This is a genomic window from Gammaproteobacteria bacterium, assembly GCA_016712635.1.
Classification (GTDB): domain Bacteria; phylum Pseudomonadota; class Gammaproteobacteria; order SZUA-140; family SZUA-140; genus JADJWH01.
In genome coordinates this window covers 1-56,307 of the sequence record JADJQS010000010.1, presented here as the reverse complement: position 1 = coordinate 56,307, position 56,307 = coordinate 1, and the positions used below count along the sequence as shown (strand labels likewise).

The 56,307-nt window shown below is 67.5% G+C and carries 55 protein-coding genes, 2 tRNA genes and 1 pseudogene (1 of these 58 only partly in view); 36 read left to right on the top strand and 22 right to left on the bottom strand.

The window, feature by feature from the left end; all coding sequences use genetic code 11:
* The 10 genes from IPK65_12340 to IPK65_12295 form a co-directional block, all read right to left on the bottom strand.
* Positions 1-775 carry the 5' portion of a hypothetical protein gene (locus IPK65_12340; GenBank protein ID MBK8163883.1) on the bottom strand. It extends 506 nt beyond the left edge of the window, so the window shows 775 of its 1,281 coding nt (coding positions 1-775); its start codon is at positions 773-775; its stop codon lies off the left edge, out of view.
* Between the two features lie 380 nt (positions 776-1,155).
* Positions 1,156-2,316, bottom strand: coding sequence for an aminotransferase class V-fold PLP-dependent enzyme (locus tag IPK65_12335; protein ID MBK8163882.1), 1,161 nt, complete (start codon positions 2,314-2,316; stop codon positions 1,156-1,158).
* A 105-nt stretch (positions 2,317-2,421) separates the two neighbouring features.
* Positions 2,422-2,937, bottom strand: a complete 516-nt coding sequence (locus IPK65_12330; GenBank protein ID MBK8163881.1) for a DUF1566 domain-containing protein — start codon at positions 2,935-2,937, stop codon at positions 2,422-2,424.
* A gap of 129 nt (positions 2,938-3,066) precedes the next feature.
* Entirely contained in the window at positions 3,067-3,309 is a 243-nt protein-coding gene (locus IPK65_12325; GenBank protein ID MBK8163880.1) for a DUF2892 domain-containing protein, read from the bottom strand.
* 81 nt (positions 3,310-3,390) lie between these two features.
* The gene (locus IPK65_12320) at positions 3,391-6,705 is read right to left on the bottom strand and encodes an efflux RND transporter permease subunit (GenBank protein MBK8163879.1); all 3,315 of its coding nucleotides are present in this window, start codon (positions 6,703-6,705) and stop codon (positions 3,391-3,393) included.
* Entirely contained in the window at positions 6,702-7,808 is a 1,107-nt protein-coding gene (locus tag IPK65_12315) for an efflux RND transporter periplasmic adaptor subunit (protein MBK8163878.1), read from the bottom strand. Before IPK65_12315 ends, IPK65_12320 begins: the two co-directional genes overlap by 4 nt.
* A complete protein-coding gene (locus IPK65_12310) occupies positions 7,805-8,131 on the bottom strand; it encodes a helix-turn-helix transcriptional regulator (GenBank protein MBK8163877.1) in 327 nt (108 codons plus the stop codon). Before IPK65_12310 ends, IPK65_12315 begins: the two co-directional genes overlap by 4 nt.
* A gap of 217 nt (positions 8,132-8,348) precedes the next feature.
* Positions 8,349-8,951, bottom strand: a complete 603-nt coding sequence (locus tag IPK65_12305) for a methyltransferase domain-containing protein (protein MBK8163876.1) — start codon at positions 8,949-8,951, stop codon at positions 8,349-8,351.
* A gap of 57 nt (positions 8,952-9,008) precedes the next feature.
* The gene (locus IPK65_12300) at positions 9,009-12,347 is read right to left on the bottom strand and encodes a DUF11 domain-containing protein (protein MBK8163875.1); all 3,339 of its coding nucleotides are present in this window, start codon (positions 12,345-12,347) and stop codon (positions 9,009-9,011) included.
* A gap of 407 nt (positions 12,348-12,754) precedes the next feature.
* Positions 12,755-12,830 (bottom strand) — tRNA-Phe (locus IPK65_12295).
* Positions 12,831-13,001: 171 nt separating this feature from the next.
* On the opposite strand from IPK65_12295, the gene IPK65_12290 reads away from it, so the two are divergent.
* Positions 13,002-13,988: an SUMF1/EgtB/PvdO family nonheme iron enzyme gene (locus IPK65_12290; GenBank protein ID MBK8163874.1), complete on the top strand. Its 987-nt coding sequence runs from the start codon at positions 13,002-13,004 to the stop codon at positions 13,986-13,988.
* Between the two features lie 79 nt (positions 13,989-14,067).
* Here the strand turns inward: IPK65_12290 and IPK65_12285 are convergent, their stop codons facing one another.
* The 3 genes from IPK65_12285 to IPK65_12275 are packed head-to-tail and all read right to left on the bottom strand — an operon-like array spanning position 14,068 to position 17,713.
* The gene (locus tag IPK65_12285) at positions 14,068-14,349 is read right to left on the bottom strand and encodes an oxidative damage protection protein (protein ID MBK8163873.1); all 282 of its coding nucleotides are present in this window, start codon (positions 14,347-14,349) and stop codon (positions 14,068-14,070) included.
* The gene (mutY, locus tag IPK65_12280) at positions 14,349-15,455 is read right to left on the bottom strand and encodes an A/G-specific adenine glycosylase (protein MBK8163872.1); all 1,107 of its coding nucleotides are present in this window, start codon (positions 15,453-15,455) and stop codon (positions 14,349-14,351) included. The genes IPK65_12285 and mutY overlap by 1 nt, the downstream gene beginning before the upstream one ends.
* Positions 15,452-17,713, bottom strand: coding sequence for an AsmA family protein (locus IPK65_12275; GenBank protein MBK8163871.1), 2,262 nt, complete (start codon positions 17,711-17,713; stop codon positions 15,452-15,454). The genes mutY and IPK65_12275 overlap by 4 nt, the downstream gene beginning before the upstream one ends.
* A 176-nt stretch (positions 17,714-17,889) precedes the next feature.
* On the opposite strand from IPK65_12275, the gene IPK65_12270 reads away from it, so the two are divergent.
* Positions 17,890-18,261, top strand: a complete 372-nt coding sequence (locus IPK65_12270) for a hypothetical protein (GenBank protein ID MBK8163870.1) — start codon at positions 17,890-17,892, stop codon at positions 18,259-18,261.
* A gap of 213 nt (positions 18,262-18,474) precedes the next feature.
* Entirely contained in the window at positions 18,475-18,972 is a 498-nt protein-coding gene (locus tag IPK65_12265) for a host attachment protein (protein MBK8163869.1), read from the top strand.
* A gap of 112 nt (positions 18,973-19,084) precedes the next feature.
* On the opposite strand, the gene IPK65_12260 is transcribed toward IPK65_12265, so the two are convergent.
* Positions 19,085-19,158 (bottom strand) — tRNA-Gly (locus tag IPK65_12260).
* Between the two features lie 109 nt (positions 19,159-19,267).
* On the opposite strand from IPK65_12260, the pseudogene thiS reads away from it, so the two are divergent.
* Positions 19,268-20,287: pseudogene (gene thiS, locus IPK65_12255) on the top strand (sulfur carrier protein ThiS).
* An 85-nt stretch (positions 20,288-20,372) separates the two neighbouring features.
* Positions 20,373-21,104 (top strand): tRNA (guanosine(46)-N7)-methyltransferase TrmB, encoded by a 732-nt coding sequence (gene trmB, locus IPK65_12250; GenBank protein MBK8163868.1) that lies wholly within the window; start codon positions 20,373-20,375, stop codon positions 21,102-21,104.
* Positions 21,105-21,174: 70 nt separating this feature from the next.
* Here trmB and serB read toward each other — a convergent pair whose 3' ends face one another.
* From serB to rph, 5 genes are all read right to left on the bottom strand, one after another.
* On the bottom strand, positions 21,175-22,011 hold the full coding sequence (serB, locus tag IPK65_12245; GenBank protein MBK8163867.1) for a phosphoserine phosphatase SerB: 837 nt from the start codon (positions 22,009-22,011) through the stop codon (positions 21,175-21,177).
* 92 nt (positions 22,012-22,103) lie between these two features.
* Complete coding sequence (locus IPK65_12240; protein ID MBK8163866.1) at positions 22,104-22,301, bottom strand: CPXCG motif-containing cysteine-rich protein; 198 nt, start codon at positions 22,299-22,301, stop codon at positions 22,104-22,106.
* A gap of 7 nt (positions 22,302-22,308) precedes the next feature.
* Entirely contained in the window at positions 22,309-23,517 is a 1,209-nt protein-coding gene (locus IPK65_12235) for an oxygen-independent coproporphyrinogen III oxidase-like protein (protein MBK8163865.1), read from the bottom strand.
* Positions 23,514-24,125 (bottom strand): RdgB/HAM1 family non-canonical purine NTP pyrophosphatase, encoded by a 612-nt coding sequence (gene rdgB / locus IPK65_12230; GenBank protein MBK8163864.1) that lies wholly within the window; start codon positions 24,123-24,125, stop codon positions 23,514-23,516. Before rdgB ends, IPK65_12235 begins: the two co-directional genes overlap by 4 nt.
* 41 nt (positions 24,126-24,166) lie before the next feature.
* Positions 24,167-24,883 carry a ribonuclease PH gene (gene rph, locus IPK65_12225; GenBank protein ID MBK8163863.1) on the bottom strand — a complete coding sequence of 239 codons (717 nt, stop codon included), beginning with the start codon at positions 24,881-24,883 and terminating at the stop codon, positions 24,167-24,169.
* 147 nt (positions 24,884-25,030) lie between these two features.
* Here rph and IPK65_12220 point away from each other — a divergent pair, with 147 nt between their 5' ends.
* The 20 genes from IPK65_12220 (at position 25,031) to ptsP (ending at position 43,501) form a co-directional block, all read left to right on the top strand.
* Positions 25,031-25,897: a YicC family protein gene (locus IPK65_12220; protein ID MBK8163862.1), complete on the top strand. Its 867-nt coding sequence runs from the start codon at positions 25,031-25,033 to the stop codon at positions 25,895-25,897.
* 26 nt (positions 25,898-25,923) lie between these two features.
* Positions 25,924-26,571, top strand: a complete 648-nt coding sequence (gene gmk / locus IPK65_12215) for a guanylate kinase (GenBank protein MBK8163861.1) — start codon at positions 25,924-25,926, stop codon at positions 26,569-26,571.
* Positions 26,572-26,684: 113 nt separating this feature from the next.
* Positions 26,685-27,023 carry a DNA-directed RNA polymerase subunit omega gene (gene rpoZ / locus IPK65_12210; protein ID MBK8163860.1) on the top strand — a complete coding sequence of 113 codons (339 nt, stop codon included), beginning with the start codon at positions 26,685-26,687 and terminating at the stop codon, positions 27,021-27,023.
* 87 nt (positions 27,024-27,110) lie between these two features.
* On the top strand, positions 27,111-29,297 hold the full coding sequence (gene spoT / locus IPK65_12205; protein MBK8163859.1) for a bifunctional GTP diphosphokinase/guanosine-3',5'-bis pyrophosphate 3'-pyrophosphohydrolase: 2,187 nt from the start codon (positions 27,111-27,113) through the stop codon (positions 29,295-29,297).
* A gap of 51 nt (positions 29,298-29,348) precedes the next feature.
* Positions 29,349-29,732: a RidA family protein gene (locus IPK65_12200; GenBank protein ID MBK8163858.1), complete on the top strand. Its 384-nt coding sequence runs from the start codon at positions 29,349-29,351 to the stop codon at positions 29,730-29,732.
* A 41-nt stretch (positions 29,733-29,773) separates the two neighbouring features.
* A complete protein-coding gene (recG, locus tag IPK65_12195; protein ID MBK8163857.1) occupies positions 29,774-31,900 on the top strand; it encodes an ATP-dependent DNA helicase RecG in 2,127 nt (708 codons plus the stop codon).
* Between the two features lie 43 nt (positions 31,901-31,943).
* Positions 31,944-32,561, top strand: a complete 618-nt coding sequence (locus IPK65_12190) for a chorismate lyase (protein MBK8163856.1) — start codon at positions 31,944-31,946, stop codon at positions 32,559-32,561.
* Positions 32,562-32,575: 14 nt separating this feature from the next.
* Complete coding sequence (gene ubiA / locus IPK65_12185; GenBank protein MBK8163855.1) at positions 32,576-33,430, top strand: 4-hydroxybenzoate octaprenyltransferase; 855 nt, start codon at positions 32,576-32,578, stop codon at positions 33,428-33,430.
* Positions 33,431-33,553: 123 nt separating this feature from the next.
* Positions 33,554-34,606 (top strand): KpsF/GutQ family sugar-phosphate isomerase, encoded by a 1,053-nt coding sequence (locus IPK65_12180; GenBank protein ID MBK8163854.1) that lies wholly within the window; start codon positions 33,554-33,556, stop codon positions 34,604-34,606.
* Positions 34,607-34,624: 18 nt separating this feature from the next.
* Entirely contained in the window at positions 34,625-35,167 is a 543-nt protein-coding gene (gene kdsC / locus IPK65_12175; GenBank protein MBK8163853.1) for a 3-deoxy-manno-octulosonate-8-phosphatase KdsC, read from the top strand.
* Between the two features lie 13 nt (positions 35,168-35,180).
* Complete coding sequence (gene lptC / locus IPK65_12170; protein ID MBK8163852.1) at positions 35,181-35,753, top strand: LPS export ABC transporter periplasmic protein LptC; 573 nt, start codon at positions 35,181-35,183, stop codon at positions 35,751-35,753.
* Positions 35,743-36,288 (top strand): lipopolysaccharide transport periplasmic protein LptA, encoded by a 546-nt coding sequence (lptA, locus tag IPK65_12165; protein ID MBK8163851.1) that lies wholly within the window; start codon positions 35,743-35,745, stop codon positions 36,286-36,288. Before lptC ends, lptA begins: the two co-directional genes overlap by 11 nt.
* 10 nt (positions 36,289-36,298) lie before the next feature.
* Entirely contained in the window at positions 36,299-37,024 is a 726-nt protein-coding gene (gene lptB / locus IPK65_12160; protein ID MBK8163850.1) for an LPS export ABC transporter ATP-binding protein, read from the top strand.
* A gap of 108 nt (positions 37,025-37,132) precedes the next feature.
* Complete coding sequence (locus tag IPK65_12155) at positions 37,133-38,650, top strand: RNA polymerase factor sigma-54 (GenBank protein ID MBK8163849.1); 1,518 nt, start codon at positions 37,133-37,135, stop codon at positions 38,648-38,650.
* Positions 38,651-38,696: 46 nt separating this feature from the next.
* A complete protein-coding gene (ptsN, locus tag IPK65_12150; GenBank protein MBK8163848.1) occupies positions 38,697-39,188 on the top strand; it encodes a PTS IIA-like nitrogen regulatory protein PtsN in 492 nt (163 codons plus the stop codon).
* Between the two features lie 10 nt (positions 39,189-39,198).
* Complete coding sequence (hprK, locus tag IPK65_12145; protein MBK8163847.1) at positions 39,199-40,158, top strand: HPr(Ser) kinase/phosphatase; 960 nt, start codon at positions 39,199-39,201, stop codon at positions 40,156-40,158.
* The gene (rapZ, locus tag IPK65_12140) at positions 40,155-41,015 is read left to right on the top strand and encodes an RNase adapter RapZ (protein ID MBK8163846.1); all 861 of its coding nucleotides are present in this window, start codon (positions 40,155-40,157) and stop codon (positions 41,013-41,015) included. Before hprK ends, rapZ begins: the two co-directional genes overlap by 4 nt.
* Complete coding sequence (locus IPK65_12135) at positions 41,012-41,416, top strand: PTS fructose transporter subunit IIA (protein ID MBK8163845.1); 405 nt, start codon at positions 41,012-41,014, stop codon at positions 41,414-41,416. Before rapZ ends, IPK65_12135 begins: the two co-directional genes overlap by 4 nt.
* A 2-nt stretch (positions 41,417-41,418) precedes the next feature.
* On the top strand, positions 41,419-41,688 hold the full coding sequence (locus IPK65_12130; protein ID MBK8163844.1) for an HPr family phosphocarrier protein: 270 nt from the start codon (positions 41,419-41,421) through the stop codon (positions 41,686-41,688).
* Positions 41,689-41,761: 73 nt separating this feature from the next.
* Complete coding sequence (gene ptsP / locus IPK65_12125) at positions 41,762-43,501, top strand: phosphoenolpyruvate--protein phosphotransferase (protein MBK8163843.1); 1,740 nt, start codon at positions 41,762-41,764, stop codon at positions 43,499-43,501.
* Here the strand turns inward: ptsP and IPK65_12120 are convergent.
* Positions 43,492-45,477: a hydantoinase/oxoprolinase family protein gene (locus IPK65_12120; GenBank protein MBK8163842.1), complete on the bottom strand. Its 1,986-nt coding sequence runs from the start codon at positions 45,475-45,477 to the stop codon at positions 43,492-43,494. The two genes, ptsP and IPK65_12120, sit on opposite strands and share 10 nt — an antisense overlap.
* Positions 45,478-45,594: 117 nt before the next feature.
* Here IPK65_12120 and IPK65_12115 point away from each other — a divergent pair, with 117 nt between their 5' ends.
* The 5 genes from IPK65_12115 to mutM are packed head-to-tail and all read left to right on the top strand — an operon-like array spanning position 45,595 to position 50,471.
* Positions 45,595-46,560: an ATP-binding cassette domain-containing protein gene (locus IPK65_12115; protein ID MBK8163841.1), complete on the top strand. Its 966-nt coding sequence runs from the start codon at positions 45,595-45,597 to the stop codon at positions 46,558-46,560.
* Complete coding sequence (locus IPK65_12110; GenBank protein ID MBK8163840.1) at positions 46,557-47,309, top strand: ABC transporter permease; 753 nt, start codon at positions 46,557-46,559, stop codon at positions 47,307-47,309. Before IPK65_12115 ends, IPK65_12110 begins: the two co-directional genes overlap by 4 nt.
* 16 nt (positions 47,310-47,325) lie before the next feature.
* Positions 47,326-48,735: a GldG family protein gene (locus IPK65_12105; GenBank protein MBK8163839.1), complete on the top strand. Its 1,410-nt coding sequence runs from the start codon at positions 47,326-47,328 to the stop codon at positions 48,733-48,735.
* Positions 48,736-48,745: 10 nt separating this feature from the next.
* Entirely contained in the window at positions 48,746-49,609 is an 864-nt protein-coding gene (locus tag IPK65_12100) for a DUF4340 domain-containing protein (protein ID MBK8163838.1), read from the top strand.
* Between the two features lie 46 nt (positions 49,610-49,655).
* A complete protein-coding gene (gene mutM / locus IPK65_12095) occupies positions 49,656-50,471 on the top strand; it encodes a bifunctional DNA-formamidopyrimidine glycosylase/DNA-(apurinic or apyrimidinic site) lyase (protein MBK8163837.1) in 816 nt (271 codons plus the stop codon).
* 48 nt (positions 50,472-50,519) lie between these two features.
* On the opposite strand, the gene IPK65_12090 is transcribed toward mutM, so the two are convergent.
* Complete coding sequence (locus tag IPK65_12090; GenBank protein MBK8163836.1) at positions 50,520-51,965, bottom strand: hypothetical protein; 1,446 nt, start codon at positions 51,963-51,965, stop codon at positions 50,520-50,522.
* A gap of 561 nt (positions 51,966-52,526) precedes the next feature.
* Between IPK65_12090 and IPK65_12085 the strand changes: the two genes are divergently transcribed.
* The 5 genes from IPK65_12085 to IPK65_12065 all read left to right on the top strand — a co-directional run bounded on the left by IPK65_12085 (position 52,527) and on the right by IPK65_12065 (position 55,510).
* Positions 52,527-53,285 carry a c-type cytochrome gene (locus IPK65_12085; GenBank protein MBK8163835.1) on the top strand — a complete coding sequence of 253 codons (759 nt, stop codon included), beginning with the start codon at positions 52,527-52,529 and terminating at the stop codon, positions 53,283-53,285.
* Positions 53,286-53,452: 167 nt separating this feature from the next.
* On the top strand, positions 53,453-54,040 hold the full coding sequence (locus IPK65_12080; GenBank protein MBK8163834.1) for a cytochrome c: 588 nt from the start codon (positions 53,453-53,455) through the stop codon (positions 54,038-54,040).
* Positions 54,037-54,558 carry a cbb3-type cytochrome c oxidase subunit I gene (locus tag IPK65_12075; protein MBK8163833.1) on the top strand — a complete coding sequence of 174 codons (522 nt, stop codon included), beginning with the start codon at positions 54,037-54,039 and terminating at the stop codon, positions 54,556-54,558. Before IPK65_12080 ends, IPK65_12075 begins: the two co-directional genes overlap by 4 nt.
* The gene (locus IPK65_12070; GenBank protein ID MBK8163832.1) at positions 54,555-55,052 is read left to right on the top strand and encodes a thioredoxin family protein; all 498 of its coding nucleotides are present in this window, start codon (positions 54,555-54,557) and stop codon (positions 55,050-55,052) included. Before IPK65_12075 ends, IPK65_12070 begins: the two co-directional genes overlap by 4 nt.
* A 2-nt stretch (positions 55,053-55,054) precedes the next feature.
* Positions 55,055-55,510, top strand: a complete 456-nt coding sequence (locus IPK65_12065) for a hypothetical protein (GenBank protein MBK8163831.1) — start codon at positions 55,055-55,057, stop codon at positions 55,508-55,510.
* 25 nt (positions 55,511-55,535) lie between these two features.
* On the opposite strand, the gene IPK65_12060 is transcribed toward IPK65_12065, so the two are convergent.
* Positions 55,536-55,736, bottom strand: a complete 201-nt coding sequence (locus IPK65_12060) for a hypothetical protein (GenBank protein ID MBK8163830.1) — start codon at positions 55,734-55,736, stop codon at positions 55,536-55,538.
* Between the two features lie 416 nt (positions 55,737-56,152).
* Here IPK65_12060 and IPK65_12055 point away from each other — a divergent pair.
* On the top strand, positions 56,153-56,307 hold a 155-nt coding region (locus IPK65_12055), incomplete at its 3' end, for a hypothetical protein (protein MBK8163829.1).

Below are 56,307 nucleotides of genomic sequence, written 5' to 3'. Positions count from 1 at the left end.
AGCCAGTTGGGCTGATATCGAAGTTATCTCCACCGAAACCCGGCGTCCAGGGGGTGTAGTTGACGAAGTAATTATTGCTCGATGCGACAAACGCTATACCAGTCGCCGGTCCGCTGCCCGTCTCGAGAGCCTGTGCGGCGCTGAATCCAGTGCGGTTCTCGATCGGTCGCTGCGAACGCAGAGCTCCGGTATTGAGCAGTTCGAAACCGTAGCCCACACCGAGACCATCGGTCGAAAATGGAATGACACTGATTTGATTGCTGCCGACCTGCGCGGCCTTGAAATGTATCTTGGATCCCAGCAGAGAGATGCCGCTGCCCTCTCCCTCACCGGTGGTCGTATCCACTTCCACTGGCACTACAATGTTTGCGAGCCCGGCTTCTACCAGGAAGCCTACATTATCCGCCAGCTTGCCTCCGATCAAGAACGCCGCCTCATCCGGCCACTGGATTTGTCCCTGGTCGGAGCCTGTGTCTGTGTTGCCGTTGGTTTTGTCGTAGCGCAGTTTCGCAATTAGCGACATGTTAAGCGCCATAGGAATGGATAGATGATCGCCCTCGATCAAACTCTGCCCTCCCACCATAGTGTAACCATCCGCTTTGAATGCACGGCCAAACGCATTAAGGGAAGGAAATGTCTGGGCATGACAGAGGTTGCACGCCATACCCGTCTGGCGCGAGAAGGCGGGAACCGCCGCGGCTTCCCGGGGTAAAATCAAAATGGCAAAAACCAAGGCGAAAATTACAATCGACGGACTGCTATACAAGCGATGCATAAGTGTATTCCCCATCCCACTGATATTGGTTCGTTCTTATGGTAGTTGGAGTATCCAGCCTGTGTGCCTAAGCTAATGTATGAATCTTTGCAGGTCAACTCACATGGTTGCTGCCGGGGCATCCCACATCGCTTCGCCTTGGTTCATCGCCGACTTGATGCATGATAATCTTGATCATGGCACTTGGATATTCCGAATTAGTTTTTCGCGTCCATGAAATTTTCGATTTTACAGATTTCACACCTCCTAATTGTTAAGTATGTGGGAAAATCGCTATTGGGATTTTGGCGGCAGTATATTTCGAGAGTGGGATGGATCGTATCCAGGCTAATAGTAGTTAAACTGTGCGCCCGGCAATATTTGAGCCCGGCGGCGGTATATCAGCGTCGTTGTGGGAACTCGACCTCGAGCGCCGCGAGCAGGGCGTCGATGTCGGCGGGGGTGTTATATCCCTGCAGCGAGATGCGCAGGAACTGCCGACCGTTCCATTCGATGCAGGGGATCTCCACCCGATGCCGGTCGAACAGGTTACGGTTGAAGGCGGCAAGATCGTCGATGCGCGGCAGGGCGTTCACCGCCATCTGCACGTAGTGGCGGTCCGTCCGGTAGAGCGGCGCCAGGCCGGTCAGTTCGGAGACGCGTTGAATCGCCCCGCCGAGCAGGCGGTGACACTCCGCGCGCACCTGCGGCCAGTCGTGCCTCTCCTGGAAGGCGATCGCCGCCGGCACCGCCAGGTAGGCGGCGAGGTCGTTGGTGCCGAGCCATTGCAGCGCATCGACATAGTCTGGGTTCTGTACCAGCTTGCGGTTGTCGCCGTAGCCCCAGCCGATCACCGGCGGTTCGATCATGGGCTGCAGTTCGCGCCGCGTGTAGAGGAACGCCGCGCCCTTGGGGCTGCACAGCCATTTGTGGCAGTTTCCGGCATAGAAGTCGGCGTCGACCGCGCTCAGGTCGAGCGCGATCTGTCCCGGCGCGTGGGCGCCGTCGATCGCGGTCAGGATGCCGGCCGCGCGTGCGCGCGCGCACAGCGCCTCGACCGGGAGGCGCAGCGCGGTGGACGAGGTGATGTGACTCAGGAACAGCACGCGCGTGCGCGGCGTGACGCCGCGCCAGATCCCGTCGACGATGGCCGCGTCGGAGTCCGCCGGAAACGAGACCGGCTGGCGGACGTAGCGCGCGCCGCGCTTGCGGCATACGTGCAGCCAGGCATTGTCGACGGCGCCGTATTCGTGATCGGTGGTCAGCACCTCGTCGCCCGGCGCGAGCGGCAGCGAGCGTGCGACCACGTTCATGCCGAAGGTGGCGTTCGGGACATAGACGAGGTCGTCCGGATCGGCGTTGAGGTAGCGTCCGAGTTCGCCGCGCGCCTGCCGCAGCAGTCCGGGCAGTTCGTTGTTGATGAACTGCACCGGCTCGCGCTCCAGCCGCAGCCGCCATTCCTGGCAGGCCTCGAACACCGGCCGCGGCGTCGCGCCGTAGGAGCCGTGGTTCAGGAAGACGACGTCTGGGTCGAGCAGGAACTGCTGTCTGAGTGAGGGCATGGTGCGGGCGCGCGCGTCGGCTTTACGCCAATCTTAACCGATCGACGCGGCCGGGCGCACGGCGGCCGTTCAATCTCCGCGTAGGCGAAGATCGGGCTGCCCGCTTCAGTCGCGCACCAGGCGCAACGCCCAGGCCTGGTCCTTGTTGCCCATGTACTGCCCGCCATATTTGAAATGGATCATCATGGCGTGATCAGGGCTCTGATGGGTGTCCGCGGACCAGAATCCCGTGATCGGTGCCGCGGGAAACAGATCGAGGTTGAGCGCCGGATCGTAGCAGCGATGTTCGACCAGCGATGCGAGCTCAGCCAGTGCGGGCACCCGCCAGTCCGCATGGCCGCCGAATCCGCCGCCCTTGTTCAGGGCCAGCGCGTGGTCAAAGGCGCCGGGCCAGGACGAGGCGAGCGGGACGCCCGTGCAGCCGGCGCCGTCCCAGCGCTGGCCGACCGCGCAGCGCATCCAGGTCAGACCGGTCCGGCGGTCCATGACTGTTCCCGCGTCCGGCGTCGTGAAGCGGGCGCTCGGGGTGCTCGCGGTCAGGGCGGGATCGCAGGTCTGCGGCATCTGGCCCTGGGCGCCGGACTGGGATACCGGCAGCAGCAGGGCGAGGGCAATGGACAAACGCAGGGGAGTCCGTGGCTGGTGTGTGGTTCCGCCTGTATCAGGCGTCATGACGCGTAACGGCATCTCTTGCGCTCCGCCCCGGGCCTGTTATACGCATTCCTTATACATGACGCGTACGGTCGCGCATCACTTCCTGGGTGCGGCCTGCATCGCCACGCAGCCCGACTTGACGCCGAGCGCCAGCAGGATCTTCTCCATCAGGCACCAGCGCGTGATGCCGGACTGCAGCAGGTTGGCGCCGACGAATGCGGTGAACCACAGCCAGGTCGGGCCGGCGGTCAGGCTGGCGCCGTTGTAGGCGTGCGCGAGCAGCAGCGAGAGCAGGATGAAGCTGCCGGCGATGATGCGGATGAGTCGTTCGGTGTTCATGGTGTGGCCTCCTTCAGTGTTGCGTTGGTTTGATTCAGGTGACGGATTAAAATCCGTCTCCGGTCGGTCGGTGGTCGGTGGTTAGGGGGACAGATTTGAAATCTGTCCCCCCTCCTGCGTAATCCGTCCCCCTTCCTGAGATTTATCGCGCTGCCACAGATAATAGACCAGCGGGATGACGAACAGGGTCAGCAGGGTCGAGGCCAGCGTGCCGAAGGCCATCGCGACGCCGAGCCCGCCGAACACCGGGTCGCTCATCATGATCGCGGTGCCGGCGATGACGGCGAGCGCGGTGAGCAGGATCGGGCGCGCGCGCACTGCGCCGGCCTCGAGCACCGCCTCCTTCAGACCGGTGCCGAGGGCGCGGTTGTCCAGGATGAAGTCGATCAGCAGCAGTGAATTGCGCACCACGATCCCGGCGAGCGCGATCATGCCGATCATCGAGGTGGCAGTGAACGGCTGCTGCATGATCAGGTGGCCGGGGAAGATTCCGATCATGGTGAGCGGGATCGCGCCCATCACGATCAGCGGCAGGATGAAATTGCCGTAATAGCCGGCCAGCAGCAGGTAGACCAGCACCAGCGCGACCATGAACGCGGCGCCGAGGTCGCGGAACACGTCCAGCGTCAGGCGCATCTCGCCGTCCCACAGCAGGCGGTAGTCGAAGGTCGCGTCGGGCAGGGGACGCATGAAGCCGAGGCCGCCGGTGGTGAGCCTGACGCCCGGCAGGGGTTCCGCGCCGTCAAGCCGGCCGTCGAGGTCGAGCAGCGGGTAGACCTGCGATCCGGTGGCCGGTTCACCGGTGACGTAGACGACGGGGAATCCGTCCTTGGTCTGGATGGTCTTGTCGGCAACGACCTCCTCTATCCCGGTGAAGGCGGCCACCGGCACCTGCCCGCCCGCGCTGCTGGCGACGAACAGGCGGTCGAGGTCGCGCGGTGCGATGCGGAAGCGTTCCGGCATGCGGATGTGGATCGGCACCGGGTTGCGCTCGCTCGCGGCGTGGATGGTGCCGATGTCGAAGCCGGCGACGAAGTCGCGCATGACCGCGGCGATCGCCTCGGTATCGACGCCGGCCGCGGCCGCCTTTTCCTTGTCGACCGTCACGCGGTATTCGATCTGGTCCTCGCCGACCGAGTCGTCGATGTCGGCCAGGTCCCAGGTGTCCGCATAGGCGGCGCGCACCTGCGCGGCGAGGCGGCGCGCGGTGTCATAGTCCGGGCCGTAGATCTCCCCGAGCAGGGTGGCGCGCACCGGCGGACCCGGCGGATCCTCGACCAGCTTGATGTTCGCCGCCGGCCAGGCGGCGTACACCGGGGCGAGGCGCGCGCGCAGGTCGAGCACGATCTGTTCGGACTTCACGCTGCGTTCGAGAGTGTCGACCAGGTTGACGCGGATCTCGCCCAGGTGCGTGCCCTGCTTGACGGTCGCGCCGCGCAGCATGCCGTTGAAGTCGACCGGGCCGGCGCGTCCGATGAAGGTCTCGTAATCGGTGACCAGGGGATGCGCGCGCAGCACGGCGCCGATATCGCGCGCGGCGGCATCGGTGATCTCCAGCGGCGTACCCTCGGGCATGTCCACGGTGATGTTGAAGGTGTTCTTGTTGCCCTTGGGCAGCATCTTGAGTTCGACCGTGCCGGGCGTGGGCGGGCCGCCGATGCCGGACGGGCGCAGGAACTGCCATGCCGGCTGCCAGCAGGCGGCGAGGAACAGCAGGCCGACGGCGGCCCAGAACGCACGGCGCGTGCGGCGGTTCTCGATCAGCGGCGTCGCGAGGCGGGTGTAGAGGCGGTGCAGGCGGTCGCGTCCGTGCGAGTCATCCTCGTGCGCTGCGCCTTCGCCGGCGGCGCCGGCTTTAAGCAGGCGCTGCGCGATCCATGGCGTGAACATGTAGGCGATGACCAGCGAGGCGAGCATCGCGACCGGCGTGTTGAAGGGGATCGGCCCCATGTACGGGCCCATCATGCCGGTCACGAAGGCCATCGGGATGAAGGCGAGGATGACGGCGAAGGTCGCCACGATGGTCGGACGGCCGGTCTCATTGGTCGCGCGTATGATCACGGCCGCCTTGTCGGCCAGCGATTGCGTGCCGCGCCGCAGGTGGCGGTGGATGTTCTCGACCACCACGATGGCGTCGTCCACCAGCAGGCCCAGCGCGAGGATGAGCGCGAACAGCGTGATGCGGTTGATGGTCTGCCCGGCGATGAGCCCGACCGCGAGCACCACGAACAGGATGAGCGGGATGTTGAGAGTGACGATCGCCGCCTCGCGCCAGCCGAGGAACAGCAGCAGGATGAGAACCACGGAGGCGATCGCGATGCCGAGGTGCTCGACCAGCAGGTTGACCGCCGCGTCGGCGCGCTCGCCGGAGTCGCGCGTCACCGTGACGTCGACGTCGTCGGGAATGAAGTCGCCCTTGAGTTTATCGAGCTCGTCCAGCGCGCGCGCGGCCACCGTCACCGCGTTGGTGCCCCGTTTCTTCGCCAGCGTGAGCGTCACCGCCACCCGCTCGGGTTCGCCCGCGGTGGCTGGCGCAGCAGCGGAAGGGCCGAAGCCGATGCGGTGCACCTGTTCGATGTCACCGGCCCCGTCGGCGATGTCGGCGACGTCGCGCAGGTACACCGGACGGCCGTCGTGCAGTCCGACGACGATCGCGCCCACGTCCCGCGCGCTGCGCAGCGCGGCCGACAGCCGGATGAGCTTGACGCGATTGTCGTCCACCGCCTGCCCGACCGGGATCTCGTAATTGGCCGAGCGCAGCGCGACGTGCAGCGCATCGAGGGCGATGCCGCGCGCCGCCAGCCGCTCGGGATCGAGCTGCACACTGATCTCGCGGTTGCGTCCGCCGATCACCTCGGCGACCGAGATCCCGGGCAGCGGGACCAGGACTTCCCTGACGCGGTCGGCGACCTGCTTGAGCGCGAGGTCGCCGTGGTGGTCGCTGGAGAAGGTGATGGCGAGGATCGGCACGTCATCGACGTCTACCGGCTTGACCAGCGGCTGGCCGGCGCCGGGCGGGATGCGGTCGAGATTGTGCATGAGGCGGTCGTACAGCCGCACCAGGCTCGCCTCCTTGTCCGCGCCGACCTCGAACTGCACCGTCACCATGCCGAGCGAATCCGAGGCCAGGCCGTAGGTGTGGTCGATCCCCGCCATCTCGCGCATCACCGCCTCGAGCGGTTTGACCACCAGATTGAGCACCTCTTCGGGGCTTGCGCCCTCCATCGCGACGAAGATGTTCGCGGTCGGCACGTCGATCTGCGGATTTTCCTCGCGCGGCGTGATCAGCAGCGCGACCACGCCGATCAGGAAGATCAGGATGCCGGCGATGGGGGTCAGCGTCGAGCCCATTGCCGCCCGGCCGAGGCGGCCCGCTATGTTGAGCCCGGTGTTCATTGCGGAGCGAGATCCCGCGTCGCCGCCGCGGCGGCGGGTTTCTCCGTCACGCGGTCGCCGGTCCGCACCGGCGTGTCGGATCCGGCCACGATACGTTCGCCGCCGCCGAGGCCGGCGATGACCTCGGTACGGCCGTCGACGTGACGGCCGGTGCGCACCATGCGGAAATGGGCGGTGCCGTCGCGGTCGACGATGTACACGCCCGGCAGGTCGGCGCGATTCACCAGCGCCGTGTCCGGCACCAGCACGGTCCATTTGGTCCCGGTGGAGAACGCGCTGCGCGCGAACATGCCGCTGCGGGCACCGTTCAGTTCGCGCAGGGTGGCCTTGACCAGGTAGCTGTGGGTGGCCGGATCGCCCGAGGGCACGACCTGCGTCACCACCCCGGTGGTGCGCAGTCCGACTGCGTCGACCGAGACGGCGATCTCGTCGCCGGGCTGCACGTGGCGCAGCTGGTCCTCGCGGATATACGTTTCGAGCACGATGTTGCTGGGGTTCTCCACGGTCAGTATCGTGGCGCCCGGGTTGGCGAGGTCACCGGTGCGGCGCAGCCTCTCCACCACCACGCCGTCGACCGGGGAGCGCACCTCGGCGTACTGCATCTGCACCTTGACGCGATCGAGCGTGGCGAGCGCGGCCCGCAGTTCCTCCTGCGCCACCTGGGTTTCGAGTTCCGCCTTGGTATAGGTGTTGGCCGCCACCAGTTTCTGTTCGAACAGGGTCTTGTAGCGTTCGAAATCGGCCTGCGCCTCCGCGCTGCGCGCCCGCGCCTGGGAGACGCGCGCCTCGGCCTCGGCGCGCTGCGCCTCGATCTCCGTCGGGTCGATGGTGAGCAGCAGCTGTCCCTGTTTCACCGGGCTGCCCTCGCGCACCTTGATGTCGCGGATGTAACCCATCAGGCGCGAGGCGATCTCGACGCGGTCGTCGGCGACCAGTGTGCCGGTGGTGGTGTAGGTCTCGTCGATCTGCTCCGGCGCCACGTCGTGCAGCGCAGCCTGGATTGCGGCGCCCGCAGGCGGGTTTGTGGAATCCGGCTCAGTCGTGCAGGCGGTCAGCAGTAACGGCGCCAGCGGGAGCAGGGCAAGGAGTGAAGTCGGTTTCACGGTGTCGGGTCCTCCTCTGACCGGTCGGCGGATGTGCCGCAATAAACGCCTTTCAGGGCTTCGATGATGCGCATGAATCCCGGATCGGCAAGTCTGTAATAGATGTGCTGGCTGCGCCGTTCGCAGCTCACCAGTCCGAGCAGTCGCAGCTTGGAGAGATGCTGCGACAGGTTGGATTGCGTGGCGCCGGTACCCTCCTGGAGTTCCCTGACGTTTTTGACGCCGTCGGCCAGCTGGCAGAGCACCATGAGTCGGACCGGGTGCGCGATGACCCGCAGCCCCTCGACCGCGGAATCCAGCTGGTGTGCAGGAAAGTCAGTCATATTAGATATCTCGAATATTAGAATGTACGAATATTACTTTTATTACCCTGCCGGGCGCAAGCCTCCGGGCATGTTTGCGCCGGAGAGTTATAACGTACAGATATTTATTGGGATTATTCCAGGCGGAGAGGCGCGATGGGCGCGGATTACGGAGTCTGCGCCGGGGCAGGCAAAGGGGTATTCCTAATATAAGCATTCGCCGTACGGCTGTTCCGCATCAGCCCGGTGGCCTGCGCGCGACGAAATGCACGGCGACGCCCTCGCCGCGGGGCTCCCCGTCGAGCATCACCCCGGTTTCGACCCGGGCGCATTTCAGTGTTTCGAAACCGGCAAAGTCCGCGACGATCTCATCGAGCGTATACATGAGATCGGGATCCGCCGGGCCGCCGCTTCCGCAATGGATCTGGTCGCGATGGAAGGCCTCGAGCATGAACAGACCGCCGGGTTTCAGCGCGCGCCGGATCGCCTGGTGCAGCAGCCGTTTCTGCGCGGAGGGGAGATGGACGAAGATCAGGGTGACGAGATCGAAGGCCGCCTCCGGCCATTCCCATGCGAGGATGTCGGTCCGGAGGGTGCACAGCGGGACGCCGGCGGTGCGCGCGCGACGCCGGGCGCGTTCGAGCGCGACGGCTGACAGGTCGATCGCGAGCACGTCGAGTCCCTGTTGCGCGAGCCAGACCCCGTTACGCCCCTCCCCGTCGCCGATGGCGAGGGCCGTCATGGCGGGAGAGAGGTGAGGACGGAATTCGAGCAGCAGTGGGCTGGGCTCGTCGCCGAAGAGATTGCGGGAGGCGGTGTAGCGGTCGTCCCAGCTTGGCATGAATAGGGGGGTGCGGCGTCAGGCGTGAAAGATTGTAAAGGGTTTTCGCCTCACTCCTTACGCCTCACCCCTCACGAATTTTTGTCGGTGTCTCAGCAGTCCCACCACCAGCAACATGCCGAGCGCGGCGGAGGGGAGTGGATAGGCGACTCCGTAGACCACCGGGGTCAGCGCCCAGCGGGTTACGGCGCGCAGGGCATCGTGCCGGCTGATCAGGTCGGCGACCGGCGGCGAGACGCGGTAGTAGAGTTCGACGAGGGTCCGGCCCGGCTCCGTCGCGAGCAGCACATCGTCGCGGAACCGGCGCAGCTCCATGACGTGCGGATCGAGGTAGCTGCCGTAGGCGGCGGTGGCGATGAAGCAGCCGGAGCCCTTGCGCAGGCCGCCGCCGTTGCCGTCCGAGGCGGCGCTCACGGTGGTTGTTTCGGTATCCGTGTTATTCGAGGTATCGGGATCCTGCACCGTTCCGCTGAGCACGGTGACCGTAGAGCTAAGGGTGCCTTCCGCCGCCGGACGCACGACCACGTTTCCGCTGGCGGAGGTGCCGCCCGCGATGGTTCCCAGCGCGCACTGCACGATGCCGCCGGATTCGCTGCAGCCGTTGGTGGCCGAAACGAAGGCGACGCCGGACGGGAGCACCTGGGTGAGCGTGACATTCTGGGCGGTGACCGTCCCGTTGTTGGTCACGCGGGCGATGTAGGTGAGATTGTCTCCCGCCGCCACTGTCCCCGGTGGTGCGGGATCGGTGCTCAGCACGACGGAGAGATCCGTCGTGACCACAACGGCGGGTCCGATCGTGGTGCTTTCAGTCACCGAGTTGTTGCTGGGATCGTTGTCGGTGTCGGCTCCGGTGACCGCGACGCCGGTGTCCAGCGTGCCGGTGGCCGTCGGCGTCACGAACACCGTGAGCGTCGACAGGGTGTCCGATGCCAGCGTCGCCAGGGAGCACTCGACGGTCACGCCCGTCGGTGTGCAGCTCCAGCCGTCGGGCGAGGAGGTCGAGTTGTAGGTGTAGCTGGCCGGCAGCGTCACCGCGAGTTCAATGTCGGTGGCGTCCGAGGGGCCGCCGTTGTTGACCGTGATGATGAAGCCGAGGTCGGCGCCCTGGGCGACCGGATCGTCGGTGTCGACGATGTCCACCGCGAGATCGGCGCGCGTGTCGACGTTGAGGGTGAATTCGCCCGAACCCGGCGCGGTCAGGAAGGCGCCGTCGAAGTTGGCGACCGCGCGGTTGACGATGACGCCCTTTTCCGTCGGATTCACGATGATGTCTATGGTCGCGACGGCGGAGCCCGTGCCGAGATCGCCGAGCGCGCAGGTGAAAATCTGGCCCGCGGCGGAGCAGGTTCCGGTGGAGGCGGTCAGGGAGACCGGATCGACGCCGTCCGGGAGAGTGTCGCTGATGCGGACGTTGCGCGCGGTCGCCGTGCTGTTACCGATGGTCAGCGTATAGGTGAACGGCTCGCCCGCGAGCACGGTGTCGCATGAGGTATTCGGAACACACTCATTGATGTTGCCGCCGCTGGCTTCAGCGCCGCTGGCCAGAATGATCGTGCCGGTTGTCGAGGCCGTGGTGGTGATGGTGACGTCGGTCGGCTGGTAGACCTCGGTGTCGGTCTCAATGCCGGTGTTGTTGGCCGTGTTGGGGTCGGCCTCCGCCGCCGCGGCGGCCGCGCTCGCGGTGATGGTCCCGACGGTGTTCGGTGTGACCGTGACGGTGCGGACCGCAGCGGCGCCTGCGGCCAGGGCGCCGATGTTGCAGGTGACGGTCGCACCGCCAGGCGCGCAGCCGGCAGAGGCGGACTGGAAGCTGACCGTGGCGGGCAAGGTCAGTATCATGCTGGCGCCGGTCGCGGGGGCGGGCCCCTGGTTGGTGACGGTGGCGGTGTATGCCAGCGCGCCGCCGACCACGGCCGGATCGGGCGCATCGCTCAGGCGCACCGCGAGATCGGCGTTCGTCCCCGGCGTGACCTCGACGGCACCGATATCGCAGATCGCGTTGCTGTTGCCGTTGCCGTCGGCCGGACGCGGGAAGCTGCGCTGGTCCTCGGCCGTGCAGGTCGCGTTGCTGCCGTTGTCGATCACCGCGCTGCCGGTCTGCGGCAGGTGGGACGCAGTGGGGCCACCGTTCGTAGCCAACAAGGCGCCCAGGCCGGCAGCCGTGCCGTTGAGGTCGCCGCCGCCGGCGAGACCGCAGCTGGCATCGCCGGCGAGGTTGTTGCCGTTCGACGTGATCGCAGCCGCGTTGTCGCAGTCCGGCCCTGCGGTCTGGCCGGCGATGATGGCATGGGTGAGCGTGACGCTGCCCTGGTTGAGCGAGGTCTGGCCGGTCAGGTCGAGGTGGAGGCCGGCGCCGTCGCCTGCCTCGTTCTCAGTGATGGTGCTGCCCTGGATGACGGTCGGCTTGCTGATGAACAGGCCGCCGCCGAGTGTGGAGAAACTCGGGTGGGTGGTGACGTTGCCGCTTACCGTGCTGTTGACCAGCGTCAGCAGGCGTGCCGGGTTGCCGTCGGTATAGACGCCGCCGCCCTGGAAGGCGGTGTTGCCGCTGATGGTGCTGCCGGTGACGGTCACGGCGCCGAAGTTGTAGATGCCGCCCGCGTTCCAGTCGGCGGTGTTGCCGCTGATGGTGCTGTCGGTGACAGCCACGTTGCCGTTGTTGATGTAAATGCCGCCGCCGCTTCCGACGTTGTTACCGGTGTTGCCGACGGTGCCCGTGGTTGCGATGTTGCCGGTGACGAGGCTCTCATTGATGGTGACCGCGCCGCCGACGATCGCGATGCCGCCGCCGTTGATGCTGGAGGCGCCGCTCAGCGAGGAATTGTCCGCACTGTTGTTGCTGACGGTAACCCGGTCGAGGCTCAGGCTGACCGCCGCCTCGCCGCTGGAGAAGTGGTAGATGCCGCCGCCGGCGGTGCCGGCCGGCAATGCGCTGGTGTTGCCGGTGACGGCGCTGTCGCTGAGGGATAGCGTGCCGAGGTTGTAGATGCCGCCGCCGCTGCCGTTGACGAAGCCGTTCCGGATCGTCACGCCGCTGACCTGCACGGCGACACCGTTCGCGATGTCCACCGCGCGGTCGATGCCGCCGCCGTCGATGACCGACGACACGGCGCCACTGCCGTTGAGGATCAGCCCGTCGGTGACATCGAGGTCGCCGCTGGCGGCGGCATTCTCGCCAGCGCCGCCGATGCTGAGGGTATAGGTGCCGGCCGGAAGGACGACCGAGTCGGTTCCGGCCCAGGCATTGGCCTGCTGGATCGCGGCGCGCAGGGTACAGGTGCCGGAGGCGGTCGCGCAGATCCCGTCGCTGGTGTCGGCATCGACGAGATCGGCCGCGCTGTCAACGATATAGACGAAGGCGTGGGTTTGCAGCGGGATCGCCAGCGCCGCCGACAACAGGAGGCGCGCACATGTATGGGTATATATCCCTGTATTTTTGCAGGATCGCATCAATTCTACCCGCTGGGACGGCGCGCCCGGGCCTGAGCGCTGCGCCATGGTCCTGATTTTATGGCCGAGTATAGCACAAAAGTTTATCCATCCCGCCTTGCATAATGATCGTGTTTCAAGGCCTTAGCGTGGAAACGTTCAAGCCTTGGCCTGCGGGTCGGAGTAAGCGTTTCCGCGTCGTGCGTGACGCAGGATTGAATGCTGGCCAGGGACGGAATTGAACCGCCGACACGGGGGTGAGGCGGCGCGTGGTGACGGCGCAGCCGTCAGCGCCGTCGAACGCCCGCGCGCCGCGCGCGGGCCGGGAATCCCCGCCCCGAAGGTGCAGCGGCGGTTGCAATGATCGATGAAATTGGTGGCCAGGGACGGAATTGAACCGCCGACACGGGGATTTTCAGTCCCCTGCTCTACCAACTGAGCTACCTGGCCATCGGGGGGAACGCGGAGGTTGATCCAGCAACCGGATGATCGCGCCGCGGACGTTCCGCGGCACGCGTATTAGACCCGCCTGACGGGTATCGCGTCAAGCCGGACGACGGCTTACGATTGCGCGAGGCCGTGGTATTCTGCGCCAAACTCCTTGTTGAAGCGCCTGTTTTCATGAAGCCTGGACATCGCGATAGGCATTGCGGCGACAGCGGCCGGTGGGGAGGCGTGCTGCTGGCGGCCGCGTTGTGCGCGGCCTGCGGCGGGCCGCCGGAAGACGCCGCCCCGGCCGCCGGGGCGGGTATGGTGTTCATCCCGGGCGGACCGTTCATCATGGGCAGCGACAAGACCGACGAGGAGGGGCTGCAGGAGCGCTACGGCTTCACCGTGCCGCTGTTCGTGAACGAGCATCCGCGGCGCCGCACGGAGCTTCCCGGCTTCTATCTCGACGCGACCGAGGTCAGCAACGCCGACTACAAGGCCTTCGTGCTGCAGACCGGCCGCGCGGAGCCGGCGGAGTGGGTCCAGGGCGCCTACAACGTCGCCGACCGCAAGCTCGAGACCGCCCACGTGGACAACCTGCGCTGGATCGCGCGCGATTATTTCAAGCTCGAGGTCGACACCTCCGCACTGGACAGGGAGGAGCTGCTGGCCTTGCTGCTCGGCATCCAGCGCGGGCGCGACCGCCTGCCGGTGACGGCGGTGAGCTGGTTCGATGCCGACGCCTACTGCCGCTGGCGCGGCAAACGCCTGCCGGGCGAGGCCGAATGGGAGAAGGCTGCGCGCGGACCGGAGGGCCGTGAGTATCCCTGGGGCGACGACTGGCGGCATGGTGTGGCCAACTCGGGCGACCAGGGCGAGGGCGACGAGATTCTCGCCGCCGTCGGTTCCTATCCGCAGGACGTCTCGCTGTATGGCGTATACGACCTCGGCGGCAATGTCTCGGAGTGGGTGGGGGACTGGTACCGGCCCTATCCGGGTTCAGACGCGCAGGATGCGGACTTCGGCGAGAAACACCGCGTGGTGCGCGGGGGCGGGGCGGGCCTCGGGCATTACGCCCTGAGCGTCTTCTTCCGCAGCGCGCGCCGCGCACATGCGGAGCCCGGCATGGTCAGCACCGACGTGGGGTTCCGCTGCGCGATGGACGGCGGCGAACGGTGAGCGACTGGCGGGCGGACCCGCAGCCAGGGGTTGCGAAGTAACAGCGATGGCGGCCCGGCCCGCCGCCCGGGATCCGCGGCTACTTCGCGCCTTTCCCGGGATCCACGAACGCCTCCGGCAGCTCGGAGCCTTCGCCGAAGAAGAACTTCTCCATCTCCTTTTCGAGGAACTGGCGCGCGCGCGGCTCGATCGGGGAGAGGCGGTTTTCGTTGATGAGGATGGTCTGGTGCTTGAGCCACATCTGCCACGCCTCCTTGGAGACGTTGTCGAAGATGCGTTTCCCGAGTGCGCCCGGGTAGACCAGGTAGCCCAGGCCTTCCGCCTCCTTGTCCAGCTTCACGCAGTGCACCATGCGGGTCATCAAGGTTCTCCTGTTTCCTGCGCGAGCGCGGTGAGCAGGCGCCGGATCGGCGCCGCGAGGCCACGCGCATGCGAGCGGCCATTGTACCAGACGTATCCCGCCCCCTCCATGACGGCCGCGTCCTGGCGCAGCACGCGCGCCTGCAGCGGACGGATCGTCAGGTTGAAATGGCTGAAGGCGTGCCGCAGGCCGGGAAGCTCGGTCAGCGCATCGATGCGGCAGCGCAAGGCATCGGCGCACCAGCGCCGGATGTCCGCGTCGCCGCGCGCCTCCGGCGGCGCCTCGGGCAGGCTCCACAGGCCGCCCCAGATGCCGGCGGGCGGGCGGCGTTCGAGCAGGACCTCGCCGGCGGCGTTCCTCAGCACGAGCATCGTGCTCTCGCGTTCGGGCTTTTGCAGCCGCGGCCGCGCAGCAGGGTAGTCCCTCGTCCGTCCCGTCTGCCGCGCCCGGCATCCCGCCGCGAGCGGGCAGCGCGCGCAGTCCGGCGCGCCGCGCGTGCACAGCGTGGCGCCGAGGTCCATGATCGCCTGGGTGTAGGCGCCGACGCGGTCCCGCGGCGTGTGGGCCTCGGCCCGCTCCCACAGGCGTTTTTCCACCGCGGGTTGCCCCGGCCAGCCTTCGATGGCGTGATAACGCGCAAGCACGCGCTTGACGTTGCCGTCGAGGATCGGGTGGCGCTGCCCGCGCGCGAGCGCGAGGATCGCGCCGGCGGTGGAACGCCCGATGCCGGGCAACGCCTGCATCCGTTCCATGTCGGCGGGGAACTCGCCGCCATGCTCGATGCAGACGATGCCCGCGGCGCGGTGCAGGTTGCGCGCGCGCGCGTAGTAGCCGAGACCCGACCACAGGTGCAGCACCTCGTCCAGGGTGGCCGCGGCGAGCGCGCCGACGCCGGCGAAGCGCTGCATGAAGCGTTGATAGTAGGGGATCACGGTCGCAACCTGGGTCTGCTGCAGCATGATCTCGGAAACCCAAACCCGGTAGGGTGTGGTGTCACGCTGCCAGGGCAGGTCCTTGCGCCCGTGCGCATCGAACCATGTCAGCAGCGCGGCGCTGAAATCCTCCGCGCCGTCCCGGCGTTTACCCCGGGCCGCGACGGCGCTCATTGGAACATTCCCTTCAGTTTGTCCTTGAGCTTGTCCTCGACGTCTTTCTTGAGTTCCTGTTTTTTCTGCTCCAGCTTTTCCTGCGCCTTGCCCTTGCTGGCGTCCACCGCCTGCTTGACGGCGGCCTTCGCCTTCTGTTTCAGGACATCGCTGATGACCGCGCTGTCGAGTCCGATGGACGGGCCGGCGAAGGCGCCGCTGATCCTGATGGGGATCTCGATGCCCTTGACGTCGCCGAGCTGCTCGCCGCCCTGGCCGATCTCGGTGTCGACCAGCCGGACACGCAGGCGGTAATCGATCTCCTGTTTGATCAGGTCGGCCTGGCCGCTGCCGCCGATGCGCAGGTAGGGCGAGCTCGCGCTCAGGTCGTCGTTGCGCGCGATGCCGCCGCCGACGCGCACTGAGGCGCCGAGTTCGCTGAAATCGGTCTGGTTGGCGGCCGCGGGCGGCGCCGGGCGTCCCTCCAGCTTTGCCTTCGCCTCGCGGATCATCTGCGCGGTGTTGAAGCCTTTCACGGCGCCGTCGCGCAGCTTGAAGCGGGCCGTGCCGTCCAGGCTGCGCAGCAGCGCGTCCTCGGTGTCGCCGCTGGCCGTGGCCTCGAGGGCGAAATCGGCGTTGCCGCTGAAGGTCTCGTTGTCGAGCAGATCTTTCAGCAACGGCCCGGCCTGTATGCCGGTCAACGATTCATTGAGCGCGAAGGCCGGCACGGCGCCGCGCGCGTCGAGGCGGATGTTGCCGGCGTAGCGGCCGCCGTAGAGGTTCGCCTTGAGCGGTGCGAGCGCGATCAGGCCGTCCTTTGCGCGCACCGCGAGGCTCAGATCGGAGAGCGAGAGGCCGCTGATGCGGAGCTGTCCGGCCGCGAGCCTGCCGTCGATGTCGAGTGCGCGCAGCGTGTCGAGCGGAAGCTTGAGTGCGGCCGGCGCCGCGGCGGCCGGCGTCGCCGCGACGGGTTCGTCCTGCGGCGGCGGCAGGTAGCGGTCGAGGTCGATGCGGTCGAGCGCGAGGTCGAAGGCGAGCGCAGGGGCCGCGAAGTCGCGTACCGAGGCCGAGCCCGTCAGCGCGCTGTCGTCGAGCTGGAGCCTGAGCGCCGATATGGCGGCGTGCTCGCCCGCGGCCTCGAAGTCGAACGCGAACGCGGCGCGCGTCAGCGTCGCTGCATCGGCGGTCTCCGGCGCGTCGATGGCCAGGGCCTTCAATAAATCGCGCGGGTTGAAGGTGTCGGCCTCGAGGTGTCCCGCGGCTACGGGCGCGTCCAGCAGCCGGGTCGCGCGCAAGGTGCCGCGCAGGGTAACGCCCTGGGTCGTGAGGACGAAGTCCGGCAGCTCGGCGGTCTGTTTGTCGAGGTCGGCGACGATCCTGCCCTGCAGGGCTAGCGCGAGGCGCCCGCCCGGCAGCTTCGCGTCGTCCACGGCGGTGTTCAGGCGCAACTTGTCGATCCGATAGGCCTGGCCGGCGAGGTCGGCGTCCACATCTCCCGCGAGCCTGAGTTCGATCTTGCCGAGCGGCATGCCCGCCCCCGCGAGCCTGGCGTCGAGGCGCAGATTCGCCGCGCGCAGGCGCTGCTGCGCCAGGTCGGCCTCGAGGCGGGTGGCGAGATCGAGATGGCCGTCGATGGCCGGCTGCTCGCCGTGCAGGTCGAAGGCGAGCTCCAGGTCAACCGGCTTGCCGGCCTCGATGCGATCGCTGGCGAGGCGCAGGCCGGTGACGTCCAGGCGCGTGCCCGCGGAGTCATCGCGCCAGTGCAGGGCGCCGTCGCGCACGTCCAGCCCGCCGATGCTGAGCGCGGCGGGCAGGGCCAGCGCGGCGTCGCCGCCGTTCGAGGGCGGGGGCGGTTCCGTGTCCGCGCGGTCCTGCGTCGCCCCGCGCGCCGCCAGGTCATCCCAGTTGGTGCGGCCGTCGGCGGCCGTTTCGAGCGACAACGCGAATCCGTGCAGCGTCACGGTGTCGACCTCGATGCGACGCTGGAACAGCGGCATCAGCTTCACCTTGATCTCTGCCGCCGCGATGCGGGCGAACGGTTGCGGGCCGAAGCCCGCGGCGTTGGCGAACTCGACCCGGCCGAACTCGACGCCGATCCAGGGGAACAGCGACAGCTTCATGTCGTCCACGATCCTGAGCTCGCGCCCGGTCGCGTCGCGCGCGAGTTCGGCGATCTTGTCCTTATAGTCGTTGGGGTTGAACAGCAGCGGTATCAGGACCAGCGCCGCGAGCAGGAGGGCAGCGAGGATACCGAGGACGATGGCGATGCGTCTGATCATAACGGGGTGCGCGGCGGTGCCGGGTGATTCAGCGGGTCGGAATGCAGACTATCATCAAGTGGCCGCCTGCTCCAGACCGCGCGCGGTTTGCCAGAAAACGCCGGCGCTGTGTATAGTCTGGCCTTGCCAATCATGACCGGCATCAGAGTGTTAGTCAGGCGTCGGGAGACAGGAGCGTGGCCGAGGTTCGTCCGATACTGATCGAGAACGACGCCGGCGTGGCACGTGCCGGCAGCCTGCAGGTGCGCATGTTCAGCAACAGGGAGCGCTGGCTGCGCGCGCTGAAGATGCTCGCACTCATGTGGTTCCTCGCCGTCGTTACGCTGTTCATCCCGATCGCGCATTTCGTGCTGGTGCCGGGGTTCCTGCTGGCCGGCCCGGTGACGGCGGTGATGCGTTACCGGGTGAGCGAGAACGTGGAGTCGGCGACGGGAGAGTGTCCTGTCTGCGGCGAGATCATGACCGTGATGCTGGACCCGGCGGCGCGCCTGCCGCTGTGGACCTACTGTACACCCAGGAACGACCCGATCCGGCTGCGATATCCCTGATCCCGCCGGGGTATGAACATCAATCAACGAGGTAAGTCGCCCGTGCGCGGTATATTCGCCGTTCTGATGCTCCTGATCATGATTATTGCCGGCGCGGCGACGCTGGTGCTCATGCTGTATTTGTTGGGTGTGATCGGCTAGGCTGGTAAACAGGCCCGGCACCGCTGCAAGGGCGGGACAGGGGATTGTACCGGCAACGGGTGGAGGTGCCGTATGAACCATTACTGTGTCATTGTGGCGGATCGTTCCCGGGCGCGGTTCTTCTTCCTCGACAATGACATGGTGCCGGGCATCGAGGCCGGTCCCAACCTCGTCGAGGTGAGCGATCTGGTGAATCCGGAGGCCAACCTCCCCGGGCGCGACACCTGGACGGAGACCAGGAGCGGGCGCAACATGGCGCGCGGCGGCGGTTCGGCCCACGGCTACGACGACCACCGCGACAATCACATGGAGGAGTTCAACCGCCGCTTCGCGAAGCGCATCGCCGACGGGGCCGTGGGTCTGTTGCGGCAATACCGGCCCCGCTGCCTGGTGCTGGCCGCGTCCAGCCATATGCTCGGTCTGCTGCGCGGCACGCTGGCCCTGCCGGCCGGGTCGAAGGTCGAAGTGCGCGAGTCGGGCAAGGACCTGGCCCACATGGCGCCGCTGGAGATTCACCGCCATCTCGCCGGCGCGGGCCTGATCCCGACGCGCGGACGGGTTCCGGCCTAGGGGTTGCAGGGGTGCCGGTCCTGGCCCATGGGCCGGCCGTTCAAAAATGATTCCGCAGGCAGGGAGCGCACATCGCGCATCAGTAAAGACGAATCATCCCGTCATGCAGGGATGGAGCGGGTGATGGGAATCGAACCCACGTCTAAAGCTTGGGAAGCTTTCGTTCTACCATTGAACTACACCCGCCGGGCGCGAGCCGACCATTCTGACGGCCGGGGCCGAGCCCGGTCAAGTGCGTCCCCATCTGTGGTATCTTAAAAGACCTATCGGCAGTGATCGAACACGGGCGTTTCCCATGGAAATCTATGTCAACGGCAAGCCGCGCGAATTCGTCGGCGCGCCGACCATTGCGGAGCTGGTGCAGGACCTCGGCGTCGCCGGACGGCGCATCGCGGTCGAGGTCAACCAGGACATCGTGCCGCGCAGCAGCCACGCCAGCCGGCGCCTGCAGCCGGGCGACCGGGTGGAGATCGTGCATGCCATCGGGGGAGGCTGAATCATGGGTGAACAGGCGTTGCCGGTGGTCGGCATGAACGCGGATGCGGCGCTGGTCATCGCCGGCGTGCCCTACCGTTCGCGCCTGCTGGTCGGCAGCGGCAAGTACCGCGACCTAGAGGAAACCCGCCGCGCGACCGAGGCCAGCGGCGCCGAGATCGTCACCGTCGCGATCCGCCGCACCAACATCGGCCAGTCGCCCGGCGAGCCGAACCTGCTCGACGTGCTGCCGCCGGACAGATACACGATCCTCCCCAACACCGCGATGTGCTACACGGCCGACGACGCCGTGCGCACCTGCCGCCTCGCGCGCGAACTGCTCGACGGCCATGATCTGGTGAAGCTCGAGGTGCTGGCCGACCAGAAGACGCTGTATCCGGATCTGGTCGAGACCTACAAGGCGGCGGAGACGCTGGTCAGGGACGGCTTCAAGGTCATGGTCTACACCAACGACGACCCGATCGCGGCGAAGCGACTGGAGGAGATGGGCTGCGTCGCCGTGATGCCGCTCGCCGCGCCGATCGGCTCCGGGCTCGGCATCCGCAACCCGTACAACATCCTCACCATCGTCGAGAACGCCAAGGTGCCGATCCTGGTCGACGCCGGCGTCGGCACCGCGTCCGATGCGGCGATCGCGATGGAGCTCGGCTGCGATGGCGTGCTGATGAACACCGCCATCGCCGGCGCGCGCGACCCGGTGCTGATGGCCTCGGCGATGAAGAAGGCCATCGAGGCCGGCCGCGAGGCCTTCCGCGCCGGGCGCATCCCGCGCAAGCGCTTCGCCAGCGCCTCCTCGCCGATCGACGGGACGTTTTTTTAAAAAATGGGGACAGATTTAATTTTTCTCCGGTGTCATGGCACAGAACTCTTCCATATCAGAAAAATAAAATCTGTCCCCATTTTTTATGCCGCCATCACTGTTTAAGAAATCAAATCTGGACATCGATTCAGCAGACCGCCCCCACCGCCCCATCCGCAGCTACGTCCGCCGCGAAGGCCGCATGACCGAGGCGCAGCGGCGCGCGATCGAGGACTTCGGTCCGCGCTATCTGCTCGATTTCCAGGAGGCGCCCTGCGATCTCGATGCCGTGTTCGGCCGCGCCGCGCCGCGCACGCTGGAGATCGGCTTCGGCATGGGCGATTCGGTCCTCGACATGGCGCGCCGCCATCCGGAACGCAATCACCTCGGCGTCGAGGTCCACCGCCCCGGCGTCGGCCGCCTGCTGCGCGCGCTCGCCGATGAGGACATCCGCAACGTCCGTATCCTCTGCGCCGACGCGGTGCAGGTGCTGACACACATGATCAGCGACGCTGCTCTCGACGCCGTGTTCCTGTTCTTCCCCGATCCCTGGCACAAGACGCGTCACCACAAGCGCCGCATCGTACAGCCGGAGTTCGTCGAACTGGTCGCGCGCCGGCTCACACCCGGCGGAATCTTCCACCTCGCCACCGACTGGGAGGATTACGCGCAGCACATGCTGGCGGTACTGGAGCAGTCGCCGTCGTTCACGAACGGCGCCGGCGCGGGCAATTACGCGCCGCGGCCGGATGAGCGCGTGCTGACCAAGTTCGAACGCCGCGGCGAGCGGCTGGGGCACGGGGTGTGGGATCTTTTGTTCGTGAGGCGTGAGGTGTGAGGCCTTAGGGGGTAGAGCGAGAGTATCGAATAGTGCTAAGTTTTTCGCCTCACTCCTAACTCCTCACGCCTCACCTGTCCAGAAACGCCAGTATCCCGTCCAGCCCGCTGTGATTCAGCACCACGTCCGCCTCAGCCTGCACAGCCGGCTTGGCTCGGTAGGCGACGCCGAGGCCGGCCAGGCGCAGCATCCTGAGGTCGTTGGCGCCGTCGCCGACGGCGATGGCCTGCGCCGGTTTGATCCGGAGTTCGCCGCACAGGTGCAGCAGGAACTCCGCCTTGGCCTCGGCGCCGACGATGGCGCCGTGTACCTCGCCGGTGATGCGCCCTTCTGATATTTCCAGATTGTTGGCCAGCGTATAGTCCAGATCCAGCCGCGCGCGCAGGCGCTCGGTGAAGAAGGTGAAGCCGCCGGACACCAGCGCGAACTTCGCGCCGCGCGCGTGCAGGCCCGCGACCAGCGCCTCGGCGCCGGGATTCAGGCGCAGGCGTTCGTTATAGACGTGCTCCAGCGCCGATGCGTCGAGACCCTTGAGCAGTCCGATGCGGCGGCGCAGCGAAGTCTCGAAATCGAGCTCGCCGCGCATGGCGGCGGCGGTGATGGCGGCGACCTGCGGTTTGACGCCGATGAAGTCGGCGATCTCGTCCACGCACTCTATATTAATGAGTGTGGAATCCATGTCGCTGATCAGCAGGCGCACCGCGCCGGGCGCGAAGTCCGGCGGCAGCGCGTTGATGTCGATCTTGAACCGTTGGCGCAAACCGGCGAGGGTGTCGGGTGCGGGCGTTGCGGCGGTGCTGATGCGCCAATGGCCGGTACGCTGCTCCGGATCGCCGTGGAGTGTTTCTGCGATTGTCCCGGCGAGGTCCGGGGTCAGGGCCTGGCCCTGCAGGATAATTGTCGTCATGTTGGCAATGCTTGGTTTGGGTCTCGGGCAGAAGGCTGTCGCTGTGCGGCGGCCGCCAAAGTGCGCATCATAACCGCTCCCCGGCGGCGCGGCTATTCGTCGTCGCGGCGCGCGGCCACACCCGCGATGTCGCCGTCGGCATCGATCTCGACATCGAACAGCACCGGGCGGCAGCATACCGCGCAGTCCTCGATGTAGCGCTGGCTCCCGGCGGAGCGATCGATGACGATGGTGAAGGTCTCGCCGCAATAGGGGCAGGCGACATCGCGCGGTTCCAGGTATTCGCTCACCCGTTCGTCACTCGTCCGGCACGAACAGCGTCAGCAGCTCGTTCAGGTAGCGGCGGCCGCGCTCGCTCGGGCGGATCGTATGCAGGTCGCGCCCGATCAGGCCGAGCTGTTCCGCGCGCGCGAGCGGACTCTCGACGATCGCGAGCGGCAGGCCGGCATGCGCCTGGAACAGTGCGACAGGAAAGCCTTCGTTGAGGCGCAGGGCGTTCATCATGAACTCGAGCCCGGTCTGGGCGGGGACGAGCTCCTGCCGGGTATCCACGCGCGCCGCGTCCGCCGCGGCGTCGAGATAGGCGCGCGGGTGTTTCACCTTGGCGCTGCGCCGGATCGTCTGCGTCGGCGCATGGGTGAGCTTGCCGTGGGCGCCGGCGCCGATGCCGATGTAATCGCCGAAATGCCAGTAGTTCAGATTGTGCCGGCAGCGCCGGCCGTCCTGCGCGTAGGCGGAGGTCTCGTACTGCGCGTAGCCCTGCGCGGCGAGCTCGGTCTGACATTGCCGCTGCATCTCCCAGGCGGTGTCGTCGTCGGGCAGAGTCGGCGGCGAGTGATGAAACGCCGTGTTCGGTTCGAGTGTGAGCTGGTAGTGCGAGAGGTGCGTCGGCTGCAGCGCCATCGCCTGCCGCACGTCGGCCAGCGCCTGCGCGGGGGACTGCCCCGGCAGGCCGTACATCAGGTCGAGGTTCCAGTTGTCGAAGCCTGCCGCGGCGATGCCCTCGGCGGCGCCCAGGATCTCCGCCCGGCCGTGGATGCGTCCGATGCGCGCCAGCAGCGTGTCATCGAAACTCTGCGCGCCGAGCGACAGGCGATTCACGCCGGCGGCGCGGAATTCGCGCAGGCGGCCGGCATCGACGGTGCCGGGATTGGCCTCCAGCGTGATCTCGGCGCCGGACAGCAGCGACAGCCGCGCGCGGACGTCGGACAACAGGCGGTCAATGGATGCAGGCGCGAACAGGCTGGGTGTGCCGCCGCCGATGAAGACACTCTCCACGCGACGGCCCCAGATCTCCGGCAGCTCCTGCTCGAGATCTGCCATCAGCGCCGCGAGATAGGCCTGTTCCGGCAGTGCGGCCGCGCTCTCATGTGAGTTGAAGTCGCAATAGGGACATTTGCGCGCGCACCACGGGATGTGTACGTAAAGCGTCAGCGGCGGCGCGGCGTCGAACCGGAACGATGACGGCGCCTCGATCCGCGTCAGAGGGATGCGGGTGACGCTCATCGCCCGGGCGGCGTACCGTGCGCGCGCAGCGCAGCGAGCAGCAGGGCCATGGCCTGGCCGCGGTGGCTCAGGCGGTTCTTGATCTCCGGCGGCAGCTCGGCCGAGGCGCAGTCGTGGGTCGGAACATGGAACACCGGATCGTAGCCGAAGCCGTTGCTGCCGCGCGGCTCGAACAGGATGCGGCCCTCCCAGGTGCCCTGGCAGATCAGCGGGGTCGGGTCCAGCGCATGGCGCAGATAGACGATCAGGCAGCGGAAGCGCGCGCTGCGGCGTTCCGCGGGGACCCCGGCGAGCGCGCGCAGCAGCTTCGCCACGTTGTCGCCGTCGCTCGCGCCTTGTCCGGCGTAGCGGGAGGAATAGATGCCGGGGGCGCCGTTCAGGGCGTCGACCTCGAGACCGGAGTCGTCCGCGAGCGCAGCGTGCCCGGTATGCTGTGCCGCGTTGCGCGCCTTGAGGATCGCGTTCTCGACGAAGCTTAAGCCCGTCTCCTCGGCATCGGGCACTCCGAGCTCGCCCTGGGAGACTACGCTCAGGCCGGTATCGGCGAGCAGGGCGGAGAATTCGCCGAGCTTGCCGCGATTGCTGCTGGCCAGTACGACACGCGACATCGGCTCGTCCCGCTTCGGCGCGCGTTCCCCGCAGACGGGGTTCAGTGCGCGAGCGCCTCCTGCTGCTTGTCGATCAGGCGGCCGATGCCGCGCCGCGCCAGGTCGATCATGGCCAGCATCTCCTCCATGCGGAAGGCGTGCCCCTCGGCGGTGCCCTGGATCTCGACGAAGGCCTCCGCCTCGTTCATCACCACGTTCATGTCGGTCTCGGCCTCGGAATCCTCGGCGTAGTCGAGGTCGAGCACGGGAATGCCGCGGTAGATGCCGACCGACACCGAGGCGATGAAGCCGTGCAGCGGATTGTTCCTGATCAGACCCTGCTTCTTCAGGCGGTCGACGGCCTCCGCCATGGCGACGTAACCGCCTGTGATGGAGGCGGTGCGGGTGCCGCCGTCGGCCTGGATGACGTCGCAGTCGAGGGTGATGGTGCGTTCGCCGAGCGCCTTGAGGTCGACCGCGGCGCGCAGCGAGCGCCCGATCAGGCGCTGGATCTCCAGCGTGCGGCCGCCCTGGCGTCCGCGCGCGGCCTCGCGCTGCATGCGCTGGCCGGTGGAGCGCGGCAGCATGCCGTATTCGGCCGTGATCCAGCCCTGCCCGGTCCCCTTGAGGAAGGGCGGGACCTTGGGGTCGACGCTGGCGGTGCACAGCACGCGCGTGTCGCCGAATTCGACCAGGACGGAGCCCTCGGCGTGTTTGGTGTAGCCGCGGGTCAGCTTGATGGGTCGCAGTTGATCGGGTGCTCGGCCGCTCGGGCGCATGGTGGATCCTTTCTCTTGGGTGTGGGCGGGAAAAAACATATTATACCCGGAAGCATGCGGGCGCGACCCGAGCAGAACGGTACTGGCCCGCGCCGGCGCGGGCCGCAACCTGGCGGCGTACAACATCTTGCAGGGAATGATGCACATATGATCCGGAGCATGACGGCCTTTGCCCGCCAGGAGCGCAAGACCCCGTGGGGAGTGCTGTGCTGGGAGCTGCGTTCGCTCAACCACCGTTACCTGGAGCTCAGTCTCCGTTTCCCGGAGGAGTTCCGTGCGCTGGAGACCCGCACGCGCGAGGCGGTCGGCGCCCGGATCCGCCGCGGCAAGGTCGAGGGCACCCTGCGCTACCAGCCGGTGGCGGCGACGCACACCGAATTCGCGCTGAATGAGGATCTGGTGCGGCGCCTGCTGGAAGTCACCAGCCGCATCGAGGGCATGATGGAGAATCCCGCGCGCACGCGCTCCATCGATCTGCTCAAGTGGCCGAACGTCCTGCAGGTGGTCGAGCAGGATATCGGCCAGCTGCAGGCCGAGGCGGTGAGCCTGCTCGATGCCACGCTGCAGGAGATGGTCGAGACGCGCCTGCGCGAAGGCGCCATGATCAAGGGGCTGATCGCCCAGCGCTGCGAGGAGATCCGGCAGCAGGCCGAACTGGTGCGCGGACAATTGCCGGCGATCCTCGACGCCCAGCGCAAAAAGCTCAAGGGGCGGCTGGATGAGCTGGAGATGAAGTTCGACAGCGCCCGGCTGGAGCAGGAGCTGGTCTATCTCGCGCAGAAGATGGACGTGCAGGAGGAGATCGACCGGCTCCTCGTGCACCTGGAGGAGGTGGAGCGGGTGCTGAAACAGGACGAGCCGGTTGGCCGGCGCCTGGATTTCCTCATGCAGGAACTCAACCGCGAGGCCAATACGCTGGGCTCCAAATCGGTCGACGCCGTGACCACGCGCGCCTCGGTGGAGATGAAGGTGGTGATCGAGCAGATGCGCGAACAGATCCAGAACATCGAGTGAAACAAGCCGACGCACGGGATAGAGCCATGGACAATACGCACACCGCCCCGCGCGAGGGGTTCGTTACCGGCACGCTGTTCATAATCTCTGCGCCGTCGGGCGCAGGCAAGACCAGCCTGGTGCGGGCCGTGCTGGCGGACAATGCCGGGGTCGCGATGTCGGTCTCCTTCACCACGCGCCCGCCGCGCGCCGGTGAACGGGACGGCGTCGATTACCACTTCGTGGACCGGGGGCGCTTTCTCGCCATGGTGGAGGCGGGCGAATTTCTCGAGCACGCCGAGGTGTTCGGCAATTACTACGGCACCGCCCGGTCGGAGGTGGGGGAGCGGCTCGCGCAGGGCTCCGACGTCATCCTGGAGATCGACTGGCAGGGCGCGCAGCAGGTGCGCCAGGCCTTCCCGGCGGCCGTCGGGGTCTTCATCCTGCCGCCGTCGCGCGAGGTGCTGCGAGCGCGGCTGAACGGCCGCGGGAAGGACGATCCGGCCGTCATCGAGCGCCGCCTGCAGGCCGCGGTCGAGGAAATATCCCATTATTCCGAATACGATTTCATCGTGATCAACGACCACTTCGACGCGGCGCTGGCTGATCTGCGCGCGATCCTGCGCACCGAACGCCTGCGCCTCCCCCTGCAGACCGAACGCCATCAGGCGCTGCTGCGTGAACTGATGAGATGACCCCTGCCGCGCCGCGGCGACGTGTGTGGCGGCGGAAAACCGGTATAATGGTCGCATGCACCGCTTGAATAGCGCGTGCGGACAATGACTTGACGAATGGAGAATGGCACCGCATGGCCCGTATCACCGTAGAAGACTGCCTTACCCACATCCCCAACCGTTTTGACCTGGTGCTGGTCGCGAGCAAGCGCGCGCGCCAGCTCAGCAAGGGCAAGGAGCCGACCCTGCCCTGGGATAACGACAAGCCGACCGTGCTCGCGCTGCGCGAGATCGCCGAGGGCAGCGTCGACGCCTCGATCCTGAAGGAAGTCAACGTGCGCGAGGAGATCGCCGAGGGCGTGGTGGAGAAGGACGATTTCCGCCAGCGCCTCGAGCAGGAACTGCAGCAGGAACTGCAGCAGGAGTTTCGCCAGGAGACACCGTCCCGCGGCGATCAGGAAACGGAAGACTGACACTGCATGAGGGGATAACCCTTGAAGCGGTCCGAACAGGCAACGCGCATCGATTCCAGCCTACCGCAGCATGTAGACCCCGAGTTTTTGCTCGACGACCTGTGCGCCAGCCTGGCGGCCTATCTCACCCCGGACCAGATCGATGAGGTGCGGCGGGCGCACCGGTTCAGCGCCCGCGCCCATCTCGGTCAGCAGCGCCTCTCGGGCGAGCCGTATATCAGCCATCCGCTGGCGGTGGCGCGCATCCTCGCCGACATGCGCCTCAACACCGAGTGCATCGTCGCGGCGATCCTGCACGACGTCATCGAGGATACCCCGACCGCCAAGGAGCAGATCGCCGAGCAGTTCGGCGCCGAGGTGGCCGAGCTGGTCGACGGCGTCAGCAAGCTCACCCAGATCGAGTTCGAGAACCGCCGCGAGGCGCAGGCGGAGAATTTCCGCAAGATGCTGCTGGCGATGGTGCAGGACATCCGCGTCATCATCATCAAGCTGGCGGACCGCCTGCACAACATGCGCACGCTGACCGCATGTCCGCCGGAGACGCGCCGCCGCATCGCGCATGAAACGCTGGAGATCTACGCGCCCATCGCCAACCGCCTCGGCATGAACACCATCCGCACCGAGCTGCAGGAGCTCGGCTTTGCCGAGTACTATCCGCTGCGCTACCGCGTGCTGGCGGAATCGGTGCGCAAGGCGCGCGGCAACCGCCGCGAGATCGTCGGCAAGATCAGCGCGGCGATCGAGGAACGGCTGGCGCAGGAAGGACTGCCCGGGCGGGTGGTCGGCCGCGAGAAGCACCTCTACAGCATCTACCAGAAGATGCGCGCCAAGCGCCTGACCTTCTCCGAGGTGTTCGACGTCTACGCCTTCCGCGTCGTTGTCGACAGCGTCGACAGCTGCTACCGCGCGCTCGGCATGGTGCACAACCTGTACAAGCCGGTGCCGGGCCGCTTCAAGGACTACATCGCGATCCCGAAGGCGAACGGCTACCAGTCCCTGCACACCGTGCTGTTCGGGCCGTACGGGGTGCATCTCGAGGTCCAGATCCGCTCCGAGGACATGGAGATGGTGTCCGAGGCCGGCGTCGCCGCGCACTGGCTGTACAAGCTGGGCGAGGGCGGACCGGCCAGCAGCGGCGCGCAGAAGCGCGCGCGCGAATGGATGAGCGGCCTGCTCGAGATCCAGAAGAACGCCGGCAATTCGCTCGAGTTCCTCGAGAACGTCAAGATCGACCTGTTCCCGGACGAGGTCTATGTGTTCACGCCGCGCGGCAAGATCATGGCGCTGCCGCGCGGGGCGACTCCGGTCGACTTCGCCTACGCGGTGCACACCGACATCGGCAACACCTGCGTGGCCGCCAAGATCGACCGCCGCCTGGCGCCCCTGTCCTCCACGCTGTCGAGCGGGCAGACCGTCGAGATCATCACCTCGCCGGGCGGTGCGCGCCCCAACCCGGCCTGGCTCAATTTCGTGGTGACGGGCAAGGCGCGCGCCACCATCCGCAACTACCTCAAGAACCTCAAGCGCGAGGAGTCCATCGAGGTCGGGCGACGGCTGCTGGATCAGGCCCTGCTGAAGGGGTATTCCTGTTCGGTCAGCGATCTCGATCCCGACAAGGTCAGGATCCTGCTGGCGGAGTTCAAGCTGCCCGGCCTCGAACACCTGTTCGAGGAGATCGGGCTGGGCAACCGCCTCGCGCCGCTGGTGGTCAAGCGCCTGATGGAGGTGCTGACCGCGGAGAAGGCGCGCAGCCGCGCGCGGCCCGGCGGCATCAAGAATGTGATCACGCGCTACATGCCGGCCTGGCTCGGCGGGACGCGCACGCCGACGCGCCCGCTCTCGATCAAGGGCACCGAAGGCATGGTGGTGACCTTCGCCAAGTGCTGCTACCCGATACCCGGCGACGCGATCCAGGGCTTCGCCTCCGCCGGGCGCGGCGTGGTGATCCACACCGAGTCGTGCAAGAACATCAAGGAATTCCGCAACCAGCCCGAGAAGTGGATCGACGTGCAGTGGGAGCCCGACATCCAGGGCGAGTTCCCGGTCGAGATCCGCGTCGAGGCGCTCAACCGGCGCGGCGTGCTTGCCACCGTCGCGGCGGCGATCGCGGGCATGGACGTCAATATCAACAACGTCTCGATCGACGAGCACGACGGCAAGCACAGCAGCATCGCCATCAACATCGGCGTGCAGAACCGCGTGCACCTCGCGCGGGTGATGCGGCGCATCCGCACGCTGGACAACGTGGTCAAGATCAATCGCAAGAAGGCCTGAAGCCCGGCGCATGGCCGGCCGGGAACACACGGGAAAACACGAGGAGGAGTAATGGCGGCACGAGAGGCGATCCACACCGGCGACGCGCCGGACGCTATCGGCACCTATTCACAGGCGGTCAGGGTCGGCGGCGCGGTCTATCTGTCGGGGCAGATCCCGCTCGACCCGGCGACCATGGAAATGGTGTCCGGCGGCTTCGAGGCGCAGGCGGAGCGGGTGTTCGAGAACCTTGCCGCAGTGGCGCGCGCCGCCGGCGGCAGCCTCGCCGACGTCGTCAAGCTGAACGTATATCTCGCCGACCTCGCCAACTTCCCCCAGGTCAACGCGGTGATGGGGCGCTATTTCGAGCGGCCCTACCCTGCGCGCGCCGCCGTGCAGGTGGTGGCCCTTCCGCGCGGGGCTGCGATCGAGATCGATGGCGTGATGCACCTGTAGGGTCCATGCGCACGCCTTGTCCGCCCCGCCGCCGGTGACGGATGCGCGCCGTGGTTTCCCATACAGACGAGAAGACGGACGGGATTACCCTGTCCTCACCCGTCGGCCGCCTGAAGAGGGTGGGCGGGCACATGCAGGAGCTGCTCGCGCGGCTTGAAATCCGCACCGTGCAGGACCTCCTGTTCCACCTCCCGATCCGCTACCAGGACCGGACCCGGGTATCCCCGATCGGCGCGCTGCAGGCGGGCGACGATGCGGTGATCGAGGGCGAGGTGCTGCTCACCGAGATCCGCTACGGGCGCCGCCGCATGCTGCTGTCGCGGCTCGGTGACGGCACCGGCACCATCACGCTGCGCTTCTTCCATTTCAGCGCCCGCCAGCAGGAGGGGCTCGCGCGCGGGACGCGCCTGCGCTGCTACGGCGAGGTGCGGGGCACACCCGGCAATCTGGAGATGGCGCATCCGGAATACCGGCGCGCGGACGCGCCGGACCAGCCGGCGGCGCAGCCCAGCCTGACGCCGGTCTATCCGGTCACGGCGGGTCTGCGGCAGGTTTCCCTGCGCGCGCTCATCGCCCAGGCCCTGGCCTGTTCGGCCGTGGAGGGTGACGCCGATCCGCTGCAGGAATTGCTGCCCGATGAGGTGATCGCGCGCCACGGCCTGGGCCCGCTGCGCACGGCCCTGTTCTATCTGCATCAGCCGCCTCCGGATGCCGATCCGGAGGCGCTCAGCGACGGTTCGCATCCGCTGCACAAGCGGCTGGCCTTCGAGGAATTGCTGGCGCACCAGCTCAGCCTGCGCGTGCTGCGCGCAGGCATGCAGCGCCACCGGGCGCCGCCGCTCGCCGTGCCGGGCACGCTGGTCGCGCGCTTCATCGCCGGCCTGCCGTTCGCTCCGACGGCGGCCCAGCGGCGGGTGATCGGCGAGATCGAGGCCGATCTGCGCCTGCCGCACCCGATGCAGCGGCTGGTGCAGGGCGACGTCGGCTCCGGCAAGACGGTGGTCGCCGTCGCGGCGGTCCTGCAGGCGGTCGAAGGCGGCTGCCAGGCGGCGGTCATGGCGCCGACCGAACTGCTGGCCGAACAGCACTGGCGCAACCTCGACGCCTGGCTGCGGCCGATCGGCGTCGAGGTCGTCCATCTGGCCGGCAAGGCAAGGGGCGGCGCGCGCGCGCGTGTGCTGGAGGCGGTGCGTTCCGGACAGGCCGCCGTCGCGGTCGGCACCCATGCCCTGTTTCAGCAGGACGTGGTGTTCGCGGCGCTCGGCCTGGTGGTGGTGGACGAGCAGCACCGCTTCGGCGTGCACCAGCGCCTGGCGCTGCGCGAGAAGGGGAGCAGCGGCGGGCGCTATCCCCATCAGCTGATCATGACGGCGACGCCGATCCCGCGCACCCTGATGATGACCGCCTATGCCGACCTCGACTGCTCGATCATCGACGAGCTGCCGCCGGGCCGGCAGCCGGTGACGACGGTGATCGTGCCGGACGGGCGCCGCGCGGAGGTGCTGGAGCGCGTGCGCGAGGTGTGCCGGCGCGGCCTGCAGGCCTACTGGGTGTGCACTCTGATCGAGGAATCCGAGGCCCTGCAGTGCCAGGCCGCGCAGGAGACCTCGGAGCAGCTGCGGGAGGCGCTGCCGGAACTCGCCGTCGGCCTGCTGCACGGGCGCATGAAGCCGGCGGAGAAGGAGGCGGTGATGGCGGCGTTCAAGGCCGGCGCGCTCCAGCTGCTGGTCGCCACCACGGTGATCGAGGTCGGCGTGGACGTGCCCAACGCCGGCCTGATGATCGTCGAGAACGCCGAGCGGCTCGGCCTCGCGCAACTGCACCAGCTGCGCGGCCGGGTCGGCCGCGGCAGCGAAAAAAGCGCCTGTGTGTTGATGTATCATAGCCCCTTGTCGGAGCGCGGCCGCCTGCGGCTGGCGGCCCTGCGCGACACCGGCGACGGCTTCGAGATCGCGCGCCGCGACCTGGAGATGCGCGGACCGGGCGAGATCCTCGGCATCCGCCAGGCGGGCGTCGCGCAGATGCGCACGGCCGACGTGCTGCGCGACCAGGAACTGATCCCGGCGGCGGGCCAGTGCGCCGCATTGCTGCTGGAGCGCTACCCGGAGCGGGTGAATCCGCTCATCCGGCGCTGGCTGGGCGACCGGCCGCAGTACGGCGCGGTATGATGCCGGCCGCGGGGGCGGGCGAGTCGAGGGACGGAAACAGGCAGTGGCAGACATCGGATTCAACTACGGCGGGGAGCCGCGCTGGCGCCTGCTCGACGCCCGTCTGCGCCGCCGCGTGCCGGCGGATCAGCTCCCCTGGCTGGTCGATGCCGCATCCCTGACGCAGCGCCTGCGGGAACTCTGTCCGCACGGCTTCAATGTGCGCCTCCTCGCGCAGCGCTGGCAGCGGCCGCTGCGCAATGAACGGCGCGCACTCGGCATGCGCGACCATGAGTTCGGCCTGGTGCGGGAGGTGCATCTCGCCTGCGGGGAGATCCCGCTGGTGTTCGCGCGCACGGTAATCCCGGCCGGGACCCTGCGCGGCGACCTGCGCCGCTATGCCCACCTGGGGAACCGTCCGCTGGGCGCGCTGCTGTTCGCCGACCGGCGCGTGCGCCGCGGCGGCATCGAGGTCGCCGAGATCCCGCCGGGTCACGCGCTCTACCGCGTGCTGACCGGCGGCCGCGGCGCCGGTGCGGCGGCGATCTGGGGGCGGCGCTCCGTGTTCACCCTGGCCGGGCGCCCGCTGCTGGTCGGCGAGATCTTTCTGCCGGCCCTGACGGGGACGCGCCGGCCCGCCGCGGCGGCGCCGCGCAGCGAATTTACCGGGGCGTGCGGGTGAGCGCACCGGGAAGGCTGATGGAACGCCTGTCGGTGTACGCGCGCCTGATGCGGCTGGACCGGCCGATCGGCATCTTCCTGCTGCTGTGGCCCACGCTGTGGGCCCTGTGGATCGCCGGCGCGGGCCGGCCGGATCCCGTCGTGTGCGTCGTCTTCGTGCTGGGCGTGCTGCTGATGCGCTCGGCCGGCTGCGTCATCAATGACTTCGCCGACCGCGGCTTCGATCCTCACGTCGCGCGCACGCGCGACCGGCCGCTGGCGTGCGGGCAGGCGACGCCGCGCGAGGCGCTGCTCCTGTTCGGCGCGCTCTGTCTCGCCGCATTCGCTCTGGTGCTGACCATGAACCGCCTGACGGTGCTGCTCTCCCTCGCCGGCGCCGCGCTGGCCGCCACCTATCCGTTCATGAAGCGCTACACCGACCTGCCGCAGATCTACCTCGGCCTGGCCTTCGGCTGGGCGGTCCCGATGGCCTTCGCCGCGCAGACCGGCGCGGTGCCGGAGGCCGCCTGGCTGCTGTATCTCGCCACCCTGCTGTGGACCACCGCCTACGACACCATGTACGCGATGGTCGACCGCGAGGACGACCTGCGCATCGGGGTGCGCTCGACGGCGATCCGGTTCGGCGCCGCCGACCGGCTCGCGATCGGGCTGCTGCAGGCGGGCACGCTGCTGGTGCTCCTGCTGCTCGGGTTTCGCCTCCAGCTCGGCGCCGGCTACCACGCCGGCCTGGCCGTGGCGGCCGGGCTAGCGCTCTATCAGCAGCACCTGATCCGTGCGCGTGATCCGGCGCGCTGTTTCCGTGCCTTCCTCAACAACAACTGGTTCGGCGCCGCGGTGTTCGCCGGTCTGGCAGTGCATTATGCCGGCTGAGCATCGCGCGGTCCGGGGGCGCGATTGCCATCGCTGGTACAATCGGGTCAAATATGATCGATTTGCCGGTCCTGCGCGGCCGGCCTGGGTGATGGCGCGACGAATGGCGGGCAGGGTGACACGATGGTCCATCACGACCGGGTAACCGGCGGCACGGGCGGTGCGCGCGGCGAGGCGCCGGTACGCCTGTATGAGCTGAACGAGACCGAGGTGCGCCAGATCCGGGAACTGGGCGCGGCGGTGATCGCGACGGAGGCGGAGGCCGTGCGGGCGCTGTCGGCGCGCATCGGGGACGCCTTTGTCGCGGCCTGCCGCTACCTGCTGGCCTGCACGGGTCGCATCGTCGTGCTCGGCATGGGCAAGTCGGGACATATCGGCGGCAAGATCGCCGCGACGCTGGCCAGCACCGGCAGCCCCGCCTTCTTCGTCCATCCCGGCGAGGCGAGCCACGGCGACCTCGGCATGATCACCGCGCGCGACGTGGTGCTCGCCATATCCAATTCGGGCGAGACCGAGGAGCTGCTCACCATCCTGCCGCTGATCAAGCGCCTCGGTGTGCCGCTGATCGCGTTCACCGGCCGGCCCGAGTCGACGCTCGCGCGCGCGGCCGACGTCAACCTCGACGTCAGCGTGGCGCAGGAGGCCTGCCCGCTCGGCCTCGCACCGACCTCGAGCACCACGGCGACACTGGTCATGGGCGACGCGCTCGCGGTGTCGCTGCTCGAGGTGCGCGGATTCACGGCGGAGGACTTCGCCCGTTCGCATCCGGGCGGGCGCCTCGGCCGGCGCCTGCTGCTGCTGATCCGCGACATCATGCACACGGGCGATGCCATACCCGCCGTGGGCGAGGACGTGCTGCTGAGCCAGGCGCTGGTCGAGATGACGCGCAAGGGCCTCGGCATGACCGCGGTGACGGACGGCGCCGGACGCATGGCGGGGATCTTCACCGACGGCGACCTGCGCCGCGTGCTCGACCGCCGGCTCGACGTGCACGCCACGCCGATCGCCGCGGTGATGACGCGCGACTGCAAGACGGCCGCCCCCGGCATGCTGGCGGCGGAGGCGCTCGAGATGATGGAGAAGCACCGCATCAACGCGCTGCTGGTGGTGGACGGGGAACGGCGTCTGCTCGGCGCGCTCAACATGCACGACCTGCTGCGCGCGGGCGTGGTCTGAGGAGGGGGAGTGGCAGCGCTGCATGAACTCAGGCAGGGAGTGACGGAGAAGGCCAGGAGCATCCGCCTCGTCATCTTCGACGTCGACGGCGTGCTGACCGACGGCGGCCTGTTCATCGATACGGATGGGCGCGAGCACAAGGTATTCCATTCGCGCGACGGACACGGCATGAAGATGCTGCAGCAGTCCGGCGTCGAGATCGGCATCATCTCCGGGCGCGATTCCCCGGCGGTGACGCACCGCATGTCCGGACTGGGCATCCGCCATGTCTACCAGGGCCAGCAGGACAAGCTCCCCGCCTTTCACGAACTGATCGGCCGCCTCGGCCTCGTGCCCGCCCAGGTGGCGTACGTCGGTGACGACGTGGTGGACCTCCCGCTGCTGCGCCGGGTCGGGCTCGCCGTGGCGGTGCAGGACGCGCACGATCTGGTGCGGCGCCACGCCCACTGGGTCACGGCCTGCAGCGGCGGCCGCGGCGCGGCGCGCGACGTGTGCGAACTGATCATGGACGCCCAGGGGACCCTCGCTCCGCGCATCGAACGCTACCTGGCGCTCGACTGAGACCGCCGCCGGGATGATGCGCCTGTCGGTCGATAAACGCCTGTTGACGGTTGCGCTGCTGATCGCGGCGGCGGCCGGCAGCTGGTGGTGGTCGCGGCTGCAGGATGCACAGGAGCGCGCGCCGGCGGAGCTGCGGGTGGAGCGGCCGGATTATTATCTCACCGGGTTCGAGCTCACCGAGATGAACGCGGCGGGGGCGGTGGAGCGGCGGCTCGTCGCCGACGATCTCTACCACTATCCGGACAGGGCGACATCGACGCTGACGCGCCCGCACCTGACCGTATACCAGGACGGCAGGGCCGCCTGGGATATCGCGGCGCTGCGCGGAACGGCGTCGGAACGCGAGCGCCTGATCAATCTGCAGGGCGACGTTCGCGTCCGTTACAGCGGCGCCACCCCGGCGGAGGACATGCGGATGTACACCGACGACCTGGATGTGTGGCCCGACGGCAAGCTGGCCGAGACGCGCGCGGCGGTGCGCCTGGAAGAGCACTCCGGCGTCACGCGCGCGATCGGCATGACGGCGGACCTCGAGCGGCGGCGCGCCGTGCTGCACGCGGAGGTGAGGAGCGAATATGCGCCGTAGGCTCTCCACCCTGCTGCTGGCCTGCGCGCTGCTGGGGCCGGCGCCGGGTTACGCCCTGTCGAGCGACCGCGAGCAGCCCATCCATATCGAGGCCGACCGCGTCGAGATCGATGACGTCGCGCATGTCAGCGTCTATCGCGGCAACGTACGCTATACCCAGGGCACCATGCGCCTCGAGGCGGACACGGTGTCGATCCATTACGACGCGGAACGGAACTTCCAGCGCCTGACGGCGGAAGGGCAGCCGGCCCGTTTCCGCCAGCGGCTCGACGGCCAGGCCGAGGACATGCGCGGCGAGGCGCTGAAGATCGAATATACCGCCGCACCGGAACGCCTCGTGCTGAAACAGCAGGCGCAGGTGTGGAGCCAGGGCGACGAGTTCGCCGGCGACCTCATCACCTACGACATCGCCGCGGACCGCGTCGTCGCGCGCCGCGGCGAGGCGGAAGAGGGTCGCGTGCAGGTGATCATCCAGCCGCGCCAGACGCCCGCCGCAGGGGCGGAGACGCCGGCGGCGGATGCCGACGGGCGCTGACGGGACGCCCATGGACGTCCTGAGCGTCAGGCACATCTCCAAGCGCTATCGCGCGCGCGCCGTCGTCAACGGGGTATCGATGACGATCGAGAGCGGCGAGGTGGTTGGCCTGCTGGGGCCGAACGGCGCCGGCAAGACCACCTGTTTCTACATGATCGTCGGGCTGATCCCGTGCGACAAGGGCTCGATCAGCCTCAATGAGCGCAACATCACCGGCTATCCGATGCACGCGCGCGCGCGCCTCGGCATCGGGTATCTGCCGCAGGAGCCGTCGGTGTTCCGCAAGCTGAGCGTGGCGGACAACGTGCGCGCGATCCTGCAGACGCGGCGCGATCTCGACCGCACCCGCCAGGAACGCCGGGTGGACGAGCTGCTCGACGAGCTGCACATCGGCCATCTGCGCGACGCCATCGGCATCAGCCTGTCAGGCGGCGAGCGGCGCCGCGTGGAGATCGCGCGCACGCTGGCCATGGAGCCGCGCTTCGTCCTGCTGGACGAGCCCTTCGCCGGCGTCGATCCCATATCGGTGCTGGATATTCAGCGGATAATCAATTACCTGAGCGACAAGGGCATCGGCATCCTGATCACCGACCACAACGTCAGGGAGACCCTGGGGATCTGCCGGCGCGCCTACATCATGAACGACGGCGAGATCCTCGTCGCCGGCCAGCCCGGGGAGATCCTGCAGAACGAGCGCGTGCGCGAGGTGTACCTTGGCCAGGACTTTCAGCTCTAGGCGATAAACTTCAGATTGATCATGGAGGTAAGTGGGGTACACTGTATTCCCTTTCACGATCTACGATAGAATTTACTCTCATCAGGCAGCAGGAAGTATTCGCGGTTAATGAAGCAGACTCTGCAAATCCGTCTTGGCCAATCGCTGACCATGACCCCCCAGCTGCAGCAGGCGATCCGGCTGCTGCAGCTTTCGACCCTCGACCTGCGCGAGGAGATCCAGCAGGCGCTGGATTCCAATCCCATGCTGGAGGCGGCGGAGGAGGGTGCGTCCGACGACGGTGAGGCGGCCCTGGCGGAGGACGTTGAGTACGCCGCCGCGGCGGCCCCGGCCGCCAGTCCCGCCGCGGAGGGCGAGCGCGGGGAGGCGAATGATTCCGCCGTCGACCTGCGCGACGCGGTGGTCGACCTCGACATGGGCGTCGGCGACGACCTGCCGGTGGACAGCGTGTGGGAGGACGTCTACGAAAGCGCCGTCGTGCCGCGTGGCCAGGGCGGCGAGATGGAGGGCGGCGACTTCGAATTCCAGGCCGGGCCGTCCGAGACGCTGCGCGAGCATCTGCTGTGGCAGATGAGCATGACCCCGTTCAGCGAGCGCGACCAGGCCATCGCCATCGCCATCATCGACGCGGTGAACGACCGCGGATATCTGGCGGTCCCGCTGGAGGAGATTCATGAAGGCCTCAATGCCGACGGCGACATCGATCTCGACGAGGTGCAGGCGGTGCTGCACCAGGTGCAGAACTTCGACCCCGTCGGCGTCGCCGCGCGCGATCTGCGCGAATGCATGCTGATCCAGCTGCAGCACCTCCACGCCGACATCCCCTGGCTGGGCAAGGCGCGGGAGCTGGTCGCCGAACACCTCGACCTGCTGGCGGGCCGCGAGTACAGCCAGATCACGCGGCGCCTGAAATGCACGCAGCAGGAACTCCTGCAGATCATCACCCTGGTGCAGTCGCTCAATCCCTATCCCGGCAGCCAGATCACGGACCGCAAGGTGGAATACATCATCCCCGACGTGATCGTCACCCGGGAAAAGAACAGCTGGAAGGTCGAGCTCAACCCGGAGGCCATGCCGCGGGTGCGCATCAACGCCAGCTACGCCAGCCTGGTCAAGCGCGCCGACAACAGCAGCGACAACGCCTACATGCGGAACCAGTTGCAGGAGGCGCGCTGGTTCGTCAAGAGCCTGCAGAGCCGCAACGAGACGCTGCTCAAGGTGGCGAGCTGCATCGTCGAACGCCAGCGCGGCTTCCTCGAACACGGCGAGGAGGCGATGAAGGCGCTGGTGCTGCATGACATCGCGCAGTCGGTCGAGATGCACGAATCCACCATCTCGCGCGTCACCACCCAGAAGTACATGTACACCCCGCGCGGCATCTTCGAGCTCAAGTATTTCTTCTCCAGCCACGTCAGTACCGACAGCGGCGGCGAATGCTCCGCCACCGCGATCCGGGCCCTGATCAAGAAACTGGTCGCTGCCGAGGATGGCGGCAAACCGCTCAGCGACAGCAAGATCGCCCAGCTGCTCAAGCAGCAGGGCATCAATGTCGCGCGCCGCACCATCGCGAAGTATCGCGAGGCCCTCGCGATCCCTTCCTCGAGCGAGCGGAAACGTCTGATATGAATCGCGTCCCTTCGTCCCGCATATAAATTTGGGTGTCGATATCGATATGAACCGAGTCGGAGAATTGCTCACCCCCTCCAGGGTGGCGTGCCGTAACATCGTGGGCAGCAAGAAGCGCGCCTTCGAGATGCTCAGCGAGCTGGTGTCCAGGGACGAGCCGAAACTGAACCAGTCCGAGGTGTTCACCAGCCTGATCGAACGCGAGCGGCTCGGCTGCACGGGCCTGGGGCGCGGGGTGGCCATCCCGCATGGCCGCCTGAAGGGGCTCAACCACGCCGTGTGTGCCTTCATGAAGCTGAACCGTGGCATAGACTACGACGCCGCGGACAAGAAGGCGGTCGACATGATCTGCGCCCTGCTGGTGCCGGAACAGTCGACCAGCGAGCACCTGGAAATCCTGGCGACGCTGGCGGAGATGTTCAGCGATCCGGCCTTCTGCGAGCGGCTCCATGCCGCGAAGAACGGCGAGGAGATCTACCAGCTGCTGGTGTCGTGGCAGCCCGGTGAGCAAGAACGGGCCGCCGGTCCCGTCGCCTAGCCCTCCGGGTATGGGAAAAGCGCCCACAGTCTCTTCCCTGTACGACAGTTATCAGGCAAGGCTGGGGCTGGTCTGGGTGGCGGGCCGCGCCGGCGGCGCCCGCGCGCTGCAGGGACCGCAGGACTCCGCCGCGCGCGACCGCCCCTTCGATGCCGGTGCGGGACACCTCAATCTGATCCATCCCAACCGCATCCAGGTGCTCGGCCCGGCCGAACTGAACTACTTTGAGCAGCTGCGCGGCGATTCCCGCGCCGAGCATCTGCGGCGGGTGTTCGCGGCCGGGCCGGCCTGCGTGGTGGTGTCCGACGGGCTGCCGGTCGCGGAGGACCTGTGCGCGCAGGCGGAGGCGGCGGGGGTGGCGCTGTTTTCCGCGCCGATCCCGGATTTCAAGGTCATCAGCCACCTGCAGTATTACCTGTCCGGCGTGCTGGCCGACCGCCTGACCCTGCACGGCGTCTTCATGGAAGTGCTCGGCATCGGGGTGCTGCTCACCGGCAGGAGCGGCGTCGGCAAGAGCGAGCTCGCGCTCGAACTGATCAGCCGGAATCACCGCCTGATCGCGGACGATGCGCCGGAATTCAGGCGCACCGCCCCGGACATACTCAACGGCTCATGCCCGCCGGAACTGAGCGGGTTCCTCGAGGTGCGCGGGCTCGGTGTGCTCGACGTCCGCGCCATGTTCGGCGACAGCGTGATCAAGCCCAACAAGAACCTGCGCCTGATCATCCACCTGCGGCAGATGGATGCGGGCGAGCTGGCGGCCATTGACCGCCTGCAGGGCAGCCGCCAGCGCCAGACCATCCTCGACGTGGAGGTGCCCCAGGTCACGCTGCCGGTGGCGCCGGGCCACAACCTCGCCGTGCTGGTGGAAGGCGCGGTGCGCAACCATATCCTGCTGCTTAAGGGGTACAATGCAGCGCAGTCGTTCAGCGAACGGCAGCAGCGCATGATCCTGGGGGAGGGCGCATGAGATTGTTGGTCATCAGCGGGCTGTCCGGCTCCGGCAAGTCCATCGCGCTCCAGGCCCTGGAGGACCTCGACTATTACTGCGTCGACAACCTTCCGCTCAGCCTGCTGCCGCAGTTCGTCGAACAGATCGTGGCGACGGCGGAGAAGCGCAACATCGAGAACGTGGCGGTCGGCATCGACGCGCGCAACCTGTCTCGCGACCTCGGCCGCTTCGGCGACATCCTGGGCGAGATCAGAAAGCCGGGACTCGACTGCGACGTGATATTCCTCGGCGCCGCCGACAATGTGCTCATCAAGCGCTTCAGCGAGACGCGCCGCAAGCACCCGCTCACCCGCGTCGACGTCTCCCTGCTGGAGGCGATCGCGGTCGAGCGCGAGCTGCTGGCGCCGATCTCGGCCAGCGCCGACCTGCACATCGACACCAGCAATTTCAACGTGCACCAGCTGCGCGGCGTGATCCGCGAGCGCGTCGCCCAGCACAAGTCGGCCTCGCTCTCCATCCTGTTCATGTCGTTCGGCTACAAGTACGGCATTCCCGCCGACGCGGACTTCGTGTTCGACGTGCGCTGCCTGCCCAACCCGCACTGGGATCCCGCGCTGCGCATGCGCAAGGGCAACGATCCCGAAGTGATCCGCTTCCTCGGGCAGCAGCCCGCGGTGGGGCGCATGTACGAGGACATCCGCGCGTTCCTGGAGCGCTGGATCCCGAGCTTCGAGGCGGAGAACCGCAACTACATGTCGGTCGCGATCGGCTGCACCGGCGGCCAGCACCGCTCGGTCTACCTGGCGGAGACGCTGGCGGCCCACTTCAAGCAGTCGCGCGCCGGCGTGATGACGCGCCACCGGGAGCTGCGATGAGCGTCGGCCTGTGCCTGATCTCGCACAACCGCATCGGCGAGGCGCTGCTCGACACTGCGGTATCGATGCTGGGCGGCCGCCCGCTCCCCGCCGCGGTGATCGCCGTGACGCCGGCGAGCGACCCCACGCAGATCCTGGAACAGGCGCGCGCGGCGGTGCGCGAGCTCGATCATGGCGACGGCGTCATCGTGCTGACCGACATGTTCGGATCCACCCCCAGCAACATCGCCACCGCGCTGAAGCGCGACAACGAGCGCGTGACCGTGATTGCGGGCGTTAACCTGCCGATGCTGGTACGCTTGATGAACTATCCCCGCCTGAACATCAGCCAGCTGAAGGACAAGGCGCTGAGCGGCGGGCGCGAGGGCATCTTCAGCTGCGGACCGGAGGGCGAGGATTAGCGGTGGCGCGCAGGACAGTCACCATAGTCAACCGGCTGGGACTGCACGCGCGCGCGGCAGCCAAGCTGGTGACGCTGGCCTCCGAATTCGAATCCGACATCCATCTGGTGCGCGGCGCGCGCCGGGTGAACGGCAAGAGCATCATGGGTGTGATGATGCTCGCGGCGGGCCAGGGCAGCGAAATCGAGCTCATCGCCGAGGGGCGCGACGAGGAGGCGGCGCTGCTCAGGCTGGAGGATCTGATCCGGCAGCGTTTCGGCGAGGAGGCGTAACCGGTCCAGGCGCGCCGGCCGTCAACGCGCGCCGGCGTGCAGGCACATTCAACACCGGAGGCGGCGCGGTCCCATGAGTCTGGTTTTGAGCGGCATCAGCGTCTCCCGCGGCGTCGCCATCGGCAAGGCCGTCATCCTCCATCACGACGCGCCCGAGGTCAGCGAGCATACGATCCCCAGGCCGCTGCTGCAGGAAGAGATCACGCGCTACCGCGTCGCGCTCAGGAAGGCCAGGCAGCAGTTGCGCGACATCCGCAAGCGCATCCCCTCCGACACCCCCGGCGACATCGTCGCCTTCATGGACGCCCACCTGCTCATGCTCGACGACGGGGTGATGAGCGAGGCGCCGATCAAGATCATGCGCGCGCGGCAGTGCAACGCCGAATGGGCCCTGAAGCTGCAGCGGGACGCCCTGGTGCGCGTTTTCGATGAGATGGACGATCCGTACCTGCGCACGCGCAAGGACGACATCGACCATGTGGTCATCCGCATCCAGCGCAATCTCCAGGGCCAGTACGAGCCGCGCCATGACGACCGCAACGGCCAGCTGCGCGGCGCGATCCTGATCGCCGGCGACGTCTCGCCGGCCGAGACCGTGCTGATGCACCAGCAGGGGATCGCCGCCCTGGTGACCGAGTTCGGCGGCCCCAATTCCCACACCGCCATCCTGGCGCGCGGCCTGGGTCTGCCCGCGGTGGTCGGCGTGCACCATGTGCGGCGCTACCTGCAGCACCGCGAAGCGCTGGTGGTCGACGCCGAGCACGGCATGGTGATCGCCGGCGCCGAGGCGGGGGAGCTGGCCTATTACCACCGGCGCCAGCGCGAGGAGCGCCGGCATGTCGCCGAGCTGAACAAGCTGCGCCAGCGTCCGGCGGTGACGCGCGACGGCCACGCCGTGACCCTGCTGGCCAACGTCGAACTGCCCGAGGACGCCGCCGCCGCGCGGAGGCTCGGCGCCGCCGGGGTCGGTCTGTTCCGCACCGAGATGCTGTTCCTCAATCGCGAGACAGTGCCGGGCGAGGACGAGCAGTACGAGGCCTACCTGCGCGTGGTGCGCGCGCTGAAGGGCGCGCCGGTGACCATACGCACCCTGGACCTGGGCGCGGACAAATGCCTGGGCAGCCGGCCGCGGACCCCGGCGGCGAGCAATCCGGCGCTGGGCCTGCGCGCGATCCGCTGGAGCCTGAAGGATCCGGGCCAGTTTTCACCCCAGGTGCGCGCGATCCTGCGCGCATCCGCCTCCGGGCCGGTGCGCATGATGATCCCGATGCTCTCGGGCGAGGGCGAGCTGTTGCAGGTACTGCGCCTGGTCGAGGAGGAGAAGAAGGCGCTGGCGCGGGAGGGGATCCGTTTCGATCCGGCCATGCAGATCGGCGGCATGATCGAGATCCCCGCCGCCGCGCTGGCCGCGGATGCGCTGGCGCGCCATCTCGACTTCTTTTCCATCGGGACGAACGACCTGATCCAGTACACCCTGGCCGTGGATCGCCTCGATGAGGAGGTCAATTACCTGTACGATCCCCTGCATCCGGCCATACTCAAGCTGATCCATCTGACCATCCGCGCCGGCCGGCGCGCCGGGATCCCGGTGGCGATGTGCGGCGAGATGGCGGGTGATCCGTATTACACGCGCCTGCTGCTCGGACTCGGCCTGCGCGAATTCAGCATGTTTCCCGCCACGCTCCTCGAGGTCAAGCGGGTGATCAACGGAAGCCGTCTCGATGCGCTCAGCCGTAACGTGAGCCGGATGCTGCGCAGCCGGTCCTCCGTCCGTTTCCCGTCGCTGGTGGACGCCATGAACCGTCAGCAGTGAGCGTCCATGGTCCGTCCGTCACGGGTCAGCAGCAGGTTGCCGGCCGCGTCGCGTCGGCAGCACCAGCCGGGGGCGAGGTAGGTCGTGGCAACCGCCTCGGTTATCAGTGCCGGACCCGCGACGCGCTGGCCGGTCGCGAGTTCCGCGCGCGCATAGATCGCGGCGCCCGCACCGCCGCCATGCAGCTGCGCGCAGGCGCGGGGGACGGCGGGCCGCGACGGCGCGGGCGGCGGGGCGAAACCCAGGTCCGGCGCCGGGGCGCGCAGGCCGGCGCGCAGGTTGACCAGCTCGAGCGGCAGGTCGAGCCGGTGCCCGTAGCGCTGCTCGTGCAGCGCGTGGAACGCCTCCGCGCTCCGTTCCGGGTCCTGCCACGCCACGTTCAGGCTGTGGCTCTGTCCGCAGTAGCGCAGGTCCAGGGTGCGCGTGACGACGATGTCCGCCGCCGCCACCCGCTCGTGCAACAGCTCGGCGCGACCGCGCGCGGCCAGCTCCTCGAGGCCGCGCGCGATGCCGTCGGCAGTCAGATCCCGCAGCGGCCGCGCTACCGAGCGCGACAGCTGTCGGCCGCGCGGCGCCACCAGCATGCCGAGCGCGGACAGGACGCCGGCGTGGACCGGAACCAGCGCGCGCGCGATACCGAGTTCATCCGCCAGCGCGCATACGTGCAGGCCGCCGGCGCCGCCGAAGGAGGCGAGTGTGTAGCCGCGCGGATCGATGCCGCGCTGCACCGAGATCACGCGCAGCGCCTGCGCCATGTGTTCATTGGCGATGCGTATGATCCCCGCCGCGGCGTCCCCGGTGCCGAGGCCGAGCGGTTGCGCGACAGCGGCCAGGGCCTCCAGCGCCGCGGCGCGGTCGAGCGGCATGCGGCCGTCGAGGAAGCCGTCGGCGGGCAGGCGGCCGAGCGCCAGGTTGGCATCGGTGACGGTGGGCGCGCGGCCGCCGCGGCCATAGCAGGCGGGGCCCGGGTCGGCACCCGCTGAGGCCGGGCCGACGCGCAGCAGCCCGCCGCCGTCGAGATAGGCGATCGAGCCGCCGCCCGCGCCGATGGTGTGCATGTCCACCATCGGCACGGCGACCGGATAGCCGCCGATGCGGCCTTCGCCGGTGAGGCGGATGTCGCCCTCGATCAGCGCGACGTCGGTGGAGGTGCCGCCCATGTCGAAACTCAGCAGGCGGTCGAGCTCCGCTGCCGCGCCGAGGCGGCGCACGGCGGCAAGGCCGCCGGCCGGGCCCGACAGCAGCATGTGGACCGCCTGGCCGCCGGCCTGCGCCGCGGCGATGGTGTCGCCGGAGCTCTGCATGACGGAGACGCGCGCGGCGGGCAGCGACTGCGCCAGGCGCGTCAGGTAGTCCTCCACCAGCGGGCCGACGCTGGCGTTGAGCCAGGTCGCGATGCCGCGTTCGTATTCCTTGTATTCCGGCAGGACGGCGGAGGAGCGCGCGACGAACATCCCCGCCGGCATGGCGGCGGCGACCGCCCGCTCGAAGTGCTCATCCAGGAAGGAGAACAGCAGATTGATGGCGACCGCGCGCGGGGCGAGGCGTTCCACCTCCGCGCGCAGCCCGGCCAGGTCCGCGTCGGTGAGCGGGGTGACGACCTCGCCGTGTGCGCCCAGGCGGCCGCCCGTCTCCAGGCACAGCTCGCGCGGCACCGGCGGCGGTTGCGGCGGCGGCTGCAGGTCGTACAGCGCGCGCCGCGCCTGGCGGCCGATCGTGAGCAGGTCGCGCAACCCGTGATTGGTGATGAACGCCGTGCGCACGCCCTTGCCCTCGAGCACGGCGTTGGTCGCGACCGTGCTGCCGTGCACGACGATGAGTGCGCGGCTGTCCAGGCCGAGGTCCGCGATCCCGCGCAGGATCGCCTGTTCGGGCGCCCGCGGCGTTGACAGCACCTTGTGGACGCGCAGGACACCCCCCGTCAGGCAGACGAAGTCGGTGAAGGTGCCCCCGGTATCGATGCCGACGAGATCCATATCACGCCGAACTGTTTGCGCCGCGCCCGGTCATATGCTCTATTGTAGACGGGCGCTTGAATTTCTGCCGGGCGTTCCCATCTTCCACGGTAAATAACAAACCCATAACTGCCGCCAATGGATTCGGACAACCTGATCAGGGTCGAGCGCCTGTCGCGCCGCTACGGCCCGCTGCTCGCCGTCGACGATATCAGCTTCGAGGTCCGGCGCGGCGAGGTGCTCGGCTTCCTCGGCCCGAACGGCGCCGGAAAATCGACGACCATGCAGATCATCAGCGGGAACCTGGCGCCGAGCGCGGGGCGCGTGCTGATCAGCGGGCGCGACATCCTCGACGAGCCCGAGGCCGCCAAGTCGGCGCTGGGGTACCTCCCCGAGCAGCCCCCGCTCTACCGCGAGCTGACGGTCGATGAATATCTCGCCTATTGCGCGCGCCTGAACCGCATACCGCGCGAGCAGCGGCGCGGCGCGGTGGACCGCGCCAAGGAGCGCTGTGGCCTGACCGAAGTGGGCCGGCGCCTGATCGGCAACCTTTCCAAAGGCTACCAGCAGCGCACCGGCATCGCCCAGGCGATCATCCATGCACCTGCGGTGGTGGTCCTGGACGAGCCGACCGTCGGGCTCGATCCGATCCAGATCCGCGAGATCCGCGCCCTCATCCGCGAACTGGGCGGCGAACACAGCGTGATCCTGTCCACCCACATCCTGCCCGAGGTGCAGGCGGTGTGCGACCGCGTGCAGATCATCCATCGCGGACGCCTGGTGTTCAGCGATACCATCGACAACCTGGCGCATCAGCCGGTGTCCGCCCTGTGCGCCGCCTTCCGCAACCCGCCGGCGGCGGCGGAGCTGGCGCGCCTGCCCGGCGTGCAGGAGGTGGAGGATCTCGGCGCGGGGCGCCTGCGCCTGCGCTGCGATCCGGCCGGCGATATCACCGACGCGCTGCTCGAACGGGCGCTGGCCGGCGGCTGGCGGCTGTACGAGCTGGTGCCCGAACGCAAATCGCTGGAACAGATCTTCGTCGACATCACCAGCCGGGACGTGGCAGGGACGGACGCCCACGCGGCGCCCGCGGAGGCGGCATGATCGGGACGATCGCGGCGCGCGAGCTGCGTAGCCTGTTCTTCTCCCCCCTGGCGTGGACCGTGCTGGCGGTGGTGCAGATCATCGTCGCCTACCTGTTCCTGGTGCAGGTGGATTTCTTCCTGCAGATCCAGCCGCGCCTGCCGCAGTTGCCGGGCGCGCCGGGACTCACCGAGATCGTCGTCGCGCCGACCTTCGGCAACGCGGCGCTCATCCTGCTGCTGGTGGTGCCGCTGCTGACCATGCGGCTGGTGAGCGACGAGCTGCGTAACCAGACGCTGAGCCTGCTGTTCTCCGCCCCGGTCTCGATGACCGCGATCATCCTCGGCAAGTATTGCGGCGTACTCGGATTCCTGCTCATCCAGCTGCTGCTGATCGCCCTGCTGCCGTGCGCGCTGCTGCTGGGCGGGACGCTCGATTTCGGCATCCTCGCCTCCGGCCTGATCGGGCTGTTTCTGCTGCTGGCGGGTTTCGCCGCCGTCGGACTGTTCATGTCCACGCTGACCGCGCAGCCGGTGATCGCCGCGATCAGCACCTTCGGCGTGCTCCTGCTGCTGTGGATCGTGGACTGGAGCGGGACTGCCGCCAGCAAGGGGAGCGATGTCCTGGGCTATCTGTCCCTGCTGCGCCATTACGAATCCCTCCTCAAGGGGGTGTTCAACAGCACCGATGTGGCCTACTACCTGCTGCTGAGCGCGCTCTTCGTCATCCTCAGCATCCGCCGGCTGGATTCCTACCGGCTGCAGCATTGAGCATGCGGACCCCGACATGAAAGTGACCGCACGTTCCCGCCGGCTGCTGCGCTGGCAGAATCTTGCCTTCGTCGTCCTGCTGCTGCTGGTCACCGGCCTGCTGGGCTGGCTCAGCACGCGTTACGTATACCAGGCGGACTGGACGGCGAGCGGACGCAACACGTTGTCACCGGCCAGCGTCGAACTGGTCGGCCGGCTGCCGGGGACTGTGACGGTTACCGCCTATGTGCGCGAGACCTCGCCGCTGGTGCGCAGGCACGTGGCGGAGCTGGTCGGCCGCTATCAGCGCCACAAGCCCGACGTGACGCTCGCCTTCATCAATCCCGATCTCGAGCCGCAGAAGGTGCGCGAGCTCAACATCACCGCCGACGGCGAGCTGGTCATCGAGTACGAAGGGCGCCGCGAGCAGCTGCGCGACGTGAGCGAAAACGGCCTCACCAATGCACTGCAGCGCCTGGCGCGCGGCGGCGAGCGCCGGCTCGCGTTCCTGACCGGGCACGGCGAACGCAGCGCGCTGGCGGCGCAGAACTTCGACGTCTCGGCCTGGGCGCGCCAGCTGGAGGGCAAGGGCTTCAGGATCGGCGAGGTCAATCTGGCGGTGAGCCGCGGGATATCGCCGGACACCACCGTGCTGGTGATCGCGGCCCCGCAGGTCGACCTGCTGCCGGGCGAGGCGGAACTCATCCTGGAATATCTCGCGCGCGGCGGCAATCTGCTCTGGCTGGCCGATCCCGGCCAGGGCGCGCACGGGCTCGGGCCGCTGGCGCAGGTCCTCGGTGTGCGCCTCGAGCCCGGCATCGTGGTGGATCCCAACGTCTCCCAGGTGGGCCAGATGCTGTTTGGCACCGACGACCCGCGCGTCGCGCTGGTCGCGAGCTATCCGGAACACGCGATCACGCGCGATTTCGAGCTGAACACCCTGTTTCCTCTTGCAGGCGGCCTGCGGGCCGTGGAGGGCGGACAGTGGAGTGCGACGACGCTGCTGGAGACGCTGTCCAATACGTGGCTGGAGACCGGCGAGGTGTCCGGCAAGATCGTCTATGACGAGGGCTCCGATCTGCCGGGGCCGGTGTCGATCGGTTTCGCGCTGTCCCGGCCGCCGGGGTCCGCCGCCGGCGGGGAGCCGGCCGACGCCGCGCCGGCAGCGGAGGTGAAGACCCAGCGCGCGGTGGTCATCGCCGACGGCGATTTCCTGTCCAACGGTTTTCTCGGCATGGGCGGCAATCAGCAGCTGGCGTTCAACATCGTCAACTGGCTGAGCAGTGACGACGTACTGATCGACATCCCCGCGCGCACCGCGCCCGACCTCTCCCTGCAGCTCTCCAGGACCGGCACGGCGGTGATCGGATTCGGATTCCTGCTGCTGGTGCCGGCGCTGCTGTTCGGCAGCGGCCTGTTCATCTGGCTGCGCCGGCGGCGGCGCTGACGCCATGCGCATGAATGCGCGCAATGTGCTGAATCTGGGTTTGCTGGGGCTGGCGGCGGCTCTCGCGGCGCTGGTCTTCTGGGAGCCCGGAATCGAAGCACCGGCAGAGCAGCCCAGGCTGACCGCGCTGTCTCCGGCCGACGTCGAACATGTGGTGATCCGCACGCAGCGCGGCGACGAGATCCGCCTGGACAAGGACCAGGGCGTCTGGATGATGCGCGCGCCGGTCGCCGCCCACGCCAACGAATTCCGGATCGAAGCCCTGCTCGGGATCGTCCGGGCCGACAGCCGCGCGCAGTTCGCCGCCGGCGCCCTCGACCTGGCCAAGTTCCATCTCGATTCTCCCGCCTCCCTGTTGCGCCTCAACGACGTCGAACTCGCCTTCGGCGACAGCGAACCGATCGACAATCGCCGCTACGTGCGCAACGGCGCCACCGTGCATCTGGTCGACGGCGACTATTTCTATCGCCTGCAGTCGGATTTCACGGCGTTCGTCTCCAACCGGCTGTTGCCGTTGCCCGATGTTCCCGGGCGGATCAGTCTGCCGGAGTTCAGTGTCACCCGCGCGGAGGGAGTCTGGACGCTCGCGCCGGCGGTACGGCAGCCGTCGATGGACGCGCTCAACGAATTCGTCGATGCGTGGCGCCAGGCGCAGGCCGTGGAGGTGGACCGCTATGCGGGAGAGCCGTCCCGGGGCCTGATCAAGGTATCCTTTGACTCCGGCGCCGCGCCGCTCGAGTTCCTCCTGCTGGAGGCCGAGCCGGAGCTGGTGCTGGCGCGCGCGGATCTCGGACTGCGCTATCACCTGACCCCGGAGCAGGCGCGGCGTTTGCTGTCCGCGCCGGTGCCGGCCGCCGCCGCGACCGCCGAGTGACGGCCACGCGCAGCGCGCAACTGCGTATAGATCGCACCGGTTTCCCATGCCAGAACTCCCGGAAGTCGAAACCACCCGGCGCGGCATTGAGCACCACCTGCGCGGCCGGCGCGTGCTGGAGCTGCGCGTGCGCAACCGCCGCCTGCGCCGGCCGCTGCCGCGCCGGCTGGAGCGGGCATTGCCCGGACAGGTCATCCGGGAGGTGGCGCGGCGCGGCAAGTACCTGCTGCTGCGCACCGACGCCGGCAGCGTACTGATCCACCTCGGCATGTCCGGCAGCCTGCGCATCGTCGCGCCGGAACTGCCCGCGCAGAAACACGATCATGTCGACATACTGTGCTCGGGCGGCGTGTGTCTGCGTTTTCGCGACCCGCGCCGGTTCGGCCTGATGCTGTGGGTCGAGGGCGACCCTGGAACGCATGAGCTGCTGCGGGGCATCGGCCCGGAGCCGCTCGGCGGAGAATTCGGCGGCGCCTATCTCCACGCCGCGGCGCGCGGGCGCCGCACCGCCGTGAAACTCTTCATCATGGATGCCGGCATTGTCGCCGGTGTCGGCAACATCTATGCGAACGAGGCCCTTTTCCGCGCCGGTATCCATCCGCTGCGCGCGGCCGGGCGCATTTCCGCGCCGCGCTATCACGCCCTCGCCGCCGCCATCCGCGCGGTGCTGGAAGAGGCGATCGCGCAGGGAGGGACCACGCTGCGCGACTACTATCACGGGACCGGGGAGCCGGGTTATTTCCGGATCCGGCTCGCCGTGTACGGGCGCGCGGCCGAGCCCTGCGTTCACTGCGGGCAACCTGTCCGCTGCATCCGGCAGGGGCAGCGCGCGAGTTATTACTGCGCGCGCTGCCAGCATTGACGCGGCGGCGCCCTGTCCATCCTGGGGCGCGACGCAGCGGGGTTCCGATCAGTGTCCCGGCACCGCGGGCGCTGCCGCAGCGGCGGAATCCCTGATGCGCAGGATGGCGCCGCCATCCTGCAGGGCGACGGTCTCCGTCGAGCCGCTGACGGCAGCAAGATTGTCGGCCAGTGATTTGTTGGCGGGATCATAGGGATCGAAGATCAGGTGCGTCACGCCCCGGATGTTCTTCATCAGCGTGGCGCCGTCCGGAAACGGCGGCGGCAAGGGCAGCGCGGGGCGCCTGATCGCCAGCGTGGTCTTGCCGGGCCACTGGCTCATGGCGACGACCTCCTGCTCCGCGGGGACGTCCTCGAGCGCGAGCGCCAGCGTCAGGATCAACTGGTCGGTCGGGGACAGCAGGTTCTGTGCCGCGGCATACTGATGCGCCTTGTTCGCCTGCATGAAGAGGATTGCGGTCAGGAACAGCGCCGCCGTCGCCAGGCCGCGCTGGCGCGCGAAGCTCCGGCCGCCGAAGGACTGATTGAAGGCGATCACGCGCGGCACGCCGAGGTAGAGCAGCCCGGCGAGCGCGACCATGGCCCAGCCGCCGTCCGCGGCGGGCAGGCCGAGCACGGCGCCGCCCAGCAGTATGCGCGGCATGAAGTCCGCGGACAGGGCGCGCCGTTCCGTCCACAGCAGGTATAGCAGGATGCCGGCGCATGCCAGGCCGGCGATCCAGGGCAGGGTCTCCCCGCCCGCTTCCGGGCCGAGTACGGCCTGCGCCAGCGCGTAGACCGGGTTGTGCATCCAGTCCAGCGCGCGCCAGCCCATGCGCAGCAGCAGGATGAAGGTCACGCTGATGCCGACGCCGATATAGACATGGCGCTGCTGGCGCGCGTCGAGCGGGTTTTTCCGCCATTCCCAGATCAGCGCCAGCGGATAGGCGAGCCCGGCGGGGTGCAGGCTTACGACCACCAGGATCAGCAGGAGTTGCAGGAAATACCAGCCCCCGAGCGCGCGCTGGGAGCGGCGGTAGGCCACGTCCAGCCAGCGTCCGAGGGCGAAGGCGAGCAGCAGAAACGGTCCGGTGCCGAGGCTGTCCGCCTGGCTGATGGTCGCGGGAGCGATGAGCAGCAGGCCGGTGGCGATGAGCGCGCTCTCACGCCCGGCATGAAGCACGCTCCAGCGGTAGAACAGCGCCGCCACCGCCGCTATCACGAGCAGCGTGAAGACCTTGGCGGCGATCAGGCTGCCCGGCCAGTACAGGCCGACGGCGGTGAAGAACAGGGCGCGCAGATCCGGCATGCCCATGACGAGCGCGGTGCTGATGACGCGCTCGCTGACCGACCACGCGAGGAGGAGGGCGTGCGCGGCCGGTTCACCGATGCCGTAGGGGTCGAAGCGGAGCAGTCCGGCGGTGAGCACGATTCCCAGCCACAGTGCGAGTGCCGGGATTCCCCAGTAGGCGTAGAGTTTTTTCAGCCAGGCATGCATCTGCGGTACGTTGTTCACGGGGTTATGAGCGGCTCTCTGAAAAGGAGCAAGATTCTACCCCAGTAACGGCGCGGAGGTCATCCCGCGGGCAATCGTCCGTTGCGGGTCAAGCCCGGGATTTCCCGATCAATTTCGAACAGTGCGGTCGGGTTTCGCCAGGCCCCGGCTCGGGGCGCGGGACTTGCAATGAAAAATCCCGCATGCTATACAACTGCCATTACAAAAATCCGACAGCGGCCGTCCAAAGGCTGCGCCAAAAAATCATTATCTGGAGGGGGGTAAGATGACGAACGGGGACATTCTGATCCTGTATGCCATTTGGTTCGTGCTGGCCTTTGGTCTGGCCATTTTTCTGTTCAAGAAGAGCACCTGACAGCCCCGTAGCTTCGACGACAACCGTTTCCTGAATCACGAGAGCGGCGATGGGTTCGCCGTGATCCTTGTGGTGAGCTTCATGGCGTGAATGGCCACGGCGCGGAGAGGGCGGAGAAACGGTTGACTGCGGTGAATCACGTACGTAACATGTGCCATTCGGCGTGTTGGCAACAAGAAAATAAAATGATTCGGAGGGGGCATCAAATGCGACGCGTAACGGTCCTGGCTGCGGTAATCAGCGGTGTTGCTCTGGTCTTGGCGATACCCCAAGTCTTTGCCGCGGAGGTTGCGGCGGATCTGAGTAACGGTGAAAAGATCTTCAAGGAAGGCAAAGGCTCCGTGCCGGCCTGCACCAGCTGTCATGGCGAAGACGGCATGGGCAACGACATGATGGGGACGCCGCGCCTGGCGGGCCAGATCACCCAGTTCCTGGTCAAGCAGCTGGAGGATTTCGCGACCGACAAGCGCATGGACACCACCATGTTCATCGCGAACGCCAATGCCAAGGGCCTGAGCCCGGAGGATCGGCGCGATGTCGCGGCGTACGCGCATCTCCTGAGCGAGCCGGGTACAGTGGGCGGCGGTTCCAACATCAAGGAACTGGCGGCCAGCGGCATACAAACGGGGCAGACGCATCTGGGTCTGGCGCTCGTCAGCTATGGCGACATCGACCGGGGCATTTCCGGATGCCGTTCGTGCCACGACTACAACGGCCGCGGCGTGGATCCGATCTACCCGATGATCGGCCAGCAGAAGTTCGTCTATCTCGTCAATCAGCTCAAGAAGTGGCGTGACGGCAGCCGTGCCAACGACCCGATGGGCCAGATGCGCAAGGTCGCATCCCATCTGACTGACGAGGACATCCTGAATGTGGCGACCTATCTGACCAACGCCTCGCCGCTGTCCATCGGCAACAGCCGCGTGCCGGAGCAGCATCACTTCATGACCTTCGATACCAAGTAACCTGGCCATATCCCCGCGGCGGTATCGCCGCCGGCGACACACAAACGAGCGAGGGCGGGTTACACCCGCCCTTTCTTTTTGGTTCCGGGCTCCGGCAGTCAGCCTCGCGCGGCCCGCGCGGCGGTTCATTGCAATCGAATCAGGGAATATTTGATAATAGACAGGTTATGGCGGCCGGACAGACACTCAAGCAAGGTGAAAAGATCCTCTTCGGGATCGCAATTGTATTCATCGTATTCGCGGTGATCGGCTACATCCTGCTCGAGTCCTACCGCATGCGGGCGCAGAAACCGATCTTCGAGACTCGCACCCACTTCAACCTGTCCGAACTCGGCCACAAGGGGTCGGAGCTGTTCCGCGTATCGCGCTGCACCGCCTGCCACCGCGCCATGCGCAACGGCACCAACATGGGGCTCTCGCTGGACGGGCTGGGATCGAAGCGCAGCAAGGAGTGGATCCGCGAGTTCATGCGCGATCCGGAGGCGGTCTACGGTTCCCCGACCCTGGATCACGGCTACCCGCCCAAGGAGGCGGCCTACGTCTCATCGCTGGATCAGGACACGCTGCTGGCGATCGCGACCTTTCTGTCCGAGCTCAAGTCCGACCAGGGCTCCCCTTCCGCGCCGATGCCGCCCGAAGGACGCTCCGATTTCATCGACAATATGGTGGGCGTTTTCGCGCCCGAGGAATGGAAGCATAAATATCAGGACGTCCGCGAGCGACCCGCGCCCGGACAAGAGGAGCCCGCACCATGAGCAGCAGCGCCGAGCCCTGGGCCAGCGACACCGAGTACACGCATTACACCCTGTTGTTTATCTTCGCCTGCATCATCTACAGCATCATCGGGTTCTCCTGGGGCGCGCTGATGGGCGGGATCACGGAATTCCGTCATTTCGTGGACCACCGCCTGCACGGCGACCTGATCGTTCGCGCCCACACCCACGTGAATCTGCTGGGATGGGTTGAAATGGCGATATTCGGCGCCATCTATTATCTGATCCCGCGCCTGGTGCGCCGCCCGATCTACAGCCTGAAGCTGGTCAAGGTGCACTTCTGGATGCATAACGTGGGTTTGATCGGCATGGTGGTCCTGTTCACGCTCGCAGGCGTGGTCGGAGGGACCGCCAGCATGGAACTGCCGCCGGATCAGGTCGAACTGCTGATACGGCCGTATCTGGGCACCATGGGTCTGTTCGGCTCGCTGGTGCTGCTGGCGAACATGATCTGGGGCTACAACATCTTCCGGTCCTGCATGGGATGGCGCAAGGGATGAGGCTGCGGCCGCTGATGACATTGGCCCTGTCGGGAGCGCTGCTCGCGGGCTGCGACGTCACCCCCTCGGTCAAGGTGGGGCAGGTCGCGCCTACGCTGCAGACCAAGACCCTCGCCGACGTGGGCAACGATCTCAGCCGGATTACCACTTACCGCTACCCCGACGAGCGCATGTATCAGCTCTCGCTGGATGAGGCCCTGCGCCAGGGCAAACCGATCGTGCTCGAGTTTGCGACCCCGGGGCACTGCACGGTGTGCGACAACCAGCTGCAAATGATCAAGGGGCTGCTCGCAAAGTACGAATCGGACGTCATCTTCCTGCATATGGATCAGTACAAGAACCCCGAGGCCTTCAAGGCGTTCCAGGTCATCGGGGATCCCTGGACGTTCATCATCGACCGGCAGCGCGTCGTCCAGTTCAAGCAGGCCGGCCGCATGCTCTATGGTGAGCTGGACTCCGCGATCACGCGGGTGCTGAGGCAGCCCGCGGGTTGAGCATGAAGGACGGCGAACGCTTCACCCTCGTGCAGGACCGCCGGGGCATGCTGTGGGACCTGCTGCTCTATGTGCCCACGGTGTTCGCCCTGTTCGCGATCGGGCTCAAGCTGTGGTACAGCCCCAGCCAGTCCTGGGCATACGTGCTGTTCTTCATGGCGTGTTTTTTCCTGTTTGCGGGCGCCAACCGGATCCTGTCCGGCAGGCTCATGCTGCTCCCCGCTTCCCCCTGCGCCCTGAATTTCAGCCGCGACCAGCTGACGCTGGAGCTGAAGAACGGCGAGCGGGTCGATCTGGTAAAGAATCTGAGGTTTTTCCCGGACTATGCCGGCAAGTCCTTCGGTCTCAGCGGCATGGACCTGGCGGGCAAGCAGCGCCAGTTCGTCATGCACCGCGGACAGTTCGCCGATGCGGCGGACTATCAGAGGCTGCGCGACGCCCTGGGCGTCTTCAAATAGCTCTGCCGCTCCCGGATCCGCGCGTTCAGCCGCGGAACCCGCGCCGCCGCCTGAGCACGTCCCAGGCCATGAAGGCGATGACCACGATGCCCACGGTACAGGCGCCGATGATGAGCCAGCGCTCGGTCTCCGCGCTGACCAGGCCGGTCACGAACATATGCATCGAATAACCCAGGATGATCAGCGAGGACACCGCCGCAATCAGATACAGGATCAGTTCCTTCACGCGATATCTCCGAGTCACAGGCATGCGGCTGGACGCATAAAACCCGCGTAATCTTATCAGATTATCCGCCCGCCAGGATGCTTGCGGGCGGCGGGAGAGACTGCTATCCTTCGCGATGGTTGAGCATGGGCTGATGCCTGTTTTAGCGCGGCGAACCCTGTAATTCGCAGGCGCTTGTGATACGTCAGGCGGGGCAGGAAAAGCTTGACGGGATATGGGCGCTATGCAAATATGGCAACCACATTTCAAGTAAGGTTGTCGCGGATATAACAATTCAAAATCACCACCGCGACCAGGTTTCAAAACGACGCCGGCATATAAGCGGCGCGGGCGCAGTTCTACAAAAACTATAATCTCAACAATACCGCGGCTTGCCGTCTTCGGCGGCGATCCGGGGGTGCAAAGCGGAGGGTGTGATGAACAAGCTATCCTACGGAAAAACCTTTTGGAACAGCCTGGTCGCGGGTGTCCTTACGGGCATGGGGAACGGCAGCGTATTCGGCGCCGCCCTGATGTGCGCGCTCGGCCGTGGTCGTTTCGACGATTGGGGCGGCTGGGGATCGCTTTCATA

Bases quoted from the DNA above. Each gene is read 5' to 3' on its own strand.
- IPK65_12335 (MBK8163882.1), bottom strand. From the start codon at position 2,316: ATGCCCTCACTCAGACAGCAGTTCCTGCTCGACCCAGACGTCGTCTTC.
- IPK65_12325 (MBK8163880.1), bottom strand. From the start codon at position 3,309: ATGAACACCGAACGACTCATCCGCATCATCGCCGGCAGCTTCATCCTG.
- IPK65_12320 (MBK8163879.1), bottom strand. From the start codon at position 6,705: ATGAACACCGGGCTCAACATAGCGGGCCGCCTCGGCCGGGCGGCAATG.
- IPK65_12310 (MBK8163877.1), bottom strand. From the start codon at position 8,131: ATGACTGACTTTCCTGCACACCAGCTGGATTCCGCGGTCGAGGGGCTG.
- IPK65_12305 (MBK8163876.1), bottom strand. From the start codon at position 8,951: ATGCCAAGCTGGGACGACCGCTACACCGCCTCCCGCAATCTCTTCGGC.
- IPK65_12290 (MBK8163874.1), top strand. From the start codon at position 13,002: ATGAAGCCTGGACATCGCGATAGGCATTGCGGCGACAGCGGCCGGTGG.
- IPK65_12285 (MBK8163873.1), bottom strand. From the start codon at position 14,349: ATGACCCGCATGGTGCACTGCGTGAAGCTGGACAAGGAGGCGGAAGGC.
- mutY (MBK8163872.1), bottom strand. From the start codon at position 15,455: ATGAGCGCCGTCGCGGCCCGGGGTAAACGCCGGGACGGCGCGGAGGAT.
- IPK65_12275 (MBK8163871.1), bottom strand. From the start codon at position 17,713: ATGATCAGACGCATCGCCATCGTCCTCGGTATCCTCGCTGCCCTCCTG.
- IPK65_12265 (MBK8163869.1), top strand. From the start codon at position 18,475: ATGAACCATTACTGTGTCATTGTGGCGGATCGTTCCCGGGCGCGGTTC.
- trmB (MBK8163868.1), top strand. From the start codon at position 20,373: ATGCCGCCATCACTGTTTAAGAAATCAAATCTGGACATCGATTCAGCA.
- serB (MBK8163867.1), bottom strand. From the start codon at position 22,011: ATGACGACAATTATCCTGCAGGGCCAGGCCCTGACCCCGGACCTCGCC.
- IPK65_12235 (MBK8163865.1), bottom strand. From the start codon at position 23,517: ATGAGCGTCACCCGCATCCCTCTGACGCGGATCGAGGCGCCGTCATCG.
- rdgB (MBK8163864.1), bottom strand. From the start codon at position 24,125: ATGTCGCGTGTCGTACTGGCCAGCAGCAATCGCGGCAAGCTCGGCGAA.
- rph (MBK8163863.1), bottom strand. From the start codon at position 24,883: ATGCGCCCGAGCGGCCGAGCACCCGATCAACTGCGACCCATCAAGCTG.
- IPK65_12220 (MBK8163862.1), top strand. From the start codon at position 25,031: ATGATCCGGAGCATGACGGCCTTTGCCCGCCAGGAGCGCAAGACCCCG.
- gmk (MBK8163861.1), top strand. From the start codon at position 25,924: ATGGACAATACGCACACCGCCCCGCGCGAGGGGTTCGTTACCGGCACG.
- rpoZ (MBK8163860.1), top strand. From the start codon at position 26,685: ATGGCCCGTATCACCGTAGAAGACTGCCTTACCCACATCCCCAACCGT.
- IPK65_12200 (MBK8163858.1), top strand. From the start codon at position 29,349: ATGGCGGCACGAGAGGCGATCCACACCGGCGACGCGCCGGACGCTATC.
- recG (MBK8163857.1), top strand. From the start codon at position 29,774: ATGCGCGCCGTGGTTTCCCATACAGACGAGAAGACGGACGGGATTACC.
- IPK65_12180 (MBK8163854.1), top strand. From the start codon at position 33,554: ATGGTCCATCACGACCGGGTAACCGGCGGCACGGGCGGTGCGCGCGGC.
- lptC (MBK8163852.1), top strand. From the start codon at position 35,181: ATGATGCGCCTGTCGGTCGATAAACGCCTGTTGACGGTTGCGCTGCTG.
- lptA (MBK8163851.1), top strand. From the start codon at position 35,743: ATGCGCCGTAGGCTCTCCACCCTGCTGCTGGCCTGCGCGCTGCTGGGG.
- lptB (MBK8163850.1), top strand. From the start codon at position 36,299: ATGGACGTCCTGAGCGTCAGGCACATCTCCAAGCGCTATCGCGCGCGC.
- IPK65_12155 (MBK8163849.1), top strand. From the start codon at position 37,133: ATGAAGCAGACTCTGCAAATCCGTCTTGGCCAATCGCTGACCATGACC.
- ptsN (MBK8163848.1), top strand. From the start codon at position 38,697: ATGAACCGAGTCGGAGAATTGCTCACCCCCTCCAGGGTGGCGTGCCGT.
- hprK (MBK8163847.1), top strand. From the start codon at position 39,199: ATGGGAAAAGCGCCCACAGTCTCTTCCCTGTACGACAGTTATCAGGCA.
- rapZ (MBK8163846.1), top strand. From the start codon at position 40,155: ATGAGATTGTTGGTCATCAGCGGGCTGTCCGGCTCCGGCAAGTCCATC.
- IPK65_12135 (MBK8163845.1), top strand. From the start codon at position 41,012: ATGAGCGTCGGCCTGTGCCTGATCTCGCACAACCGCATCGGCGAGGCG.
- ptsP (MBK8163843.1), top strand. From the start codon at position 41,762: ATGAGTCTGGTTTTGAGCGGCATCAGCGTCTCCCGCGGCGTCGCCATC.
- IPK65_12120 (MBK8163842.1), bottom strand. From the start codon at position 45,477: ATGGATCTCGTCGGCATCGATACCGGGGGCACCTTCACCGACTTCGTC.
- IPK65_12115 (MBK8163841.1), top strand. From the start codon at position 45,595: ATGGATTCGGACAACCTGATCAGGGTCGAGCGCCTGTCGCGCCGCTAC.
- IPK65_12110 (MBK8163840.1), top strand. From the start codon at position 46,557: ATGATCGGGACGATCGCGGCGCGCGAGCTGCGTAGCCTGTTCTTCTCC.
- IPK65_12105 (MBK8163839.1), top strand. From the start codon at position 47,326: ATGAAAGTGACCGCACGTTCCCGCCGGCTGCTGCGCTGGCAGAATCTT.
- IPK65_12100 (MBK8163838.1), top strand. From the start codon at position 48,746: ATGAATGCGCGCAATGTGCTGAATCTGGGTTTGCTGGGGCTGGCGGCG.
- mutM (MBK8163837.1), top strand. From the start codon at position 49,656: ATGCCAGAACTCCCGGAAGTCGAAACCACCCGGCGCGGCATTGAGCAC.
- IPK65_12085 (MBK8163835.1), top strand. From the start codon at position 52,527: ATGCGACGCGTAACGGTCCTGGCTGCGGTAATCAGCGGTGTTGCTCTG.
- IPK65_12080 (MBK8163834.1), top strand. From the start codon at position 53,453: ATGGCGGCCGGACAGACACTCAAGCAAGGTGAAAAGATCCTCTTCGGG.
- IPK65_12075 (MBK8163833.1), top strand. From the start codon at position 54,037: ATGAGCAGCAGCGCCGAGCCCTGGGCCAGCGACACCGAGTACACGCAT.
- IPK65_12070 (MBK8163832.1), top strand. From the start codon at position 54,555: ATGAGGCTGCGGCCGCTGATGACATTGGCCCTGTCGGGAGCGCTGCTC.
- IPK65_12065 (MBK8163831.1), top strand. From the start codon at position 55,055: ATGAAGGACGGCGAACGCTTCACCCTCGTGCAGGACCGCCGGGGCATG.